The organism is Actinomadura sp. 6N118, assembly GCF_044326415.1.
Lineage (GTDB): Bacteria > Actinomycetota > Actinomycetes > Streptosporangiales > Streptosporangiaceae > Spirillospora.
In genome coordinates, this window is record NZ_JBIRAZ010000006.1 from 334233 (window position 1) to 390215 (window position 55983).

Consider the following 55983-nt stretch of genomic DNA (forward strand, 5'->3'; position numbering starts at 1 on the left):
CGCAAGACCGCCGCCCTCCTCGGCGCCGCCTGTGCCCTCGGCGCCACCTACGGCGAGGGCACACCCGACCAGGTCGACCGGCTGCGGCGTTTCGGCGAACGCCTCGGGCTGGCCTTCCAGCTCGTCGACGACCTGCTCGGCATCTGGGGCGATCCCGCGGTCACCGGAAAGCCCGTCCACTCCGACCTCTTCAACCGCAAGAAGTCCCTGCCCGTCGTCGCAGCGCTGACCTCCGGCACCCCCGCTGGGGGCGAGCTGGCCGCGCTCTACCACCGGAGCCGCCCCCTGACCGAGGACGAGGCCGCCCTCGCCGCGGGTCTCATCGAGGTCGCGGGCGGCCGGTCCTGGACGGTCCGCCGGGCCGAGGAGGCCCTCGCCGAGGCCCTCACCGAACTGGACGCCGCGGCACCCGTCCTCCAGGCGGGCGCCGAACTCCGCTCCCTCGCGCACCTGGTGACCCAGCGCGACTACTGACTATTTCTCGATCATGTGTTCGAGTAGAGTCGGATCGTGCAGACCCAACGGGCGGGGCAGACCCGCGATCACGTGCCGTTCGTGTGCCCGCAGGGTCATCGGCTGGAGGCGGGGCGTGTCATCGTCGGCTGGTCTCCGTGTACGTGCCCGCCGTGCACCGAGCAAGGCCGGGGACTGTGGGGACACCGCACGTACCTGTGCCTGAGCTGCAAGGACGAGCATGTGACGACCATGTGCTACCTGCCCTATCACGTGCCCTCCCGGGAGTCCGACTACCGGTGGCCGTGATCCGGAGCATGGGGCGGGGCCGGTCTCAGTAGGGGAGCCTGCGCCCTGAGGGTGTTCGCAGGTCGAGCGTGTCGCGACGGTGGCGGCGGGTGGCGGGGCGCCGACGGATCTGAACGCGGCCCTGGTCCTGGCTCTTCATGGCGTTCTCCTCTCGATGTTCCTTAGTACGGATGCATCGGTCGTTTTCGCCTGGAACCAACAATGGCCGCCCCCGGACCGTCGTACATCGGTCCGGGGGCGGCACTCGGCCTCGGTCTTTCGGCGCAGTCCTCACGCCGGGCCGTACCTCCTCAGCGGTAGAGGGCCTCAGAGGTCGACGGCCTCAGCGGTAGATGGACTGCCAGAACTCGTAGCCGTGGTCGCCCGCGAAGTTCATCGGCCGCACGCCGCCCCTGCCGGGCGCCAGGCTCTGGGCGGTGTCGCCGCTGGTCGGGCGCCAGCGCGGCGAGCCGGGGCCGTTCGGGTCGCCGGTCCGGGCGAAGCGCGTCCAATAGCGGGTCATCTGGTCGGCGAGCCGCTCCTGCGAGGGAGAGAGCCGCCGCCCCGCGAAGTAGTCGGTGTCGAACTGGTACTGCAGCTCGGCCGCGTGGAAGGCGCCGGTGGGGAAGGACGGCTGCGGCGAGTTCGCCACCCAGGGGGCCTTGTCGTCGGCGAACTCGTAGGCGTACGTGGGCACCTGGCCGGCGAGCGTCCGGCTGACGTCGCTCACCGAACGGGCGAAGTTGGCGTCGGTGACGACGGCGGCCCAGGCCTCGCTGAACGAGCCGTAGTTCCCGGCGGGGTAGCGCGCCAGCACCTTCGGCGCCTTCTCCTTGCCGACGTACGCGACGATCCGCTGGGCGTACTCGGCCTCATCCTTGATCGGAGGCACCCCGTAGATCTGCTGCGCGGCCTCGAACGTCCGGTACTCGTGGCGTGTCATGCCGTGCATCACCGGGACCTTGTTGAACCGCCCGGTGGACATCGCCTCCGCCGGTGACAAGGGCAGGACGCCACCGCCTCCGTACACCGGCGCGAACCCGAACTCCGACTTCTTCAGGAGCGTCTCGGGCGGGACATCACGCAGGCACTTCGCCGCCGTGGCCGGATCGGCGCAGCCCAGATCGGCGGCCACCGACACGCCCTGCTTCTCCGCCATCGCGCGCGGGCGCGGCAGCCAGGCACCGGTCGGATCGGGTGTGCCGTCCCACTCGGGCCAGTTCCTGACCGTGCACGGCCCGCTCTGCACGATCGCCCGCTGGAAGAGCCCGGCGGCCGCCGGGGAGGTCAGCTGCGAGCAGGTGCTGATGCCGCCCGCCGACTCGCCGAAGACGGTGACGTTCCGCGGGTCACCGCCGAATGCGGTGGCGTTGCGCTTGACCCAGCGGAGCGCGGCCTGCTGGTCCTCCAGCCCGAAGTTGCCCGAACGCTTCTTCGCCGTTCCCTTGTCGAGCGCCGGATGGTCGAGGAACCCGAACAGTCCGAGCCGGTAGTTGATCGTCACCACGACCACGTCGCCGCGCTTCACCAGGTCGTACGGCCGGTAGAGCGCACCCGACCCGTTCCGGTAGCCGCTGCCGTGGATCCACACCATGACCGGCAGCTTCCCGGCCCGCCGAGGGCTGGTGACATTGACGAACAGGCAGTCCTCGCTGACACTGCGCTTCTCGCCGAAGATGCCTTCGTTCTGCGCGCATGAGGCACCGGGTCTCGTCGCGTCGCGCACGCCACTCCACGGCTGGGCGGGTCGTGGTGAGCCCCATCGGTATTCGCCCACCGGCGCCGCCGCGTACGGGATGCCCTCGAACTCCCGGACGCCCTCGGTCACCTCGCCGCGCACCGCACCCTTGTCGGTCACCACCACCGGCCCGCTGCCGTACGTGGCCGCCGACCCGCTTCCGTTCACGGCCGCCTGTCCGCTTCCGTTCAGGACCACCGGCCCGCCCGCAGCCGACGCCGTCCCGGCCAGCCCGGTCGCGATCAGCCCGGTTCCGGCGGTCACGGCGAGCGCCGCACCCAGCACCTGTCGCTTGCTCCTGCTGTTGCCCATGACGCTCTCTTTTCGTTGGAGTGGCTTGGCTCCAACGATTCCGGTGCGCGGCCTCGCGCTCACTGGGCCTTTCTCTAGAGCGCGGGTGGGCTTTTCCCTACCCCGAGGTCAGTGGCTGCCACCCGGGACGGCGCGAAGGAGCAGGTCGCGCAGGGTGTCCTGCTCATCCCGGGACAGGCCTGCGAGAGGGGACTCCTCGGTGAGCAACTTCAGGAGCTGCTCGCGGAGCACCTCGCCCTCGGGCGTGAGCACGAGCTGCTTGGCGCGGCGGTCGCTCGGGTGCGGGCGGCGCTCGACCAGGCCGCGCTTTTCGAGCTTGTCGATGACGAACGTCGCGTTCGACGGCTCGCAGCTCATGCGTTCGGCGAGCTCGCGCATCGTCATCGGACCGGTCAGCTCGCGGAGCGCGGTGGCCTGCGGCCCGGTCAGGTCGAGCTTGGTGGCGCGGACCCGGACGTGCTCCTCGATCTGCCGGGACAACCCGTTCACCAGCCCGCACAGCACGCGTTCGGCGATCACGAGCTCGTCTTCGGCGGAGGTCATGGTGGTGATCCTAGCAAAGGATGCATCAAGCTCTAATGTTTGCAACTTGAATAGTTCTAGTTGTAAGTTTCCCTTGAATCGATCACTGCTCACGAAGGGGCATCCCCATGACCAGTTCCGCTTCGGCGTCCCGAACCACCCGCGAAGGTGAACTCCGGTCGATCCAGCTCGGCGAGCTCAAGGTCAGCTATGTCCCGGACGGGGTCGTGCGCCTGAACGCGCTGCGCTGGCTGCCCAGCTCCACCGCGGAGTTCTGGGCGGCGAACCCGGCGTACGTCGACGGCGCCGGCGATCTGATCGCGAGCATCGGCGGGCTCCTCGTCGAGCACGGCGACCGTGCGCTGCTGATCGACGCCGGGTTCGGCCCGCGGACGTTCCCGGCGGAGCCCGGCAACGCGCACGGCGCCATCCGGGGCGGGGCGCTGCTCGACAACCTCGCCAAGCTGGGCCGCACGCCGGACGACATCGAAGCCGTGGCGATCACCCACCTGCACATCGATCACCTCGGCTGGCTCTGGCGGGACACCGGGGACGACGGCCGGCCGCCCTTCGCGAACGCGGACATCCTCATCACCGAACCGGAGTGGGCCGCTCCTGAGCTCGCCGCCGAGCAGGGCACCGGCCCCGAGATCCTGAAGGCGATGGCGCCCCAGGTGCGGACGACCACGGACGACGAAGAGATCTTTCCGGGGGTACGGGTGCGGCTGATCCCGGGCCACACCGCCGGGCACGCCGCGTACAGCATCACCTCGGGCGGGCAGCGGCTGATCGCGTTCGGCGACGCGCTGCACACCCCCGCCCAGGTCGGCCATCCGGAGCTGTCCGCCGCCCCTGACCTCGACTCCGCCCGTTCCGCCGCGTTCCGCCGCAGTCTTGTCGCCGAACTCGCGGACGCCCCGGACACGATCGGCTTCGGCGGGCACTTCGCCGACGTCGTGTTCGGGCGCGTCCGCCGCGACGGCGAACGCGCCGTGTGGGTGCCGGAGCCCGTGTGAGGGTCAGGCAGGCCAAGCGGGGGAGCGGCCCAGGTGCGTGAGGATTCGATCGAGCGGGGTCTCGCCGGAGGCGGGGAGGGCATGCCGGAAGGCGGTGCCGGGCTTGCGGCTCTGCTCGTCGTCCGGCACTGAGAGCGCGATTTTCAGGGCGGTGTCGGTCAGGTCCTCGGCGAGCTCGAAGGGTTGGCCGAGCGCGCGGGCCATGTCCCAGCCGTGGACCACGTAGTCGATGAAGTGGAAGCTCATCGCCATCGGGGCGGGGAAGGCATGGTCCCCGAACTCCGCGAGCGTGAACGTGCGGTCGAGCGCCCCCGGCTCCGCGAAGGCGGCGATGACCGTTTCGGCGGCTTCGGCATAGGCCTTCACCGGGTCGTCGGCGAGCGGCTGGACGGCCCACACGGCGAGGTCGCCGCCCTTGCCATGGGCGGCGGCCGCGAAGCCGTGGTGCTGGGCGGTCATGTGCGCGAGCAGGTCGCGCACCGTCCAGCCTTCGCACGGCGTAGGACGGTCGAGGTCGGCGGAGGCCAGCGTGGAGACGATGTCCACGCTGGTCTGCACCGCATGGCGGTCGAGATCCCGGATGTCTGTCATGCCCAGACTGTACGCACGTGCATATCGTACGCGCAAGCTTATTATTTGCCGGAGCATATCGTTATGCCGTGGACGACGAACGGCCCGACCTGGCGGCGATGATGATCCCGCTCGGGCGCATCTTGATGGCGGCCGAAGAGCCGGTGCTGGCGGCCCATGACGTGTCGATGTGGGCGTACGCGGTGCTGCACGCCCTGGACGAACGCCCCGTTCGCAACCAGAGCGCGCTCGCCCAGGCGATCGGAGCCGACAAGACCCGCATCATCGGTGTTCTGGACGGCTTGCAGGAGCGCGGGCTGATCCGCCGCGAGCCCGACCCGGCCGACCGGCGGGCTCACCTGCTCTCCTTGACGCCGGAGGGACGGCGCGTGCGTGACGCGGTCCGCGCAGGGATCCAGGAACGCGAAAACCGGCTCCTCGAACGCCTACCCGAAGGCGACCGCCACGCCTTCCTCAGGGCCCTGCAGGCCCTCCACGCCATCCCGCGCGAGGAAATCCTCCGCGAGCCGTAAAACCGGTGCAGCGACTTGGGCTAGGGCCCGGGCTCGGGCTCGGGCTCGGGCTCGGTGAGAACGTAGGTGCGGTTGCGCGCGTACGGACGGAACCCCACCGACATGTACGTCGCGCGTGCCGACGGATAGGCGTCGTCGCCGCGGGCGCAGACCCGCGCGGTCTCGGCGCCCAGGTCGCGGGCGGTGCGGAGGGCCCCGAGGATGGCGGCGCTCGCGAGCCCGAGCCGGCGGTGGCCGGGGTCGGTGCCGACCGGTTCGAGGATGGCGACCTTGTTGCGTTCGTCCAGCCAGACCAGGCAGGACGCGGCGGGCGTGCCGTCGGGCGCCGTCACGAACCAGTCGAGTTCCGGCCGGTAGGGCCAGGCGCGCATGATGTTGCGATAGCTCTCGGTGGTGACCCTGGAGGGCGGTCCGTCGGGCAGGGTGAACGCGGCGCGGTGCACGGCCGCGCGGGCCTCAGCGTCGTTCTCTGAACGTACGGGGCGGAGTGTGTAGCCGTCGGGCACCGCGGGCTCGGGCAGCGGGTCGGCGAGGGAACGGGAGAGGTGGATGAAGAACAGCCCGGTCCACTCGCGGTAACCGCGGCGGAGGAGGGCTTCGATCATGGCTGTCTCGTCCTCCAGGACCGTGACCGCACGGCCACCGGTCTCGGCGAACCACGCCAGGATCTCGTCCGCCAGCTCGGGGTGGGCGGGGTCGAGCTGGAGGTCGAGGGAGCCGTTGGGCAGGTTCGCCCAGGTCCACGCGACCGTCTGACCTCCTCGTTCCCACAGTGCGGTGCGCCGCTCCGACTCACGTCCGGTGTGCTGGAACCACATCCAGGCCATGTCGCCGATGTGCCAGCGAGAGGGCCAGAGACGCTGGGTCAGCTCTTGCATGTCGCGCAACATCAGTTGTTTTGCCTCCTATTTTGGGCGCATTGGACTAATGCCCTCATCCGGTCAATAACGGGGCGAGCTGGGTAAATGGTGCAACACTGAGGGCGACGCGTCATCGTCCTCTGGGGGTGGACATGCTCGCTTTCGACTTTCCTCGTGTCATCCGGTCCGCCGTTCCGCGGCGCCTCATCCGCACATCCGACGGCGACACCCCGGTGGTGGAGCAGCCGATCCGCATGGTGTCCGTCGACACCCCGGAGAAGGCTGGATACGCCGGGCTGCCGACGACCGCCCAGCTCAAGCTCGATCGCACCCGTACGCGGCTCACCGACGGCACGTTCGACAACATGATCCCGGATGGCCTGAGGGATCATCTGCTGTCGCGGCTGACCGCTGACGCGGCCGAACGGCACATCGCCGCAGGCAACCGTGCCACCGCGTTCTTCGAGGCGCTGCAGGAACGCAGGCTGACCAAACCGAGCGGCACGCGCCGCCGTACCGCCGTGATCCCCACTGGGGAGCTCATCGACCGGTACGGGCGGCTGCTGGCGTATCTCGCGCCATGGTTCGACGGAGACGGAGACCCGGTGCCGCCGCGCGACCACCCGGACCGGCGCACGTTCAACCTGGACATGGTCGCTGCAGGCTGGGGTGCGATGTTCCTCATCTACCCGTCCCTGCCGCGCGATCCGGACCTGAAGCTGCTCGTTGAGGACGCGGAAACGGCGTGGAACGAACGGCGCGGCGCGTGGGCCGAGTTCGGCGAGGACCTGCTGCTGGCGTACGAATACCGCGCCTGCATCAAGCTGGGCGACCGGAAGCTTCCAGATCCCAAAGCCGCCGTGGAAGACGCGTACCAGCGGATCTGCGTAGACGTGCGGGACCTGCGCGTGGTCGGGGAGTTCGGCTACCACGAGGTACCGCCTTCCCGCCGCCTGTGGATCTGGAAGGACGACCTCAGCCAGGCCCGCGAAGACCTCAAGCTGCCTGACTGACCCAGAAACGAGAGTTGGAACTACTGAAGCCCGCCCGGTGTCCACCGGACGGGCTTCAGGAACACCTGATTACTCTGAGTCTCTTATTACTCTGGGTCGCCTTCGGGCTTGGCCGTGACGGTTCCGGTGGACTGGTCGTCCTGCGCCGGTTCCTGGTCCACCTGTCGCGAGGGCCAGGCGTCGAGCTTGGTACGGCGGGGGTTGGCCAGAGAGTCACTCATCTTCGGTGTCGTCCTCCTGCGGGCGGCCTGCGGCCGAAGAAATCCCAAGCGGCTGTCGCGCCGCGGTAGGGGGAGATCTTCTCGGATACCCCGCCCCAGTTCCAACATGGTCTATACCTCTCGGTCACCGGCTTGATCATCGAGGTGACCACCGGCCGGTTCGCCGGCCTTGTGCCGCCGGTAGTAGCGGGCCACCCGTGCGCGGTTGCCGCACCGGGCGGGGGAGCACCAGCGGCGGCGCGGGTGGGCGGGCAGGAAGACCATCACGCAGTCCTCGGCCTCGCACTGGCGGACCTTGCCCAGCGCGGGATCGGTCAGCAGGTCTGCGGCCGCCTCGGCCAGGATCGCCGCCAGCCGGGTCCCCAGGGGACCGTCGCGGCGCGGCGCGGCGACGACTCCGGACCCGTTCCATGCCAGCTCCCGTACGGCAGGGGCCGCACGTTGTGATTCGTTCAGGCTTCGCAAGGCCTTGGCGGGCGGGGCCTGATCGTGCAGTACGGCGTGCACGGCGGCTGCGATCTGCTCGCGCACGGCCTGAACGGCGGCGACGTCCGCCTCGGTGATCTCAACCTCGGTGTTGTCCGCCTCGATGATCCCCGCCTCTTCCGCCGGGAGCCGGTCGGCCTGGAGAGCGAGCCAGGCCTTGAGCCGCGCAGGGCTGTCGAGCAGGTCGCCCGTGGACGGTCGGGTGTTGACCAGGTCCAGCGCCAGCGGCTCACCGGTCAGCGGCGTCGTGTCGCTCATGGACATGGATCTAATGCTACATGCCGGGGTTGACGCATTAGATTCGAGGCAGGTAAAACTAATGCATCATCTCGTCAGAGAGGCATGTGAAATGACGTATCCGATGGTCGCCCGCACGGTTCACCGCCACATTGAGGTTGAGGTCGACGGGGTGGTCGACGGGGTGAAGGTCTTCTACCGGGAGTCGCAGCCGGCTCGTGACGACGCGCCCGTGTTGTTGTTGCTGCACGGCTTCCCGTCCGCGTCGCACCAGTTCCGCCGCCTGATCGACGTGCTCGGCGCGCGATACCGGCTGATCGCGCCTGACTATCCGGGCTTCGGCCACACCGAGGCCCCCGCGGACTTCGACTACGGCTTCGACCGTCTCGCCGACGTCACCGAGAGCTTCGTCGAGCGGCTCGGGTTGACGCGCTTCGTGATGTACGTCTTCGACTTCGGTGCCCCGGTCGGTTTCCGGCTCGCCACCCGGCACCCCGATTGGATCGCCGGGCTCGTCGTTCAGAACGGCAACGCGTACGAGGAGGGCTTGTCGGACGGCGCACGCGACTTCATCGCTCTGCGGCCTGAGGTTGAGGGCGCGGAGGAGACGATCCGCGGCCTGCTGACTCTGGAGGGGACGCGAGGGCAGTACGAAGGCGGAACGAGTCAGCCCGAACTCGTCGCGCCCGACGGCTGGACCCTTGACCAGCACTTCCTTGACTTGCCAGGACGCAAGGAGGCCCAGGTCGCACTGGCCTTCGACTACCACTCCAATGTCGAGCTGTACGAGGAGTGGCACGAATGGCTGCGCAAGCACAGCCCGGCGACCCTCATCACGTGGGGCAGCAACGACCCGTTCTTCCCCGAGCCAGGCGCGCATGCCTACCTGCGCGACGTTCCCCAGGCGGAGTTGCACGTCTTCGAGACCGGCCACTTTGCCCTGGAGGAGAACCTCCCCGAGATCGCCCCGCTCATCGCCGGATTCTTGGACAGGGTCTGGTCCTCCTGATTATCTCTGACTAAAGTCAGAGGTATGACCCCGGCGATCGACCAGGTGCGGCACTTCAACCGCACGGTCACCCAGCGGATCGGCGCGCTCGACGACTCGTTCCTTTCCCGGGCCCGCCCGCTGGGACAGGCCCGGCTGCTCTGGGAGGTCGGCACCGCCGACCGGCAGCGGGTGCGGGAACTGCGGTCCAGGCTCGACCTCGACTCCGGGTACCTGAGCCGTCTCCTCCGTGCTCTGGAAGCAGACGGACTGATCGTGGTCGAGCCGGACCCGTCCGACGCTCGCGTTCGTACCGTCCGGTTGACATCGGCCGGACTCGCGGAACGCGCGGAGCTCGACCGGCGCTCGGACGAACTCGCCACCGCGATCCTCAATCCGCTCAGCGACCGGCAGCGCGAGCGGCTCGTCACAGCGATGGGCGAGGTGGAACGGCTGCTGACCGCGTCGATGGTCGACATCGCCGTCACAGACCCCGCCCACCCGCACGCCCGTTACTGCGAAGAGGCGTACTTCGCCGAGCTGGCGGAACGTTTCGAGGGCGGCTTCGACCCCGGCGCCTACGTGGCGGCCGAGGACGACGGCGGCCTGCTGTTGGTGGCGACACTGCACGACGAGCCCGTGGCCTGCGGAGCCTTGAAACCCGGCCCCGACGCCACCGCGAGGATCAGGCGCATGTGGGTGGCGCCTTCCGTTCGAGGACTAGGGCTGGGCCGCCGCCTCCTCGCCGAACTGGAGTCGCGGGCGGCAGCCCAGGGAGCCGGAGTCGTTCGCCTGGAGACCAACAAGGCGTTGACCGAGGCGATCGGCCTCTACCGTGCGTCTGGCTATCGCGAGGTGGACGTCTTCAGCGACGAGCCGTACGCCCATCACTGGTTCGAAAAGACGCTGGAGGAGTAAGCCGGGGTGATCGGGCCGCGGCCTGGCCGCCGTGAAGCTGCTGATCACGGCGGCCAGGGGTGGGGTTACTGGAGGTGGTAGCGGGCTGTGCTGGTGTCGGAGCTCCAGCGCTTGAAGCCTGCCTTTTCCAGGACGCGGACGGAGGGCGGGTTGGAGAGCTCTACGTTCGCGAAGACGGTGTGAACGCCGGGTTCGGTGAGGGCGTGCTCGGCCAAGGCGCGGGTTGCCTCGGGGGCGTAGCCGCGGCCTCGGCGAGATGCCACGATGCCGTATCCGATCTCGACGGCTCCATCGGTGGGCGGCCAGAAGAGTCCGATCGAGCCGACGACGAGGCTGCTGGCGCGTTCGATGATCTGGCTTTGGCCGAGGATCTCGGGGTGCTCGGCGAGGATGCCGGCGATGACGCTGTCACCTTCGGCGGGGAAGTCGTCCGCCCAGCCAGTGGATCGGGTGCCCTGGGTGATGGCGGCGATGTCGTCTGCGGGCCACGGGCGCAGGATGAGGCGTTCGGTCTTGAGAGAAGTCACGGTGAAGCTCCTGGTCGTTCAGGGACGACCGGGCCCGCGATGGGCCCGGACAAGGGCATGCTGATGACGGCTCGTGGCAGCCATATTCATCAACCTCCCTCGTCCGGGCGCCGATGCTAGTGATCGCGGGAGGGGCCGGCAACTTTGGGGGTGGCGCGCATGCCGACGTACACGCACTGGGTGCCGGTCGTGAGCGTGGAGAAGACCACGGGCATGTAGTCCTCGCTGAACGAGGGGCCCGCGCCGGAGGCGGCGAAGACGGTGTCGGTGACCGGGGTCAGTTCCATGTCGAGGGGCGGGGAGAGGTCCTTCATGCCGTCGACGAACTCGTACAACATGTGCGGCTTGCCGTCGCGTTCGCTGACGGTGATGACGACGCCTTCTCGCTTGTACGTGCCGATGTACGGGGTGACGTCCACGGCGATAGGGGGTGTCGCCGGGCCGAAGGGCTCAGGCATGCGCACTCCGGCCAGGTCGCGGAGCAGCTCACGGAAGAGTTCGGCGTAGAGCTGGCGCGCGCCGCCTCCGTTGGTGAGCAGGACGACGGCCACGCCGGCTTGGGGAACGGCGCGCAGGTAGCCGTACTGGCCGATCGCGGCGCCGTCGTGGCCATAGCCGGTGATGCCGTCCCAGTCGTACAGCACCCAGCCGAGGGCCTGGCCGTCGGCGCTGACCGTCCACTTGTCGGGGACGTCGACTTCGCGGCGCTGCATTTCCGTGACGGCTCCGGGCGACATGAGGCGGGTGCCGTCGGGGGCGGTGCCTGCGTTCAGGTGCAGCTGGGCGAGCCGGACCACGTCGCCGGCGGACACGATGACCCGGCCGTACGGGCCTGCCGAACGGGGCATCATGTCCCAGACCGGCGCCGGATCGGGGTCCTGGCCCGGCTCGCCGAGGTGACTCATCGCCACCCGGAACCGCAGGGCCTCCTCGGGGAGCGTCATCGTGCGTTCGAGGGCGAGTGGCGTCACCAGCATGTCGTGGAGGGCTTGGTCCCAGGTCTTTCCGGTCAAGACCTCGATGATCCGGCCCAGGACGACGTAGCCGACGCTGCCGTAGGAGACGGCCGTCCCCGGCGGGCAGTCCAGAGCCACATCGCGGGCCATCTCCACATACTTGGCGAGGGCGTCGTCGCCACGGCCGGTGTCGTGGGTGAAGTCGTTGGTCAGGCCGCCGGTGTGCGACAGGAGCTGACGGGTGGTGATGACCTTGGTGGCCTCCGGGTCGGGGGTGGCGAACTCCGGCAGCACGTCCACCACGGGGGCGTCCAGGTCCAGCAGGCCCTGGTCCGCCAGCTGCATGATCAGGGTGGCCGTGTAGATCTTGGCGATCGAACCGGACAGGAAGACCGAGTCCGTGGTGACCTCCGCGCCGGTGGCCCTGTGCAGCACGCCGCTGGCGAGCTCGTGGATCTTGCCGTCGACCAGTACGGCCAGCTGCGCGCCGGGAACGTGATGGGTGGCCCGCAACTCGTCCAGGCGTGCCTGCCACCGGTGGAGGGAGAAGTCCCGGCCGGTTGAGGTCCTGGTGCCCCACGGACCCTCGGCCGTCCAGTTGCCTTCAGCGTCCCAGTTCTCCGTCATGACTCTCTCCTTGCAAACGTCGTTCTCGTCTTGCGAACACTGTACGCATGAGGGCGGCATGTGCGCAAGTTCGAACGATGTTTGCGGCTTAGGCGAGGCCGGCGTCGTGGGCCAGGAGGGCTATCTGGGTCCGGTTGTCGAGGCCGAGCTTCGTGAGCACCGAGGAGACGTGCGCCTTGACGGTGGCGACGCTCATGTACAGCTCGGCGGCGATCTCGGCGTTGGAACGACCTCGCGCCACGGCGAGGACCACCTCGTTCTCGCGCGGGCTGAGGGTCGCGAGCGCGGCCTGGGCACGTTCGAACGCGTCGGCCTGCGTGGCCGCGCGGTCCATCAGGCGCCGGGTGACCTGCGGGGACAGGATCGGCTCGCCGGCCGCGACGCGGCGTACCGCGGTGACGATCTCCGCGGGCGGGGTGTCCTTGAGCAGGAAGCCGCCGGCACCCGCACGCAGCGCGTGCAGGATGTTCTCGTCGGTGTCGAACGTGGTGAGGACGATGACCTCGGGCGGGTCGTGGCGACCGCGGAGCCGGCGGGTGGCGGTGATGCCGTCCACGCGCGGCATCCGCAGATCCATGAGCACGACGTCCGGGGCGTGCAGGTCGGCTGCCGCGGACACCTCGTCGCCGTCGGCGGCCTGGCCGACCACGACGATCCCGTGGATACCGTCGAGCATCATGGACAGCCCGGCGCGCACGAGTGCGTCGTCGTCCACGATGAGCACGCGCAGCTCGGAGCTCACGCCGGCCATGGTAGCCACGCGTGCAGGCGGAACTCGTCGCCGGTCGCCTCGTGGTCGAGCCTCCCGCCGGCCAGCCGGACACGTTCGGTCAAGCCGACCAGGCCGGTACCGGAGCCGGGCACGGCCGGCCCGGTGCTCCGGTCCACCGGCAGCGGGTTACGGATGTCGATCACGAGGCTGTCGCCGGGACGTCCCGTGAGCGTCAGGTGCACCGGGCGGTCCGCGGCGTGCTTCCGCGCGTTCGTCAGGGCCTCCTGGACGACCCGGTAGGCGGTCCTGCCGGCGGCGGCTGGAAGAGCGGACGGCTGCGTCACCTCGTCGCGGAGCTCCACCTGCGTCCCGGCGTCGCGGGACTCCTCGACCAGGTGGGGGATGTCGGCCAGCACGGGTTGCGGGCGGGAGCCGGAGTCCTCATCGTCGTCCCGGAGCAGAATGATCACGTCGCGGAGCTCATCGAGTGCCTGGTGCGCGCCGGTCCGGATCACACCGGCGGCACGGGCGAGCTGCTCGGGCGGGGCGTCCGGCCGGTACTCCAGCGCGCCCGCGTACGTGGCCAACAGCGACAGCCGGTGGGCCAGGACGTCGTGCATCTCGCGCGCGATCCGGGTCCGTTCGAGCATCCGGGCCTCGGCGACCCGCCGTCCCTGCTCGGCCTCGGCGCGGCGGGCCCGTTCGCGCAACGACTCCAGGAGCGCCCGGCGGGAACGGCCCAGCGCGCCCCAGCCGAGCAGTGCCCCGTACGCGACGGTGATCAGGATGAGCCACCAGCCGTACGAGATGCCGCCGCTCGGCCGCCACCATCCCTGCACCGCGTGCGCCGCGACACCCGACGCGGCCACCGCGACGGCGACCGGGAGGCGCCGCCGCTGCGCGACCTGCAGCGCGCCCAGCGTGGCGGTCGGCGTGGCCGCGGGTGACAGGGCCGCCAGCAGGCTCAGCGCCAGCGCGCCGGCGACGGGCCACCGCAGCAGAACGGGCAGCAGGGCAAGACCCGCGACGCCGACGGCGATGTCCAGCCAGAGGAGACCGCCCGCCGCGCCATGCCTGCTCACGATCGTCAGCGCGACCAGGACACCGACCGCGGCCACGCCGAGGATCGTCTTCACGTCTCTGACCTCGCTGTTCACCGGGCCCACAGTAGCCGCGGACCGCGCGCCGCCGCCCCCTACGAAAGTCGGTTTCCACCCCGACCGCGGTCGGATCACCCGCATCCGCGCGCCCGATGTGCCGCCCCCGCGGTCCGGGCGGCCGGCGCGACGGCGGAAGATCGCATGGCGTACGCTCGCGCGCATGTCGGACTGCCATTGCATCCTGTGCGAGGACCACGGCGAGCTCGATGACATCGACCGTCAGACGATGGAGAACGTGCGGACGCACGGGTGGGGCGTCATCAACATCCCGGCCGACGACGCGGGGCCGGGCTGGTCGTTCAGCGTGGGGTTGTGGCACAGCCATCGGTCGCCGGAGCTGGCGATGTTCGGCCTGGACATGGACGTGACGCAGCCCGTCATCAACAATCTGGGCCGGGAGATCGCCGACGGCCGGGCCGCGGCGGACGGGCAGGAGCGACACGGGCTCATCAACGACTACCCGATACATCTCAAGCAGATCGACCGCGGCTGGTATCAGACGTTCTTCGGGGTCGCCATGGCCTTCTACCGGCGGCCGCCGCTGCCGGTGATCCAGCTGGTGTGGCCCGACCTGGACGGACGGTTCCCCTGGGACGCGGAGACCGCCGAGGGTTACCAGGCGATGCAGCCGCAGGCCTGGCTGGCGCGGGACGCGCATCCGCCGGGGGTGTGGACAGAGTCGTGATCAGAGTGCGGCGTCGATCTCCATGAGCCAGATGGCAACCTCGGCGGTCTGGTCGTAGCGGCTGTGCGCCGGCTTTTCACGTAGCCGCGAGGGGACGAGGGCGGGGGAGGAAGGCGACCAGTGCCGTGCCCGCCGCGGTGATGACGGCCGCGACCAGGAAGGCCGTGGCGTAACCGGCGGCCAGATCGGCGCCGGACTTGGCGGCGGCGGTGGCCAGGATCGTGAGGCCGATGGCGCCGCCGATCGTCCGCGAGGTGTTGACGATGCCTGCGACGGCTCCCGCCTCCGCGGCGGAGGCACCGGTGGTGGACGCCTCCACCAGCGGCGTCATCAGCAGGCCGAAGCCGACGGCCATGGTCACGCCGGGGCCGAGGATCGAGCCGAGGAACGTGCCGTCCGCGTGCAGGACCGCGCTCTGCCAGGCGAAGCCGCCCGCCGCGAGGAGGCCGCCGAACGCGGCGAGCAGCCGCGCGTCCATGCGGTTCATCAGCGTGGGGGCGAGCTTGGAGCCGACGATGATGCCGATCGTGTGGGGCAGGAAGGACAGGCCCGTGCGCACCGCGCTGTAGTGCAGGACGTTCTGCATGTAAAGCGACAGGAAGTACCAGAGGGCGAATCCGCCGAGCATGCTGACCATGGTGGCGAGGTTGCCGACCGCGACGCTGCGGAGGCGGAAAAGCCGCAGGGGCACGAGCGGCTGCGGTGTACGGGCCTCGACTGCGACGAACGCGGCCAGGGTGGCGAGCCCGGCGATGAGCGGGACGAGCGAGTCGGCGGACGTCCAGCCGTACGTCTCCGTACGCGTGATGCCGAAGTTGAGCAGCCCGACCCCAGCGGTGACGAGCGCGGCGCCGGGCAGATCGAGGCGCGGGCGGCCGGTGGCGTCGCGCTCGCCGCGCAGCCACGCCGCGGCGATGACCGTCACCACGATGCCGATCGGCACGTTGATCAGCAGGACCCAGCGCCAGTCGAGGTAGTCGGTGAGCAGCCCGCCGACCAGGCCGCCCGCCGCGCCACCGGCGGTGCCGACGGCGGTCCAGGTGGCGATGGCCTTCGTCCGGGCCGGACCGGCCGGGAACGTGCTGGTGATCAGCGACAGCGTGACGGGCGCCAGGATCGCGGCGCCCAGGCCCTGCGCGGCGCGGGCGGCGATCAGGGTTCCGGCGTCCTGTGCGAGGCCGCCGGCGAGGCTGGCGACCGTGAAGACGCCGAGTCCCACGATGAAGATCCGCTTGCGTCCGAAGAGGTCGGCGGCGCGGCCGCCGAGCAGCAGGAAGCCGGCGAACGTGAGCGAGTAGGCGTTGACGACCCATTGCAGGCCGGTGGCGCCGAGTCCGAGTCCGCTGCGCATGCCGGGCAACGCCACGTTGACGACGGAGATGTCCAGGACGACGAGGAATTGCCCGATGCTCGCGGCGAGGAGCGCCGCCCAAGCCGGCGTGGAGGAGGCCGATCCGGTCGTGCGCGCTGCGGACTCGCCGGTGAGCCCGGGATCTTGAGTCGTGGTCATGGTCTTCATGCTGGCTGTGGCCTGCCCGGGTCCGCGTCGGCCAGGGGGACCAGGACCCGACGGTAGTTGGACCTAGGACCACAGGCCTGGCCCGCAAGCCGTAGCTTAGGCGGCTCAACGATGCCGTTAGCCTGGTCACGCTATGGATCAGCTGGCGACGGCCTGGGGCGACTTCACGCTCGCGCGCTTCCCGGACAACCCGCGGGACGACCTGCGGGCCTGGGACGCCTCCGACGAGTACATGCTCCGGCACCTGGTCGATGAACGAGTCGATTTCTCGGGCGCGGTGGTCGTGGTCGGTGATCGCTGGGGTGCCCTGGCCACCGCGTTGGCTGCGTTCCGTCCCATCCAGATCTCCGACTCCTTCCTGGCGCAGTCGGCCACCCGGGCGAATCTGGAGCGGAACGCCGTCGATGCGGGTGCTGTGCAGCTCCTGACCACCAGGGATGCGCCGCCCGAACGCATCGACGTCCTGCTGATCCGGATCCCCAAGAGCCTCGCGCTGCTGGAAGACCAGCTGCACCGTCTCGCGCCCGCGATCCACGAGCGGACGGTGGTCGTCGGCACGGGCATGGTCAAGGAGATCCACACTTCGACCCTGCAGCTCATCGAGAAGGTCCTCGGCCCGACCCGTACATCGCTGGCGGTCAAGAAGGCCCGGCTCATCTTCTGCACGCCAGATCCGAGCATCCCCCGGCGCCCCAGCCCTTGGCCCCACACCTACGCCTTGCCGGACGGCATCGGCATCGCATCGGGACGTGCGGTGGTCAACCATGCCGGGATCTTCTGCGCCGACCGCCTCGACATCGGCACTCGCTTCTTCCTCCAGCACCTCCCAGAAGGTGGTGACTACGGCCGCATCGTTGACCTTGGCTGCGGAAACGGCGTGGTGGGTATGGCCGCCGCACTGGCGCACCCCAGCGCGGACGTGCTCTTCGTGGACGAGTCCTTTCAGGCGGTCGCGTCCGCCGAAGCCACGTTCAACGTCAATAATGTCGGCACCCGCGATGCCGAGTTCCTCGCGAGCGATGGGCTCGCGACCGTTCCGGCCAAGTCGGCGGATCTCGTCCTCAACAATCCGCCGTTCCACTCGCACCAGGCGACCACCGACGCGACGGCCTGGCGGATGTTCACCGGCGCCCGTAAGGTCCTCCGGCCGGGCGGCGAACTCTGGGTCGTCGGCAACCGGCACCTCGGCTACCACGTGAAGCTCCGGCGGATCTTCGGTAATTGCACGACCGTGGCCGCCAATCCCAAGTTCGTCATCCTGCGGGCCACCCGGTGACGGGATCCGCGTCAGATCCGGCGGTCGAGCTCTACCGGAGGCGAACGGGGAGGCTGGACAGGCCGCGGACGATCGAGCCGGAGCGTTTCCACGTGAGGTCGGCGGGAGCGACGGCGAGCGCGAGCTCGGGGAAGCGGGCGAGCAGTGTGCCGATGGCGACCTGCCCTTCCAGCCGTGCGAGCGGGGCACCCAGGCAGTAGTGCGCGCCGTGGCCGAACGCGACGTGCCGGTTGTCGGCGCGCGTCACGTCCAGGGAGTCCGGCTCGTCGAACGCCCCGGGATCCCGGCCCGCGGCGCCGATCGACACGTGCACCCAGGAGCCCTTCGGGATCGGGACTCCGGCGATCTCCATGTCGGTCAGCGCGATCCGCTGGGTCGCCCGTTCGACCGGGCCGTCGTACCGCAGCAACTCCTCGACCGCGCCCGGCAGCAACTCCGGACGCTCCTTGAGGAGCTTGAGCTGGGCGGGCGAGGACAGCAGCGCCAGCATGCCGTTGCCGATCAGGTTGACCGTGGTCTCGTGCCCGGCGATCAGCAGCAGCGCGATGGTGTCGAGCAGCTCTCCGTGGGAAAGACGGGAGCCGCCGTCCCGCACCGCGAGCAGCGCGCTGATGAGGTCGTCGCCCGGTGCCGCGCGCCGTTCGGCGAACACACCCATCAGGTAGTCGTTGAACGCGATCGCCGCCGTCCGCCGTCGCTCGGCCGTCTCCCGGGAGACCACCGGCACGGTCAGGATCGCGGTCCAGTGGCGGAAGTCCGCCTGATCGTCCGCGGACACCCCGAGCAGCTCGCAGATCACGATGATCGGCAGCGGGAACGCGAACGCGTCGATGAGATCCGCCTCGTCCCGTCCGGCCAGCCCGTCGAGCAGCCCGTCGGTGATCTCCTGCACGCGCGGCCGCAGCGCCTCGACGCGGCGCGGTGTGAACGCCTTGGCCACCAGCCCCCGCAGTCTGGTGTGGTCTGGCGGGTCCAACCCCAGCAGCGTCTCGCCGAAGAACTCCTCGGCGCGCACGGGCGTTTCGCTGTGCCGGGTGTCCTTCGCCAGCCGCGGATCGCTGAGCGCCGCGCGCCCGTGCTCGTGGTCCACGACAAGGAACGCCTGGACACCGGCCGGGAACTCGATCGCGTGAACCGGCCCCTGAGCGCGCAGGTCCGCGTACACCTCGTACGGGTCCTGGTTGAACGCGCGGCCAAAGAACATCTCTGCGGAAAGAACGGACATATCGTTCCCCCTCCAAAAAGACGATCCTAGGACGTCCTCGGTCAGGGAGCGGGCTGTGCGTCGCGCACGGGAAGGAGGTTGGGGCGCTTCGCCACCCGGCCGTCGCCGGACGAACGGCCGCGCAGGCGGCGCACCACCCAGGGCCCCAAGAAGCTGCCGATCCAGACCGCCTCGTTGCCGACGCGGCGCAGGGTACCGACGGGCCTTGCGGTTGGGAGCGGCCTGGTCCACGAGTCGTCGCTGCCCGGCAGGCCGAGTGCGTGGGCCGCGGCGGCGGCCATCAGGGCGTGCCCGCGGGGTGCGGCGTGTATCCGGTCGGGACTCCACATCCGTGCGTCACAGGACACCGCGTGCGGGAAGGTGTCGACGACAACGACCCCGTGCCGTTCCGCCGCGGCCTGGATGCGCGCGTTGAGGTCCAGCACCCGCGGACGCAGCCGCGCCACGACCGGTGCGATCTTCGCGATGTCGGGGAAGGTGAACGTGACCACCCGTGCACCCTCGCCGGTCAGCGCCGCGAACATCGCCTCCAGGTCATCCGCCACCGTCGCCGCGTCGAAGCCCGGCCGGACCAGGTCGTTCATCCCTGCCATCACCGAGACGAGATCCGGCTTGAGGGCCAGTGCGGGTGCCAGTTGTTCGGCTCTGACCTGGCCCGCGAGCTTGCCCCGCACCGCGAGGTTGGCGTAGGTCACCGCGGGCTCCGACGCCGCGAGCAGTTCGGCCAGCCGGTCCGCCCATCCCCGGTAGCCCGTCAGCTCGTCACCGTCCTTGAGCCCCTCGGACTGGCTGTCTCCGATCGCGACATACCGCAGGTAGGACATGAAGCTCCCGCCTAGTCAAAAAGTCGACTAATCAACCTGTGCGTCATCGTACGGCAAACCGGTCATCCACGGGTTGGGGCCGGTCGTCCACGGGCTGGGACGGGTCGTCCACGGGCTGTGCCGCCATCGACAGGTCAGGGTGGTGGGCGGCGGCCAAAAAGGCGCTCGATGCTGCGCCGTTCGCGCTTGGTGGGACGGCCCGCGCCGCGGTCACGGAGCCCGATCGGCATGGTCGCCTCGCGTGGCGGGGGCGGCGGGCTCTTGTCCACATAGCATTCGGCGGCGATGGGAGCGCCGACACGCTTGGTGATGATCCGGGAGACGATCACGACCCGTTCCCACCCCTCTTGGCGGACCCGCACCTCGTCGCCCACCCGCACCGTCTGGGCGGGCTTGGCGCGGACGCCGTTCACCCGGACGTGCCCGCCACGGCAAGCGGTGGAGGCCGTCGAGCGGGTCTTGGCCAGCCGTACTGACCAGATCCAGCTGTCGACGCGTGCGCTCAGCTGCTCCTCTGCCATGCCGCCACTGTAATGCGCAGCCCGCCCACCGATCTTCTGCATTTTCGGCCGCGGTGGCTGCCGAGCGAGGGGGTGGTGCCCTTCCTGGGGCATTGAGCGTCAATGAGAAGGGGAGCGGCCTTTTGGTCGCTCCCCTTTCTTTTTGTTTATGTTCAGAGCTTGCCGATGGCGAAATCGGCGGCCTCGTTGGCGTTACCGCCGTAGCTCAGATGCGCCAGGACGTTGAACCCATTTCCGCAGACCGGGTCACCGGCCGCGCAGAAGTCCTTGGCCCGGTTCCAGTAAGGGGTGCTGAGAGGGGCCGTGATGTTCTTTCCGACGAGGTGGCTCGGGTCACCGAACACCATGACGGCGGCGATGCGGGATTCGAGCGCTGATGGAATTGTGGTTTTGGCGTCACCCAGGCTCTTCAGCCCGATCGCGTTGTCGACGACGAAGGCGCCCTGGGAGTAGCCGACGAGCACGAACTTCTGGTTGGGGCAGGACTGGGCCTGCTGCTTGACGTGGTTGACCAGGTCGATCGTGCCCTTCGAGGGGCCGCTGAGATCGATGCTGGCCGGGTACTTGACCGAGTACAGGCTGGTCGACCTGAGCGGCTGCAGCTTGCGCTTCATGGTGTTGAACACCTGGTCACCGACGATGAGGCCGGCGGTTCCAGGCTCGAACGTTCCGCGTGCGGAGACGACTTCGACGGTCGTGCACTCCGCCGCCTGCGCGGGAGCCGCCGCGGCGATCGCGAGCCCGCCTCCGCCGGCCAGAATTGCCGACGCGGTGGCGATCCGCGTGCTCACGCGTCGTCGATTTCTGGGCAGGGAAATGCGCATCGAGCTTTCACCTCTTCGCTTGCGGGGGGTATGGAGCGATGGAAAGCAAGCGAGAGACTATTCACCCATAAAACGTAATGAACTACTTACTCGACAAAGTTTCGCCTTTTACTTGTCAGCTGGCTGAGTGCATCGAAGGTGACGCGGCGTCGCCATTGCCGGGTTGAAATGGGAATATAGGGCGGGCCGTCACGTCCCGGCGTTGCCGGGACGGAACCGGGCGCGGAACTCCCGGGGAGACAAGCCGTACTCGGCCTTGAAGAGCTTGCCGAAATGGCTGGGGTCGTGGACACCCCAGCGGGCCGCCACGGCATACGACGGAAGGTGGGCCAGGGCGGGGTCGGCAAGGTCCCGGTGGATGCGGTCCAGGCGCCTTCGCCGGATGTGATCGCCGAGTGTCTCCCCCTGCTTCTGGAACAGGGCGTGCAGAGTGCGGACCGAGATGTGGTGAGCCGCTGCGATCTGCGCTGGTGAGAGCTGCCGGTCCAGGTGGCGGTCGATGTGCTCGAGGATCCGTTCCAGCGTGCGCGTGTGAGCAGGCTGCGCGGGCCGGCCGCCGTACTCGCGGACGAGGGTCCGGACGACGCCCGTGACGTGCTCGCCCATCTCTCCCCTCGACAGCGGTCCGAGGCGGTGGCCCCGGTGGGCGAGCTCGACGAGCATCGAGGACAGGATCCGGCCGCAGGGAGAGCCGCTGATCTCCTGGTTCGCCACGGTGTTCGGGACCCGCTGCGCGAGCGAGATCGTCCCGGGGTCCAGCCGCACCACGAGCCAGCGGTAGGAGCCGCCGAGGTTGAGACGGTACGGGTGCCCGCCGCTGTAGAAGACGACATCGCCTGGAGACAAGGGGCACAGGCGGCCGTCCTGCTCGATCGTCCCGTCACCTTCCAGCATCAGGCCCAGCGCGATGCCGAAGTCCTGCGCCAAGGGCGCCGTGTGCGGGCTGACCTGTGCCGGTTGCTCGCCGGCGATGTCGCATGCGGTGAGAGCGCCGAACCGGTGGAGGCGGGTGTCGGCGGCGTAGGGAGTCGTCGTCCGCACCAGGACGGCGTCGAACGCCTTGGCGGGGTCGCGCACGTCGGGGTCCATGTAGCCGTAGACGATCGTGCCGTCCGGGCGGGCTTCGAGGGGCATGAGCTCCTCCTCTTGCGCTCCAGTACCAGAAGTCTGCGCTCTCGTGCCAACACGACCCTCCGGCGTGGCCGATATTGCCATTCATCTCCTGTTCGCGGAAGAGGAAGGACGTCGCCACGTGGACGTACTCCTGGCGATCATCACCCTGTTCGGCCTCTACGGGCTCGTCACCGTCGGCATGGCCGTGACCTTCGCGGCGACCCGCGTGGTGAACCTGGCGCAGGGCGACCTGGTCATGGTGGGGGCGTACACGGCGGCGGTAGCGACCGGGCCGGCGTTCGGCTGGCGGGTGATGCTCGCCCTGCTGGGCGCCGCTCCGCTGCTGTTGCTGGTCGAACGGCTCCTGCTGCGGCGTCCCCTCTCGGACGCGCTGGCGACCATGCTCGTCACCTGGGGTGTCGGCATGGCACTGCGTCAGGTGGCGGAGCTGCAGTTCACCTCCACCGCCCGCTCCGTCAAGCCGCCGATCGCCGGGACCGTGACGGTGCTGACCGCTCCCTATCCGGCGTACCGGCTGGTCTGCGGCCTGGTCGCCGTCGCGGTCATCGGGCTGGTGCTGCTGGCGGCCTACCGGACGAGCTGGGGGCTCACCCTGCGCGCCGTCGCCGACAACCCGACCATGGCGGCGCTGCTCGGCATCGACCCGCGCAGGCTCCGCACCATCGCGTTCGTGCTCGGCGGGCTGCTGGCCGTGCTGGCCGGCGCCCTGTACAGCCCGCTGCTGGCGGTGAGCCCGACCATGGGCTTCGGCCTGCTGGTCCCGGTGTTCTTCGGCCTGCTGTTCAGCCGGCCCGGCGCGCTCGCGACGGCGGCGGCCGCCGCGCTGCTCATCGCCGCCCTGTCGGTGCTGCTGCGCGTCTGGATGAGCGACGTCCTGGCCGAGGTCCTGTTCTACCTGATCATCGTTGCGATCGCGGCGCTGCGCTCGCGCCCCTGGATTCGGAGGTACTCGTCATGGCTCACACGATGGCTCACACGCGTTCGCGCGCCGGCACGGGCGTCCTGACCACCGCCGTCGTGCTGCTGGCTCTGAGCGGCTGCGGCGGATCGGCGGTCTCGGACGCCCAGGACGACGGGAAGGGACCGTTGAAGATCGGCGTCATCGTGCCGCTCACCGGACCCGTCTCCTCGACAGGCAAGGCCCTACGCAACGGCTTCGAGTTGGGTGTCAAGAAGGTCAACGCCGCGGGCGGCGTTGGCGGCGAGAGGGTGCAGTACGTCGTCGTCGACGACGCGGGAGACCCGGCCACCTCAACGCAGCTCGCGCGCAGGCTCATCCAGCAGGACCGGGTGTCGATGTTGTTCGGCACGATCACCGGGGACACCGCCGAGGCGGTGGCGAAGGTCGCTGGGGACGCGAAGGTCCCGTTCGGCACGGCCATCCTCGGTGACGTCGAGCGGTGCCACCCCTACGGGTGGGGCTTCGGTGAGAGCACCCGTCAGCTCCTCACGCCGACCATGCCCAAGTTGATCGAGAAGTACGGCACGAAGGTGGCGATCGTCGGATCGGACTACAACTACCCGCGCTTCTACGCGGGCGTGGTCAAGGAACTGGTGAAACGGGAGGGCGGTTCCGTCGTCGCCGAGGAGTACAGCCCGATCGGGCAGACCGACTGGCAGCCGGTGATCAAGCGGCTCAAGGCGGCGAAGCCGCAGGTGCTGATGTCCATGGTCGTCGGCGCCGACGCGGTGGCGTTCAGCCAGCAGGCCAAGCAGTTCGGCCTGCTCACCCCCGAACTCGGCTACGAGGGCGCGCCACTGGACAGCGATTATCACCCCGCGCTCAGTGCCCTCGTGAACGGCCGCACGCACACCGTGCGCTGGGCCGACGGCCTGGACGACCCTGAGAGCCGTACGTTCGTGGCCGACTACCGGGCGGCGTACAAGTTCAACGCCCCGTTGCCCGAGGTGGCGGGCAACGCCTACTTCGGCATCCAGTTCTTCCTGGCCGCCGCGAAGAAGGCCGGCGGCGGCGCTGGCGGCAGCGGCAGTGGCGCCAACGCCAACAGCGCCGACGGCAAGGCGATCAACACCGAGATCAGCCGGTTGACCTTCGACTCGCCGCTCGGCAAGGGCACCCGCTTCGACCCGGCCAACCACGTGTTCCAGGCCGACATGCTGGAAGCGGTGATCAAGCCGGGCCGGGAGTACGAGGTGGGCCGCAAGCTCGGCCGGATCCTCGACACCACGCCCAAGCCGGGGTGCTCGTGATCACGCAGGTCCGCCATGACGCGGCGGTGTCACGGGCCGGTGGGCGGGGTCTGCGTCTGAGCGTGGCGGTGCCGTTCGTCCTGATCCTCGTTCTCTTGGCGGCGGCTCCGTTCGGGCTGAGCACCTTCGCGGTGGCGACTCTGACGCTCGGGTTGTGCAACGGGCTGTTCGCCTACGGCCTGGACTTGTCCTGGGGACGGGCGGGGCTGCTCAGCGTCGGCCACGCGTCCTTCTTCGGGCTCGGCGCGTACAGCGTCGCGCTCAGCGAGGAGCACGGCTGGCCGTCGGTCGCGCTGCTGGCGCTGGCCTTGCTCGCCTCCATCGGCATCGCCGTGCCCGTCGTCCGGATCGGGCTGGCGTCCGGGGTGCCGGACGCGCCGCTCATCCTGCTGACGATCGGTGTCAGCCTGCTGCTCCAGCACGCCGCCACCAGCCTCACCGACCTGACAGGCGGGTCCAACGGGCTGTCGATCAGCGGCTCGGGCACGGTCTCGACGTACTATCTGACCCTCCTGGTGGTGGCCGCCACGGTCGCCCTGACCAGCATGACGGTCGTCCGCAGCCGGTTCGGCGCGCGGCTGATCGCGGCGTCCCGCAATCCGGAGCGCGCCGCCCAGACCGGCATCGACCCGGTGCGTGTCCGCACCGCGGCCTTCGCGGCGAGCGCGGCGGTGTCGACGGTCGCGGGCGCCCTCTACGCGCCCGCCGCCGGGCTGGTGTCACCGCAGATCTTCAGCCTCGGCCTGTCGACCAGCGTGCTCGTCTGGCTTGCGCTGGGCGGGCGGAACTCGACTCTGGGCCCGTTCCTCGGCGCGATCCTGATCACGGCGGGCGCGCAGATGCTCGGCAGCTCCTGGCAGGGCTGGTACGTGCTCGGGCTCGCCGCTCTGTTCGTGCTCGTCGTCCAGGTGGCCCCGGCGGGTCTGGCGGGGATCTCCCAGGTCTGGACGCGTGGACCCTCGCTGAAACTGCCCCCGGCCGCAGCGGTGCCCCGACACCGCAAGACCGAAGGCGACGCGGAGGAAACGGTGGTGCCCCGACATCGCAAGACCGACGGCGACAGCACGGAAACGCTGGCGCTGTCGCTCCAGGGAATCCGCAAGACCTTCGGTCCTGTCGACGTGCTGCGCGGCGTCGACCTGACGATCGAGAACGGCCGCTGCGTCTGCCTGATCGGCCCCAACGGCGCGGGCAAGAGCACGCTGCTCGGCATCGTCGCGGGCCAGCTCGCCGCCGACACGGGAGAGGTGCGGATCTTCGGTGTGGCCGCCGACGGGCTCGCTGTGCACGACCGCGTCCGCCTGGGCGTGGGCCGCATGTTCCAGATTCCCAGCGTCCTGACGGAGCTGTCGCCCGCCGACAACACCCGGCTGGCCCGCCTGAACGCGCCCCGGCGCATCGAGCTGCCCGCCGAATACGACGGCCTGGCCCGCGACGACACCGGCGAGGCCAAAGCCCTGCCGCTGGCCGACAGACGGCGGCTGGAACTGGCCATGGTGCTGGCCGGGGCGCCCCGGCTGATGTTGCTCGACGAGCCGGCGGCCGGACTTGGCCCCGACGACGCCCGCGCGCTCATCCGCGAGCTGAAGGACGTCTCGCGCCGGACGGGCTGCACACTGCTCGTCGTCGAACACGACATGGCGATCGTCCGCGAACTGGCCGACGACGTGGTGGTCCTGCACGACGGACGAGTGATCGCCCACGGGCCCATGGACGAGATCGCCGCCGACCCTGCCGTGCGCGAGGCCTACCTGGGGGTGCACTGATGCTGGAAGGAGTGCACTGATGCTGGAACTCGACGGGATCCGCGGCGGGTACGGGCAGGCCGAGGTCGTCCGCGACGTGGACCTGCGCGTCGCGGAGGGCGAACGGGTCGCCCTGCTCGGCCGCAACGGCACCGGCAAGACCACCCTGCTGCGCACGATCTTCGGGCTGGCCGACCGGCAGGGCGGGCACGTCCGCCTGGCCGGACGTCCCGTTCCGCCCGGACGTCCCGACCTGCTCGCGCGCCGGGGCGCCGCGCTGATGCCCGAGGACCGGGGCGTGTTCCCCACTCTCACCGTCGCGGAGAACCTCCGCCTGGCCGCGCGGCGGGGCTTCGTCCCGGCGGTCGATCCCCACGAGATCTTCCCGCTGCTGACCGAACGGCGCGGGCAGCCTGCCGGAACGTTGTCCGGCGGGCAGAAACAGCAGCTCGGCATCGCCCGCACGATCCTGTCCGGGCGGTCGATGATCGTCGTGGACGAGCTCACCCAGGGCCTGCAGCCGTCCCTCGTGCGCGCGGTGCTGGAGGCGCTGGCCCGCATCGCCGCCACCGGCGTCTGCGTGGTGACGGTCGACCAGCACGCCGGGCTGCTCCTCGACCGGTGTGACCGCGCGATCGTCATGGAGGCGGGCCGCATCGTCTTCGACGGCCCGAGCACCCCGGAAACACGCGAAGAACTCGACCGGCTTCTGGCAGTCGGCTGACCCCCGCAACCCCCTCAGATTGGAGCCCTCATGGACCCGTTCGACTCCGCCGTACGCCTGGCGCAGGCCGTGCGCAAGCGCGAACTGAGCCCGGTCGAGATCGTCGATGCGTATCTTGAGCGCATCGACCGGTTCGATCCGGAGATCGGAGCCTTCGTCTGGCGTAACGACGAGGACGTGCGCCAGGCCGCCCGGTGGGCGGAGCAGGCGGTCATGGACGGCGGGGAGCTTGCGGCGTTCCACGGAGTGCCCATTCCCATCAAGGACCTGACCATGGTCGCCGGGCAGCCCGCCACGTTCGGGAGCCGGGGAATGTCCGACGCGCCCCGGACCTCCACCGACCCGGTCGTGACCCGGCTCCTGGACGCGGGCTTCCTGTTGATGGGCCGGACCAGCACCCCGGACATGGGAATGCTCACCGCCACGGAGAACTCCCGCTACGGCATCACACGCAATCCCTGGAATCCGGCCTTTTCCCCGGGTGGCTCCAGCGGCGGAGCGGCGGCGGCCGTCGCCGCCGGGCTCGCACCCGTCGCTCACGCCAACGACGGTGGCGGCTCGATCCGCATGCCGGCCTCGTGCTGCGGGTTGGTCGGCCTCAAACCGAGCCGGGGCCGGGTGCCGCAGTATCTGGCGGCCTGGGAGCACGCCACCGTCGAAGGCGCCATCACCCGCACGGTCAGGGACGCGGCAGCGCTGCTGGACGTCATGAGCGTGCCCGACGATCTGGTGATGTACCGCGCGCCCGAGCCGGAACGGCCGTTCTCCGACGAGGTCGGACGCGACTCGGGTCCGCTGCGGATCGGTGTGCTCCTGGAAGCGCCGACCGGGGTGCCGGTGGACCCGGCGTGCGTGGCGGCGGCCGAGCGGGCGGGCAGACTGCTGGAATCCCTCGGTCACACGGTCTTCCCGGCCTCGCCGCGCTTCTACACGGAGGAGGCGATGTCCGGCTACGCGCAGGCCGTTCTCGACGCGTCACTGTGGGCCGTGCCGTACGACAATCCCGAGAAGGCCGAGCCGCACCTGCGGTACCGGATGGAGCGCGCCGCGACCCGTCACTCGGGGATCTACACCCGGGCGGCCGCGCTCATGCAGACCGAGTCGGTGGAGGTCCGCGCCCAGTGGGGCCGCGACTTCGACGTCCTGCTCACCCCGACGCTCGCCTGCCCGCCCCCGCAGGCAGGCGCGTGCCTGGAGGAGGCCAACGCGAACCCGGGCGGATTCCGGCTCACCGAGGTCCAGATGATCTCGTTCACCTCCGTCTGCAACATCTCCGGCCTGCCCGCCGTCACACTGCCGGTCCACACCTCATCCGACGGTCTTCCGATCGGCGCACACCTGATCGGCGGCCCCTGGGACGAGGCGGTGCTCGTGCGGTTGGCCTCCGCCCTCGAAGAACTGGACGGCTGGCCCACCCGCCGCCCCCCACACCTCACATGACGTGCCGCTGCGCGTGCCGAACATGACGGAATGCTCATCCTCAGCCCGACCTGAGGGCGCCGCTCGACCGTGTCGGCCCAGGCTCAGTTGCAGACTTTGAACGTGAGGGTCTTCTCGTCGCGACTGGGACTGCGCAAGACAACCCTGAATTTATGGACGCCCGGATCGCTGTGGGAACGGGAAACGGAGGTGGAGTAACTGGGCTGGGCAACTTCACTGGACGGATCGGGCTTAAGGGCGTAGCTGTCGTCGTAGAAGCTGAACACTACCTTCGCCGAACTGGCGCTCGTCTTGATGACGAGGTGACTCCTGATAAAAGCGACTCGGCCGTAGGATTGAGCGTACCGGTAGTAGCAATCGCCCCGTTTTCCCTCCGAATCCAGTGTGAAGCTTGCGATATACGCTTTCGCTCCACTCGGGGGGTTCGGCTTTGTATCGCCACCGCCTCCACCGCCGGGCTTTGATCCGGGACCGTCATCAGGGGAGGCGCCAGGGCTGGGGCTTTGGCTGTTGCCTGAGCCTGGCTTGTTGCCAGGTTGGCTTTTACCTGAGCCCGGTTTGTTGCTAGCCGTACCCGGTGAAGGCGACCCCCCTGTGGCCGGGTTTCCCGGCGAGGTGAGGGAGCCGGGCTGTCCCGGGGCTCCCTTGGAGGTTCCAACCGTTCTGCCGGTGTTTGAGTCTCCGGAGTCGGCCTCGCCGGCCAGCTGCGTCCAAACGAGCACCACTGCCACGGCGGCGGCCAACAGGGTGCCCGCTGTCCCAAGTCCCAGAATGAGGGCGGGGCGCCGTCGGGGTGGTCCCTGCCGGGCAGGAGTGTGCGGCTTGCCCGACCCGGGACCGACTACAGGGATGGGCGGTTGCGGTGTGGCGGCGACCGGGGGTGGTGCTGCCACCGGCATCTGCGGGGCGCGGGCGGGCGCTTGGAAGGCTGGCGCGCCGGTCGCCGGTGCGGAGCTGGAGCCGAGCAGCCGGAGCAGCACGGCTTCCATGGTGGGCCGCTCGCCGGGCTCTTTCGCCAGGCACGCGGCGACCGTCGACCGGAGCGGCTCATGGAGAGCGCTGAGATCGGGGTCGGTCGACAGGACGCGCCTCATGATGGCCGGGAGAGTGTCGGCGCCGAAGGCGGGCTCTCCGGTCGCGGCGAACACCATGACCACGCCCCAAGCGAATACGTCGGCGGCGGGGCCGACATATTTCCCGTCGAACTGCTCGGGGGCCATGTAGGCCGGGGTGCCGATGATGCTGCTGGTCAGGGTCGACGGTGCCTCGCTGGCGCGGGCGATGCCGAAGTCGATGACCCGTGGGCCGTCGGGGGCCAGCAGGACGTTCGACGGCTTGAAGTCGCGGTGCACGATGCCTGCTTGGTGGATCGCGGCCAGCGCCGTGGCGGTGGCGACAGCGAGCCGCTGGAGCGTCGCCCTGTCCTGGCGCGGGCCTGCCTCCTGCAGTGAGGGTCCTTCGATGTACTCGGTGACGATGTACGGCCGGGATCCCTCAACGACGGAGGCGTCGAGGACCTGAGCGATGCAGAACGGGTCCACCCGGCGGGCGGCGTCGATCTCCTTCATGAACCGCTCACGGACCCGAGGGTCGGCGGCCAGTTCCTCGCGGAGGAGCTTCACCGCGACGGTCGTCCCCTCCGCGGTCGTTCCGAGGTAGACCACTCCCTGCCCGCCCATGCCAAGCCTGCCGGTCAGCCGATAAGGGCCCACGACGGCCGGGTCGTCGGCGCGCAGCGGTGTGGTTTCTGGCATGGAGTGACTCCTGGCGGCACGGAGCAAGATCGCAAGAGGGGAGCTTGGGCACCTTATTACACATTTGGTGTGCTCCCGGCGGGTTTCGAGATCGCGACCTGCAGTCCGCCCAAGGAAGCGGTTCTCGGCGCCGAGCGGGCTCCGCCGCGCCGTGCACATCCGGCTGGACGAGCACGACGCGGCGGAGGTCGCCGGAGGAGTCAGGGGAGGAGAGCGTGCTTAGGGCAGGTGCCGGGCAGGCGCGGGCCGGTGAAGCACGAGGGGCTCTGGCCACGTGCCGCTGCGCGTGCCGAACGTGGGGGAAGGCCGCCGAGGTCGACGACTGTGCCGTCCGTGTTCCAGCGGACGGCGTGTGGGACGCCGTTGATGGTCACATCGCCGACGATGACGCCCGCGCTGTTGATGCCGACCGCGTTGCTGTGCGTGCTGCCGAGCAGCAGGGGAAGCGCGGTGATCGTGCCGTTCGCGTCCCAGCGCACCGCCTTCCCGGTGCCGTCGGCGGCCGTGGACGTGCCCACCGCCACCCCGCCGCTGTTGATCCTGTAGGGCGAGGCGGCAACGTGTCCCGGCAAGGTGCCGAGCATCGTGGGTGCCCCGTTGGGCGACCACCGCACGGCCTGCGTTTGACCGGAGATCGTCACAGTGCCGACCACGGTGCCGGACCCGTTGATGTCGCCTCCCCACGAGGCCTCTTCTCCAGGAACGGCGCCGAGTCGCGTGACGGTCCCATCGGGAGCCCAGCGCACCGCTCGCCCGCGGGTGCCGGCGCCATCGTCGCTCCATCCGGTCATGTAGCCGTCATCGTTGATGCCCCACCCGCCGCCGCTGTCACCACCCGGCAGGAGCGGCAGAACGGTCCGTTGCCCGTTCAGGCTCCAGCGAAGCGCCTCGCCGTCGTGCCACGTCCAGCCGACCGCGTCACCGGAGGCGTTGACGTCGCTGGCGCTGGAGAGGTCGTAGGAGCCGGGCTCAAGATCGGTTAGCTGGCCGCTCGCGCTCCAGCGCACGGCGTGGAAATTCACGGTGTGCTCGACGTCAGAGTCCCCGACGACGACACCCGACTCGTTGACCTCGTTGGCATAGGCGCCGGCGGGTTCGTACAGGCCGTTGAGGACGGTGATGCGCCCATCGGTCTCCCATCGCACCGCCCGCTCGGACGACGACCCGACGGCGACCCCGCCGTTGTTGATCGCCGACGCCCACGTACGGCCGATCGGCGCCTGTGGATTGGCGTGCGCAACGGCCGTACCGCAGAACATCGCGGCAGCCATCAGGGAAGCGGTAGCCACCGCCCTTCGTCTGTGGGTCGTACCTCGTTCGAACCCCATGCGTGGCCTCCCAAGATCCGTGGCGCCACGGTCCTTGCGCCACCTCAGAAAAGGGACATCGGCCCCGCACCGTAATGGAGTTCACCCCAGCGCATTGCAGCCTGTGCGCAACAGTGCTCGCAGACTAAAGACGTGTGCGCTCGTCCGTAACTTTAGGCACAGGCCGAAGCAGCTGTGGGGCCGGCCATGAGTGACCCGGAACGCGTCGGCCACAAGCACCTGCGCCTCCCTGATCCGAACCCGCATCCGCGGATTCAGGCGCCACTGCCCTGTCGATCATCGACCGATGGCGCATATGGGCCGATGAATCCGACGAGCATGGGCTCGTCGAAGGTGTCCGGGGTGAGCACCACGCCGGTGATCTCGGCGGCCAGGGCCAACGCCCACGCGATCGAGCTGGTGTGGATGTGCTGCCCTGCCGCAGCGTCCAAAGACAACTCGACCTCGTTCATGAACTCGTTGAGGCGATCAGGGTCACTGCCCCAGCGAAAGTCCGGCCGGTGCGGCGTGAAGCCAGTGACGATCTGGCCGTCGACCGCGTAGATGAAACCATGCTCGGCATAGTCGTGCCGCCCGACGGCCACCACCTCGCACTGCTGAGAAAGCCTGGCCAGAGGCTTGCTCAGGACGGCCCGCCACCCGTGCAGTTCGAGAGCCACGCTCCAGTCGCCAGCCTGGAGGACCCCGATGTGCCCGCCGCCGAATTCAGCGCCGGTGTCTTCGATGAACTCTCCGGCTGCTTCGTTGAGTTCACCGAAGGTCATCAATCGCCCGGAGGATTCCTCAGCTCCGAACCGGCGCAACACTTCGCCGGGACCGAGCCGATGGAAGAACGAGACGCAGAAGATCTGGCCCAGCCGGTTCCCGCTTGCTTCCAGCCACCGGAACGGAGCGAGGTAATCGGTCACCGCATCTCCTTTACCGGGGCCGTGGGACAAGCGTTCATGGCGAGTTTGCTGAGGCGCCGGTTGAGGTCTTCGCGATCGAAGGGGGCCGGTTCTTCGGGATCGTCGGGATTCCAGTCTTCGATGGGGGCGTCGCCGCGGCCGGTGACACAGAACGGGTAGGCCACGGTGTCGGAGACGGCAAGGCTCTTCTCCAGGATGATCTCGTGGTCCCAGCAATCGCCGAGGTCGTATCGGTAGGCGATCTTTGAGCCCAGGTGAGGGAGCGCCCGGGCCAGACGGATACGGCCTTGGTCGCTGCATTCCTCGAGGTCGAAGAGTGGGTCGGAATATTGGGTGCTGCCGACGGTGAAGATGTGCAGATGCTCCTCACCCCAGTCCATAACGATCTTGATGATGTGGTTCAGGTCGGCAAGGGTGGCGTGATCGGGAACCTGGACGCGACGCCAGACCGGCGGCCGTACGCGGCTGAGGGAGATCTTGAGCTGCTGGATATGGGGCTGTCCGCCGCCACCGGCCACGTAGGCGCTCAAGGCCTGGGCTAGCTCGGTGGCTCCGGGGTGACCGCTGGCCTCGGCGGCCTCGAGGCCGCCAGCCGCGTGGACGGTGTGCCCGGCGTCGTACGGGTCGTCGTCCTCGATCGCTGCCAGCGCGTATTCGGTGGCCAACCACCGCTGGTCGGTTTCGTTAGGGCCTGGGCTTTGATCCCAGTCGGCCAGTACGGCTCGGGCGTGGGCGGCCAAGGAGGGGTGATGGAGGGCTTGGTGCCAGGCCGGTAGGGCCTGGTCTCCGAGCTGCGTGAGGAGGTTCACCGCGGTGATTCGTTCTCGCGGTGTGGCATCGGCAGCGGCCGCGAGCAACGCTTCTGCGGCCTCATCGGCTCGGCGTCCCCGCAGCCATGTCCAGCCCTGCGTCCAGATCTCCTCATCGGGTAGGTCCGTCAGGCGCGTCAGGAGCTGGCGTGGGGAGAGGTCAGGGAGAATCGGTTCTGGGATCCGGTTGCGCAATTGGTCGAGTCCCCAGCGGCCGAGGTCAGTGATCGTCTGCCTTTGATCGATGGCGCCGAACTCCTGGAGCAGACCGACGGCGGCTTCCACGGGCATCAGCCCGCGCTGGAACGCCTGGAATACCGCGAGGGTGTCTCCGTCGGCCTCCAGCAGTTGGTGAACGGTGTCCTCCAGAACATCGGCCGTTGGTGGCGCGCCGGTGGCCAGGACGGTCAGCACGTGGCGGCACGCGATCGCCGCGCCATGCTGGTGGCGCTCGTCTGATTCGGCGCGGCAAACCGCATCCAGGCCCGCGAGCCAGAGCTTAGGTGTCGCAACGGGCGGGTTCGGTGCGGCCGCCGCCCTTCCCTGACTGACCGTGAGAAATCCCGCCGCCTGCGCGACGATCCACGGCCGGTGAAGCGCGGCTACGTCCGCGGCGGAACGGAACTGGCCGGGCAGTGAGATACCGAGCGTTTGGGCCACGTCATGCACATCAGCGCGCCGAAGCACACCCGACGCCGTGACCGCACGGCCCCGGCCGACCCAATCAGCGAGGGCCTTGGCGCGGGACATGACCTGGCAACCGGACACCAACGCGTTGAGGTCGGGTGACATCTCGCTGATCCTAGAGCCCGAGTGGGCGGCCCACATCGAAGACGCCCCACGCAGGTCGAGGGGCCATCGGTCGCTCCTGAGAGCAAGCCGTGCCGGCCTCCTGCCCACCCGTGATCTCCGTGTCCACACTTGGAGTGTCACGAGGCCATAAGCGAGGTTGAGCACACTGGAGTGATGAGGATGGAGCGGGACGAACGCCGGGCCGAGCGGGCTGCCCGGTCCGTTGAGGCGCCACCAGAGACGAGCCTGATCCCGCCGGACTCGCCGCTCCTTGCTTGGGGTGTCTTCGCTGGAGACGAGGAGGCCGCCGCCTACCGTTCGTGTGCGGCGGCGATCACCGCTGGAGATCTACGGGTGGGGGAACGCGGCTTGGAGAAGGCCCGCGCACGGGTGGTGGAAGAACATTTGGTTTCGCCGAGACCGGGAGGGACCTGGCTGGAGCGGGTCCAGGCCGAACGGCTGGACACCTGGACTCAGCCCCGCAACCAGCGCAAGGCCTTGCTGTGCAGGGCCGCCGTCGGACAGTTGCGGGAGCCCATTGCACTGGCGCCGGATGCGTTCCCGCTGCTGCGCTGGTTGCTGGACAAGGCCGTCGACGGACTGCCACTCACCGACCGGCATTACATCAGCCCGCGGTTGGTGACCGAGGCGGTAGAACTGTTCGGCTGGCGTGCCGACCTGGTGGGCACGTTGACCCGCGAGTTCGATGTGTTCCCGTTGCAGAGCATCCGCGAGCTTGCCACGCGGGAGATGAAGGCAGTCCGGCGGAGTGGGAAGCGGCTCGTGCTGACGCCGTCGGGGCGCCGCATGCGTGAAGATCAGGCGTTGCTGTGGCAAACAGCGGTCGCTTCGATCATCGGCCAGGGACACCTCTTCACCGTTACGGCCAGAGAGATCATGCTGGCCCTGCTCATCGTCAACGGGCCCACCCCGGCCGAGAAACTCCAGCATCAAGTGATCGAGATCATGGACGGGGAATGGGGTGCGCCTGGCGGGATCGCCGGATCCGTCCGAGACGAGTATTACGCGTTGCGGCACCGGCTCTGGGCCCTGGATTGTCATCGCCCCGCCAGACCGTTCGACGCGCCGTTCGCGCTCACCTCGACGGGCATCACCGCCGTGAAGGCCGCTGTGCGCGCCTATGCAGTACGTCCACACTCCTCACTCGGCCGGGGCTGACCGGCCACCACGTGGAGTCGCTACGAGGGGCGAGCCGCGCTGGGGCAGACAGGAGGCCTGGATCTGCAGCATCGAGGGCGCGATGGATGTCGGCGGCCTCCAGACTCGCAGCTAGCGCTTCATTGCCGAAGCTGAGCCGGGCAAGACTGATCGCGTAGGAGTTGAGCGGCATGGCGAGGTCAGGGAGGGGAACGGAGTGATGCGAGGACTGAACTCTGGTCTGTGGGGCAGTCAGCTCGAAGTGCAGCCAGCCGCCCCATCGGGCGGCCACCAGCCGGGCACCGGCCCGCAGGCGGCCTGCTCGGCGGCAGATCGTCTCGCCCACCACCACCTGACCGCCATGGTGCGCTCGACGCCTACCGGCGCTTTACCGCGCCGCAAGGCCGCCCTACGCCGCGACTCCGTCCTGCTGTGGCTCGCACACCCTGAGCAAGCCACTCGACAGACATAAGGATTCGTTATACTCGTCCGGTGCGATGGGAGATCCTGCTGCTGGAGCCGGTCAACGAGTGGTTCCTAGACCTGGCCAAGAACGATCCTGAGATCGCCGACAAGGTCGAAGAAGCCCTAGATGAGCTCGCCGAACGCGGCCCCGAACTTGGGCGGCCATTGGCCGACCGGATCCACTCCAGCAAGAAGCTGCACAACCTCAAGGAACTCAGACCCCGCACGCCACCCGGTTCGGAGATCAGAATGCTGTTCGTGTTCGATCCCAGCCGCGAAGCGATCATCCTGGTCGCGGGCGACAAGACTGGGCGCTGGCAGCGCTGGTACACCGAGGCGATCCCGCTCGCAGAACATCGCTACGACGCCTACCAGGAGACCAAGAAGGAGGAGTCATGAAGGCAGTCCGATGGGAGGACACCAAGCGTAAGATCCGCGAGATCGATCCGGAGTGGGACTCTCCCGACCGCGTCGCCGAACGCCAGCGCAGCCGCGAGCAGATGCGCGCCGAGCAGCGTGGCCACCAGCTCGCCGAACTCCGCAAGCAGTGCGGCCTGACCCAGGCCGAACTCGCCAAGCTCATGGGCATCTCCCAGGCACGCGTCTCGCAGATCGAGCATGGCAAGATCACATCCATGGACCTGGTCCGCGACTACATCGTCGCGCTCGGCGGAACCCTCGACGTCGTCGCGCACGTCGGCGACTGGAGCGTCAGGGTCGCCTGAACCCAATCAGCGCACCTAGAATCCCTCTCTGGACTGGGCGTTCTTCCTGCGGGAAGGGCGCCCATCGTGCTGTTCGGGTGGCTGGACTGGAGCCCGCGACAGGCCTGCAACCGGTTGCGTCCACCGGGGTGGTGTACGAGCAAGATCGCCCGGTTGCGAGGTCGGGTGGCGTAGGTGGATCTGTTCCATCGACAGGTGCCGGGGCGTATCGGGCGGCTGGCATCGAGGCCGAGGTCATGCAGAGCACCCCAGCAGTACGGGCGGCTGTGGGTCTCCGAGCCCTGGAGCGGCCGGGGCTGCAAGGTCGAGGTTGTCGCCGATGTCAGGTTCCGCCCGCCAGCGCAGATGGACCTCGGGTCGGTGCTGAATCCCCACGACGTCGCGGCGGGTAAGACCGAGGCGCCGCTCCCCCAGGTGCATGCCAGGGACTTGAAGCGATCCATCGACCGCTTGTGGTCCGGGGGTTGAAACGAGTCATGCCTTCTTGTGAGTGCACTGAGTATCACGGGGGTCTTGTCTTCGTCAGGCACCTCGGAGACCGTAGAACGGGATGCTGGCGGGGAGCGGGTGTCATGGGTCAACGCAAGCGTAAACCGGCAGGTCTGTCCGGATTGGTCGGTGGTGCGGTTGCCGATCAGCAGAAGGCCAGAGAGCGCACTCGCCGGATCGAGATGCAGGCTGCGGCTGCGCGGGAGCGTGAGGCCGCCAAGGTCGCCGCGCAGCGGGAGCGAGAGCAGGCTGCGCGTGACCGGCAGATGGCCAAGGAGAACGAGCTGGCGGCTGGCCTCGCCGAGGCCGAGGCGATCACCCGGTCGCTGCAGGCACAGATCACTGGGATGGAGACTCTCCTTACCGGCACGCTCGACGAGGACCCTTACATTCCGTTCGAAGCGCTGAAGGAGACGCTGCAGACGCCAGGCTTCCATGCGCCTGCCCACTTGGCGGACCCGGCGCCGTCCCCAGACGAGCGTTCCTTCCTCCCGGAGCCGTTGTCAGGACTGGCATTGCTCTCCCCGGGCCGTAAGCGCGCCCACGCACAGGCTGAGCAGGAGGGGAGAGAACGATATCGGCAGGCCGTTGCCGAGTACGCCGAGGCCGAGGACGGACGCCAGGCCGAGTTGGCCCGAGCGAGGACCGCGCACGAGCAGTGGCTCCTCCGGGAACGGATTCGCGTCGAGCGCCAGCACGAGGCGGTGGACCGGTGGGCGGCCGACTACGCGGCTGGCAAGCGCAAGGCCGTCGCGGACTACTTCCTGTATGTGCTGGGCGCCCGCCGGTACCCGGCCGACTTCCCGACCGGCGTCAAGGTCGCCTACCAGCCAGTGGAGAACCGGCTGATGGTCGACCTCGACCTGCCGCTGCTTGAAGCGATGCCGGAGCAGTCGTCGTGTGAGTATCTGACGACCCGCAAGACGTTCAAGTACAAGCAGCTCAAGCAGCAAGAACGAAACGCCCTGTACCACCAGACGATCGCCCAGATGGCGCTGCGGACCGTTCGGTCGGTGTTCCTGGCCGACCGCGACCGCCGCCTGGAATCGATGGTGTGCAACGGATTCGTCGACACCATCAACACCGCCACCGGCCAACAGGTGCACTGGTGCCTGATCAGCGTTGAGGTGACCCGCGAACTATTCGACGGTCTCGACCTGTCGCGAGTCGACCCGCTGGACTGCCTGGCCTACCTGCACGCCAAAATCTCCCGAACGCCGCACCAGTACCATCCCGTCCAGCCGATCCTCGAGTACCCGTGGGACGACCTTCCGTACGCCGACGAGTTGGACGCGGCGATCGACCTGGACACCACCCAGAATCTGCTGGAACTGGACGGCTTCGAGTTCGAGCGGCTGATGGTCCAGTTGTTCCAGGAGATCCCGGCATTCACCGAGGTGAGACCCACCCGATCACGCGGCGATGGCGGCATCGACCTGGTCGCGATCAATACGACCCCGTTCGTCGGCGGCCGCGTCGCCATCCAAGCCAAACGGTACGCGCCTCACCGCAAGGTAGGCGTCGACACCGTACGCGAGATCATCGGATCGATCACCGAGCGGGAATTCAACAAGGCGATCGTCATCACCACCTCCAGCTTCACCCACCAAGCCCGCGAGGAAGCCACCCGGCTCGGCGTCGAACTGTACGACGCCGAACGCCTGCTTTGGCTGCTCCGCCAGCACCTCCACCGCGAATTCACGATCGAGAAGCAAGGTCAAGGCCGACCACCGATCAACCCGCCGCCACAGCCCTGATGACCAGTGGGCGGTTGCGTTATCAGACCGACGACGGCTCGATGGGATCAGGAGTCCTCGAAGAAGTCCTCGTCGGTCCTCCCTCGACCAGCTCTCGTTCGGTCGGAAGCAGATCGACTATGTCGTCAACTCTACGGTCTTCCCTCAAGGACGAGCCTGATCGCCGTGCCAGGAGCACGTTCCGCGGCCTGATGATGTCGACCAGGAACCGTCGGTGCCGCCACCAGGGGTGGGTAGCCGAGCCGAGATGTCGGTACCACTGGCGCCGGCGGGTTGCTGCGCATCTGCTTTGCATCTCCGCGAGCATTTGTTCCCAGGCAACGTCCTCGGGATCAGGGGACATGCACTGCTTGCCGATGAACAGCATGTAATCGGGGTCGTCGTAGGGTCCGCAGTTGACGACCTGCGGAGGTGGCGGCGTCCACGAGGTGGGCGCGGGCGCTGTGACGGTCGACTCGGCGGGGGTTGATCCAAGGAGGTTCAGCCTGCTGCGAGGGTCGGCAAGATGGCCGCACGCAGTGTTTGAGGAGTCATCAGCAACACGGGGCCGTCAGGGTTTTTGCTGTCACGCACCGCCACCAAGCCCCGCGCACCAGCGACCTCGACGCATTCGCCGCCGTTGCTCAAGCTTCGCGATGCCTTACGCCACCTGACGTCTGTCAGCTCCATCGCTCTTCGGCCACCTTTCTTATGAGGTCGCGCGACATGTCGCCCGGGAGCGACCTGTTCCGAAGACCGGCCAGGACCCGCGACAGCTCAACCAGGTCCACAGGGTCATCTGTCGTGAGCCCGCGTATAGCCGTCTCCACATAGGCTATCCGGCTCATATCGCCCATCGTAGCGATGACAAAACTGCTGCCGTTTCCTTGATGTTCGCCGCTGCCCCTCACGACCTGGACCGTCACGTTGGGGCGCTCGCTCAGTGCCAAGAGGTGTTCCAACTGCTCGCGCATTGTCTCGGGGGTGCCCACGGGTCGATAGAGCGCCTGCTCATCGACGAGGAGCGTCACGGTAGGAGACTCCCCCTTGTCGAGGATTTTCTGTCGCTCCAGTCGAGCATCGACGGACTTTTCCTTGCCAAGAACCGCCATGGCATAGGCCGGTGTCTGGGCCAGTCCCGCTATCACGGAAAGCTGATAGAACGTCAACTCGATCGCATCGGTTTCTATCTCTGGCCAGTCGAACCAGATCGGGACCGGGTGACCGTCTTTGTTCAAGTCCTCCCACAGGTCGAGGAGGGAACCATCTGCCTCCAGAAAGTCGTCCACGATCTCCACGAACGATCGCGTGGCGCGCTTCTTGCCGTTCTCAATCTTGCTCACCTGAGGACCGCTGACCTTCGTGAGGTGAGCGATGGTCTCCTGCTTGACGCCCTTGGCGTCGCGCAGCCTGTGCATGTGGCGGCCGAAGGCGATGAGCGCCGGGGACTCTCGGGTGCGCTTGCGCCGTGGGGGCATGGCTCTGCCTCTCGGTGACATGTGCCGATTCTCACCGGCGTTCTTCCTCTGTCTGCCACATCTGCGCGGCAAGCGCATCGTAAGTCAGAAAGTGACTCAATGTGTGCTGAAGACCGCGGAACGTGAGGGAGAATCTCGTGATCGAGACGGCACACGGCGAGATCGTGATCAAACGGCGCCTGGAATCCGTGGCAGAGGTACGCAGGTTCGTGCGGCTCACGCTGGGCCGCTGGGAGATCGACGACTTTGTGCCCTGCCTGGTGGCGAGCGAACTCGTCACCAATGCCATCCAGCACGCCACCACCTGCGCCGACGATGACGTGACCATGCGTCTGAGCCTGGCCGACGACGGATCGCTGTGGCTGGAGGTGCAGGACACCAGCTGCATAGGCCCGTGCATGCGGCCGGTGGAGCTCACCAGCGAATCAGGCCGTGGCCTGTTCGTCGTGGAGCAGTTCACCCGCTGCTGGGGCACCCGTCCCCTGGCTGGCGGCGCGGGCAAGGTCGTCTTCGCCGTACTGGAGCCGTGAGTCCACGCGACGGAATGAAGGCTCCACCACTCCGGGCCACCCCCTGGTGGCGGTGACTCAGTCGTGCCGGGGGACCGTGGCCCGGAGGCGGGCTGAGCGACGAAAGTGCTCTGCGTCAGTGAGCGGCGTGTCGGTGCGGTGCATGTTGCCCAGTTCCCGCGGGTTCTCGCCGACGAACGGAAGGACCCCAGTGAGCATCTCGTACAGCATGCAGCCGAGCGCGACACCCTGGAAGGGCTCGACGTCGCCCCGGCCGCGATCACTGAGCTCGGAAGCGAGAGGTGAAGGCGACTGGCGCCGCAGGGGGGAGTCAGGTTGTTGCGGCTGCTTCGGCTCGGGATAGGGCGAGTTGGAGTACGGATAGGAGGGCGTCGCGGACTGAGCCTGTTTTGCGGGCGTCGAAGACGATGAGTGGTACGTGTTCGGCCATGTCCAGGGCCCAGCGGACCTCGTTCAGGTCGTACTCGATCTTGCCGTCGAAGGCGTTGATCGCGACCACGAACGGGATGTCCTTGTACTCGAAGTAGTCCACCGCCGCGTAGCAGTCGTCCAGGCGGCGGGTGTCCACGATCACGAGACCGCCGAGGGCGCCCTCGACCAGGTCGTCCCACATGAAGCCGAAGCGTTCCTGGCCCGGTGTCCCGAACAGGTACAGCTTCAGCGTCGGGTCGATGGTGAGGCAGCCGAAGTCCATGGCGACCGTGGTCGTGGTCTTGGCAGGGGTGTGGGTGAGATCGTCCACGCCCGCCGCGACCTCGGTGATCGCGGCCTCCGTGGTGAGCGGTCGTATCTCGGAGATCGCGCCCACCGCCGTGGTCTTGCCGACCCCGAAGCCGCCGGCGATGACCAGCTTGACCGGGAGCGGCGGCCGTTCGGTGGCTGTCGCGGAGTGTGCCCTGTCAGTCGGGGACGGCACGGAGACCATCGATGATCCTTCGCAGTACAGAGACGTCGTGGGTTGCCCTGAGGTTCGGCACGTAGATGGCCAGGTATTCGGCGGCGCGCAGGTCCTCGGCCAGCACGCGGACCACGTTGAGGTGCAGTCGCAGCCCGGCGGCGAGCTCCGCCACCGACAGCGGCGACCGGCAGGCGGCGACGATGTCGTGGTGTTCGAAGGTGAGCGAGTTGAGGGCCGAGAGCCCTGCCGGGGTCGACACGATCTGGGTCTCGAGCGGGAGCGGCGGCGTAGTGCCGCCTCCCGACACCCGGCCCGCGGTCAGCAGGAACGGCCTGATCGCAGGGGCGCGGCCGACCGGCTCTGGCGAACCCCAGGTGTCCCCTGCTGCTTCGTGTGATGCCGGTTCTGGTCCACCGTCGGCCATCACGATCCCTCCTCCGTGCCTGTACCCGTGGGCGGATCAGCCGGCCGGCGTGGCGCCGACGCTGTTCTTCAGCTCCAGCACCAGTTGGGGGGTGAGCGCAGCTCCGGCGCGGTTGCCGAAGAGGGCCATCTCGTAGGCGATGTTGCCCAGCTTCGCCTCCTTCGATGCCACCACGCCGAGGACGGCGCCGTTGCCGATGGCCGACACCAGTACATGGCCGCCCTCCAGGTCAATGATGACCTTGTTGAGGCTGCCCAGGCCGTAGTTGCCGGAGGCGCCTGAGGCGAGACTGATGATGCCGGACACGATCGCGGCGAGCCGATCGGAATCGGCCTGGTCACGCAGCTGGGAGACCGCGATCAGTAGCCCGTCGGACGAAACCGCGATGGCGTCGACGACACCTGCGGTCTCGGTGGCGAACTGCTTGAGCAGCCAGGTGAAGTCGGTTGCGGCGGCTCGCAGGTCGCGTTCCGCCCACTCGGGCCTGCCTTCACCGGTCGACATGGTCACTGCCCGACTCCTTCCTTGGGTCCTGGTGTGGTGATGGTGCCGGTTCCGTCTGAGGAAGGGAGCTGTCCTGTTCTGCCTGGCGTACGGCGGCCTCGAACTCCTCGAGTTCCGAACGGACCGCATCGGCGTCGACGGGCTGCCGCACGTCCGCGATCCCCCCGTCGGCCGGTGGTGTGGTCATGGCGAGAGTCGCACCCCGTACCCTCCGCCGCAGTGGCCGGGGACTCTCCTGTGCGGGGGTGTGCTCTGCGTCGGTGTGGGCCCGGACGCGCCTGGGGAGGCCGCCTTCCGTCGACGGGTGTTCTGTGGCGGGGGCCGGTACGGCCAGGAGGGCGGGCTCGGCCGCCGCCGTGCGCTCGGGTCTCGACGAGAGCGGCGTGACGGTCCCGGTCGGGCCCGGCGTGGGGTCCGCGGGGTTCATGGTCAGCAGCAGTGCGGAGGGGATCCAGACGGTGCTGGTGACACCGCCTCCCGGTGTACGGCTCAGGGCGACCTGGATGCCCCAGCGCCGGGCGAGGGTGCCGATCACGAAGAGGCCGAGCACCCTGGTCGGTACGAGGTCGAGCCGTTCCCGGCGGATCAGCCGGGAGTTCTCCTCGGCGAGGCGTTCCCCGCTCATGCCGAGGCCGTGATCGATGACCTCGATCAGCGCGCCGCCGTCCGAGGTGACATCGGTGCCGGGCCGGACGACCACCTCGACGGGCGCGTGGGACGGGGAGAACGTGACGGCGTTGTCCAGCAGCTCGGCGAGCATCAGCGTCAGGTCGCCGATGATGTCGGGCGCGATCGTGACCTCTGTCTCGGACCGCAGGGACACCCGCTGGTATCCCTCGATCTGCCCGAGGGCCGTCCGGATGACGTTGGCCATGGTGGTCGGCTCGGCCTCGACGCCGGTCTCGCGGATTCCGGCGAGCAACATCAGGCTGTCGGCGTTGCGCTGGAGGCGTACGGAGATGTGGTCGATGCGGTAGAGCTGCTCAAGGACGTCAGGGTCGGTCTCCTCGCGTTCGATCGCGTCGATCAGGAGGAGCTGACGTGAGGTCAGGTTGCTGACTCTGCGCCCGACGTTGCCGAACATCTCGGCGACGTTCCGGCGGCTCAGCACCTGCCGTTCCAGCAGCTGGGCGGCGGTGACCTGCACCTGGTTGAACGCCTCGGCCAGCTTGCCGATCTCGTCGCGGACCGGGACCGGGATCGCCCGCGGGCGCAGCGGCGAGCTGTCGGCCGACTCGTCGTCCGAGATCCGGGCGAGTTCCTCGCCCGCCACGTCGACCACCTGCTGGGCGGTGTCGGTCAGGGTGGCCAGGGGGCGCACGACCGAGCGCCGGACCAGGATGCAGAAGGTCAGCCAAGCGGCGAAGCCGAGCAGGGCCAGGCCGAGCATGACCGCTGCCTTCTGCAGAGCGTTCTGGGAGAGGGTGTCGGCCTCGGCGGCGATGTCTCCGATCAGCGACCGCGTGATGCGGAGGCGTGATTGGCCCATCTGCGTTCCGGCGGCGAGCGACTTGGCCAGCTGCTGCGGCGTCTGGCCCTGCAGAGAGCTCGGATCGATCTGGAGCTCCGCGAACTGCGACTCGATGCCGTTCTGCTCGGAAGCGCGCTCGATCCCGTCCATCCTCAGGACCTGCTCCGGGGTGGCGATCCTGCCGAACCGGTCCGCCTGGTGGTCGTAGAGCTTGTGGGCGCCGACCGCGCGGGTGAACTCGGTGATGGCGTTGGCGTCACGCGTCTGGGCGGAGAACACGCCGCTCTCGAAGGCCGCGTGGGCGGCGTCGGCGCGCAGCACCGAGTCGAGCAGATCGATGACCGAGGATGACGAGCTGTCGGAGAAGCGGCCGAGCCCGATGCCGTCGATCAGGTAGTCGACCGCGGCGGCGTACGCGGGGTCGATGTTGGGGGCGGGGACGTAGCCCCGTTCGAGCTTCTCGCGCAGGACGGAGAGGCCGCCGATGTAGGCGAGCGCCTGTGCCTCGTCCCCGCCCAGGCTCGACCCGAACGCGGAACGCACGGCGGCGACCTGCGCGTCGGTGTCCCGCTGCACCCGGCGGTAGGCGGCGGTCGACGGCGGGGCGATCCCTGGGCGGGCCGACTCGTACTGCACGGACAGCAGGAGCGCCTGCCGGTGCTCGGCCTGCACGTGGTTGATGAGCTTCGCGACCTGCTCGCTGTCACGCACCAGCTCCGCGATCCGGCTGGCGGCCCGGGCCTGCTCCACCTGGCTGCTGACACCGATGCCGAGAAGCACGCCGACGACCGCGATGGGAACGACCACCAGGACGTTGAGTTTCCGCCGGAACGGCCATCGGTCGAGCACGGCGCCCATGCGACGGCGGAACCGCGGCGCCGGGCGTTCAGGTGCGGGCGGGTCGGGTGTGAGCTGCGGCTCCACTGTGTTCGCAGACACCCGGGCCTCCTTCGATGTGCTCTCGAGCGGCAACTGCGCCCCAGTGCGAACGAACGGGGACGAACGGGATCGTGCGCCACGTGTCCGGAACGGGGGTGCAGGGTGCGTAGATTACCGTTTGCACCATCCGTCACGTGGCTGTTCACGTGTTATGTCCCATCAAGAGTTGATTACGAATCGTTCGTGGATTATCTACAGACTGCAGTGTTTCGTCTGTTAGAACTCTCTCCAGGCCTAACCTCATCTCGTCCCCCGAACGCTCTCTCCCGACCACGCACCCCGACCACGCACCCCCTCGTGCCCGCTAGGAGCCCGATATGCAACCTGCCGGCAGGGCAGCCCTGAAATCCGCCGCGCTCCTGGTCGTGGCCATCACCGCCGTCGCCGGCTGCGAGGGCTCGGCCACCACCGCGTCCCCCACCACCGGGTCCCCCACCGGATCCTCCGAACCCGGCTGCCCCGCCGTTCTCGCCACCGCCAAGCAGGCGGTCGAGAAGGCCGAAGACGTCAACGCTCGCTGGACCGGCCCCACCACCGGCCCCCAGGCCGCCCCCAGAAAGTCCATCGTCTACGTCGCCCAGACCATGACCAATCCAGGCGTCGCCGGCGTCGCCAAGGGCGTCCAGGAAGCCGCCAAGGTGATCGGCTGGGACCTGCGCACGATCGACGGCCGCGGCACCCCCGGCGGCATCCGGGCCGCGTTCAGCCAGGCCATCGCCCTCAAACCGGCCGGCATCGTCATCGGCGGCTTCGACCCCACGTCGGCCCCCCAGCAGGTCCAGCGGGCCAACGCCGCAGGCATCCCGTTGATCGGCTGGCACGCCGTCGCCACCCCCGGCCCCAGCAAGGACCCGAAGCTCTTCAGCAACATCACCACCAGGGTCGAGGACGTCGCCAAGATCAGCGCAGACTGGATCATCGCCCGGTCGAACGGCCACGCGGGCGTCGTCCTGTTCACCGACGCCTCGATCCCGTTCGCGAAGAAGAAGTCGGATCTGATCAGGAGGGAGCTCGCCACCTGCTCCGACGTCAAGGTGCTGAACTACGAGAGCATCCCCATCGCCGAGTCCAACACCCGGACCATCACGTCGGTCTCCTCCCTTCTCACCCGCTTCGGCGACAGGTGGACCTATTCCGCCGCCATCAACGATCTGTACTTCGACGACGCCGCCCCCGCCCTGCGCGCCGCCCGCAAACGGGGTGACGGCGCCCCGTTCAACATCGGTGCCGGTGACGGCGACCCGTCGGCCTTCCAGCGCATCAACGGCCGGCAGTTCCAGGCCGCCACGGTGCCCGAGCCCCTGTCCGAACAGGGCTGGCAGATCATCGACGAGTTCAACCGCGCCTTCGCCGGCAAGCGCGCCAGCGGATACGTCGCCCCCGTCCACGTCACCACCGCCGCCAACAGCGGCGGCGCCCTCTCGTGGGACACCGAGGGCTACCGCACGGCCTACCGCAAGATCTGGAACAAGTGAGACTGGAACAAGTGGGACTGGAACAAGTGGGACTGGAACAAGTGCGAGCCGGGCTCAGGTGGCACGGTTGATACGGACGTCGCCACCGGTCACGGCCGTGCCGGCGGGCAGGTTGTAGATGACTTCACCGGTGGCCGTGTTCCTGATCTGCATGGCGAGTGTGTCCGTCCTGCCGGTGACGACGGACAGGCGGTATGTGTAGGCGCCCGCAGTGCCCTGGAGTTCGGCGCGGCCACCGGTGACGACCAGCCAGTCGAACGTCTTGGACGACAGGTCGATCCCGGCGGCCTCGAACGTGAAGTTCATGTGGCCTTCAGGAACGGTACGGCCGTCCTTGCGGTACTTCACCAGCAGGCCGAAGCGGGCCTTCCCGATGAGCGCCGGGTTCTTCGGGTAGGCCCCGGCCGGTGAGGTGTACCAGCCGCTGCCCGACGGGTAGCCGGCCAACCGGTCGTACACGATCGTTTCTGGGGCGGTGGCACGCTGCCGCCCGGCGTCGTCGTCGGCGACGGTCACTACGGGCCGGTAGATGTCCGCCTTGGCGTAGGTGTGCTTTGCGGTGCAGACTCCGTCGGCGACCTTAGCGTCGGTGACCTTGCCGTCGGCGATCTTGCCCTCGCTGACGGTCCCGTCCCGCCAGTCGACCTCGCAGGTGTGGGTGTCGGTCGAGCCCGCGTCGGTGAACGGCGCCTTCAGCGTGGTGACGGCGCCCGCCTTGACCGGCCGCCCGCCGGTGGAGACCGAAGTGATCTGCGGAAGGGCGTTGGCGACGGTGAGCTTCACGGTGTCCGAGCTCTTGCCCACCGTCAGGGTGAGCGTGAACGTGCCGTCGTCGGCGCAGGTGACGGTCGTCGCCGGAGCATGCTCGTCGGCGAAGGAGCATGGCGCGCCGGTCGACCAGGTGGCGGTCCCGGAACCGGTGACCCGGCCCGTGAGCGCGATCTTCGCGCCCTCGGTGCCGGACAGGTCGGCGCCCGCGTGCGCGATGCCCACCGGGGCCACCGACTCCAGTGTCGGGACCACCTTCTTGATCGTTCCGTCGGCGTTGAACGTCAGGCGGTCGATGGTCGTCTCCCGGTGGGTGCCGTCGCCGCCGGGGATCGCGAAGCGGTGGTAGACGATGTACCAGTCGTCGGACCCCGGGACCCGGACCGCCGAGTTGTGGCCGGGACCTTTGATCCCGAGCGCGAGGTCCTTGCTGAGGATGACGTCCTGCCTGGTCCAGGGGCCGAGCGGCGAGGTAGAGGTGGCGTAGGCGACCTCGTAGTCCTCGCTGCGGGTGTCGTTCTGTGACCACATCCAGTAGTAGACGCCGTCGCGCTTGAAGACGAACGAGCCCTCGTTGTAGCCGGACGGCTTGTAGGTCTTCAGCTTCGTGGCGTCGAAGGAGACCATGTCGGGGTTCAGCGGCACCTGGTAGCCGTTGCCGTTGCCCCAGTACAGGTAGGACCTGCCGTCGTCGTCAGTGAAGACAGCCGGATCGATCATCTGGCCGCTGTACGTTCCGGCCGGGACGAGCGGCTTGCCGAGAGCGTCCTTGAACGGCCCCGTCGGGGAGTCGGAGACCGCGACGCCGAGGCTCTTGGGACCGCCCGCAGGCCCGCCGGAGAAGTAGAAGTAGTACTTGCCGTCCTTCTCGGCGATCCCCGGTGCCCAGGCGCTGTCGTCGGCCCAGCTCACGTCGGGTCCGAGGTCGAGGATCACGCCGTGGTCGGTCCAGTTGACCAGGTCCTTGGAGGAGTAGGCCTTGTACTGGGTGCCGCTCCAGCCCGGGAACCCGTCGGTGGTCGGATACAGGTAGAAGGTGTCGCCGAAGACCGCGATGTTGGGGTCGGCGTTGAGGCCCGGAGGCAGCGGGCTGTTCATGACGCGCGCCTCGATGGTGACCTTGCGGGTGGCGCCGTCGGATCCGGTGATGGTGTAGGTCACGGGCCGGGACAGATCCTGGACCGAGCCGGAGGCGGGACTCACCGTCGCGCCCTTGGCCAGGGTGAGGACGGGCGCGAGCCGGGCCACGTCGGTGCCCGGCTTGACCGGCAGGACGACCCGGTCGCCCCGGTCGCCGGAGCTCACGGCGGGGGCCTTCAGCTCCGGGACGCTGACGTCGGCCAGGCCCGTGGTGTTCCCGGCCAGTGTGAGGAGTTCCGACGGGGTCAACGCGCGGCTGTAGACGCGGAAGTCGTCGACTTCACCCGCGAAGTACGGGTCCGCCTCGTACAGGGACTTGCCGATGTAGCCGCCGGCGGAGGCGGTCGAGTTGTACAGGTCGGACGGCTTGACGGTGACGTTGGTCGCCTTGGCCACGGCGACGCCGTCGAGGTAGAGGGTGGCTGTCTTGGCTGTGGAGTCGATGGTGACGGCCACGTGTTTCCACTCGCCGCCGGGCAGTGCTGTGGAGGCCGCCGCGCCCGACTCGGCCTGCCAGCTGCCCGTCGTGATCGCCGTTCTGAGCACTCTGCTGCCGTTGGACGGCGTCATGAACAGGTATTTGTTGCTGTCGGAACCGAGGCCGAACAGCCACTGGTTGAGGGTGCTGGAGGATGTCCACTTCACCCACGACGCGACTGTGACGTTGTCGAGGCCGTTGAGGACGCCGCGTGGAAGGGAGACATACGGCGCGGTGGTCGAGCTGCCGGGGCCGCCCGCCATCTTGAACGAGTCGCCGTGGACGCCCTTGCCCCAGGCGGGTGTCCGGACGTAGGTGCCGTTGTTGCCGTTGCCGGTCACGTCGTACGCGGTGTTGCCGGTGCCCTCGTCGAACTCATAGCGCAGCACCATGTCGTCGGGAGTCCCCGGCTCGTACGGGTTGTAGGCCGCCAGCAGCCGGTCGTACTCGGCCTGGGTGACCGGCAGCACGGTGCCGTGGCGGGGCCGGGACGGCAGCGAGTAGTTCGTCGAGGCCGTCCACTTGCCCGAGGCCAGGTCGGTCGTCTCGAACGGGATGTAGCCGCGGCCGCCGAACTCGTCGATGAACAGGTACCACTTGTCCTCGGTGTTCGACTTGAAGATCGTCGGTCCCTCGCCCTGGTTGATCGCCCCCTTGCCGATGCAGTCGGAGACGAAGTCGTAGGAGGTGTCGAGGATGTCGGTCGACTTCTGCTCGATGATGAACTTGCTGCACGGGGTGGAGGAGCTGTTGTTCCGCTCGTCCTTGGTGAAGCGGTAGTAGACGCCGTCGTGTTTGATCATCGTGGAGTCGATGACCGAGTAGCCCGGGTCGTTCCAGACCTTCGGTTCCGAGAAGGTGCGGAAGTCGCGGGTCGTCGCGTACATCATCTTGTTGTAGGTGTTGCCGGTGTGGTTCGGGTCGTCCGCCGCATAGATCTTGGACGCCCAGTAGACGACGTACGCGCCGAGTTCCTCGCTGTAGTAGGCCTCGGGGGCCCAGGTGTTGCCGGCCGTGTCGGGCGAGACCTTCACCAGGCGCGGCTCGGACCAGTGGACCAGGTCGGCCGACTCCCACACGAGGATCGACTTGCTGCCGACGCGCTGCGAGGCGTCCCAGTCACCCCAGCCGTGGATCTTCAGGTCGGTGGCGATCTGGTAGAACTTGTCGCCCTCCGGGGAGCGGATGATGAACGGGTCGCGGGCGCCCTTCGTGCCGATGTCCGTGGTGAGGACCGGCTTGCCGTAGTTGAGTTCGCGGTAGCGGAGCGGGTCGTTGCCCTTGCTGAGCGCGTTGTAGACCTGCTCGCCGGTGGAGGTGCCCTCGCCAGTGAAGTAGCTGAACAGGTAGCCGGTCTTGGACGCCGGCACGGGCAGTTCGGGGACCTTGGCGGTGAACACCCGCGTCGCGGTGGCGGTGCCGACCGTGACCGTCGCGGTCAACTTGACGGTGGCATCACCCGCATTGGGGGCGGGCCGGTGCACGACACCGGTCGCATCGAGGACGGCGGGCTTTTCCGAGGTCCAGGTGACGGTCGCGCCGTCGGCGCCGGTCGTGGGCAGGGTGAGATTGCCGCGCACGTCGTCGATGTTGTGGACGACCAGGCCCTTGGCGGCGGCGTCCGCCTTGCCCTGATCGGTCAGAGCGGGCTCGACCGTGATGTCGAAGGTCTTGGTCGCCGTGGACGCGCCGCTGGTGAGGGACGCGGTCAAAGTGGCACGGGCGGCGGGCTCACCCGCAGCCGGACGAGTGATCTTCCCGGCGGCGGTGATGACGGAGGCGTCGCCGGTCGCCCAGGTGATCTTTGAGCCGGCGCTTCCGGTGGCGGGGAGGGTGAGGTCGGCGGTCACGGCGCTGGTGTCGCCCAGCGTCAGGGACGCGCGGTCCTGCGTGACGACGGTCTCGGTGACCGGGGTGGCGATCGTCTGGACCTCATCGGCCGCGAGCGCCCGGTTGTAGATCCGGAAGTCGCGGAGCTTGCCCTTGAAGAACCTGTCGCCGGTGTAGAGGGAGCGGCCGAGGTAGTTGGCGGTGGTGACGCCGCCGCCGATCGAGCCCGGTGTGATCGTGACGCCGGTCTTGCGGGCCACCTCGACACCGTCGAGGTAGAGCACGGCTGTGCCGTCGGCCAGGGTGAAGTCGAGGTGCTTCCAGACGCCCCGGATCAGGTTCGCGCCGCCGTTGACGGTCTGCTCGGTCGACCAGTTCCCGGTTGCCAGCGACGTCCGGTAGGCGTTGCCCGTGGTGAACAGATATCCGTCGCCGTGCCCGGTCGAAGGGGACGTGTTGCCCATTCCGTAGATGAAATAGGGCGCGGCCTGGGAGGAGTCGACGAGCACGTCGGTGGAGACAGTGACGTCGGTCAGGCCGCTCAGCACGTTGTCGGGCATCTTGACGTAGGTATCGGACCCGTTGAGTCCGAGTGCTCCGCCCCAGGCAGCCGTTCCGTTGACGCTCCCGTTCCGGCCGTTGCCGGAGGAGTCGGCGGCGACCGTTCCAGAGTTTTCGTCGAGCTTGTAATGGAGGACCAGGCCCTCAGCCACATCTTCGGCGTTGGCGTTGGCGTCGGCGTTGGCGGCGGCCGTGGCTTGGGCGGGGGCGGCGGGGAGGCCGGGCAAGGCGAACGAGGCGACAGCGCAGACGAGTGCGGCCATGCGTACACGCATGAGCTTCTCCGGTGGGGTGGGCGAATGTTAGCGCTAACATTCAGAAGCAAGTGACTGGAGTATTACCGCAGCACGACGACGGGTCAATAGGCCCAATCAGAGTGATTGCGTGAACATGCCAGTCGCCCAAGCAGGAGAAAAGCAGGAGAAGTACGCGTCACAACGGGATGCGGCCGGTGAGCCATGCCTCGATGAATTGCTCCAGCGACGGCGCGATGGGGCGGCGATTGTCGGTCCGGTGGTCCCAGACGAAGATGTCCGGCCTGCCCTCGGGCACCAGGGCGTAGGCGAACAGGCTGCCGTCTCCTGGCACGTCGGAGAAGAACAGCAGCTGGTCAAACGACATATAGAGCCGTTTCAGCGCGGGGTAGGTGCGCATCTCCAGGTTGCCTTGGAGGAGCTGCTCGGCGGAGAAGACCAGGTTGTAACCGTTGGCGTCGATCACTCCGTCGGTCTCACTGAGCAGCTTGACCAGGTCGTTCGGGAGCAGGTGTCCCAGCGTCTCCTCGGTCCGGTGCAGCGCCTGCTCCGTGGCTGGAGAGGCGAACCGGGCCTGGGAGGTGTGTTGTTCGATCAGTTCGCGCCACATTTGCGCATCATGACGAATGCGCGCCCGTGCCGTCCAGTTGCGTGCCGTCCAGTTACCGGCTCTCCATGAGGCCGTTGAGGGCGCGGTGGAAGTGCTGGACGCCGGGTTCGTTGCGGCCGAAGACGTAGTCGGTGCCGGACAGCGCCTCCATGCCACGCTGGACGCCCTCGCCCGTCAGGTAGTCCTCGTCCAGCACCACGTCGTGGAACCAGTCGCGGGCCTGGTCGGCGGACTTGATCTCCTCCTCGCTGGACGGCGGCTCGTTCAGCAGGAAGAGCTGGTGGGTGTGGGACTCGCCGACGTGGCGGCCCGGGAACACCAGGGAGACGGCCGTCTGGTGGCGCAGGCCGCCCGCGATGGCCAGGCCAGGGAAGAACCACAGAATGGGCCCGGTGCAGGTCGCCGGATCCCACTCCTCGGAGGGCCGGGACACCGCCTCGGCGATGGGCCGCAGCGCGAACACGTTGCGTTGGTGCGGGCCGTACGCGTCGAACGCGGCCATGTTCGACAGGTTCGTCTTGAAGACCGTGGTGCGGTGCAGGGAGGCGAAGTGGTAGCCCTCCAGGTAGCCGTCCACGACCACCTTCCAGTTGGGGCCCTTGATCAGCCGGGTGGAGTGGTGGTGGCGGGTCTCCAGCCGCAGCGCCTCCAGGAGCGGGAGCGCGTCGCCCAGCCAGGCGTCGAGGTCCAGGTCCAGGCCGGGGGTGAGGCAGACGAAGATGATGCCGGCCCGTTCCTCCACCGGCAGCGCGATCAGGGAACGCTCGGCGCGGTCGACCGAGCCGAAGGTCTTCTCGCCGTACACGCCGGTCAGGCATCCCCGGAGGTCGTACGACCAGGCGTGGTAGGGGCAGGTGAGGTGGCGGGCGCTGCCGGTGCCCGCACCGACGATCTCGGCGCCGCGGTGCCGGCAGGCATTGACCATGGCGTGTGCCCGGCCGTCGCCGTCCCGGGTGATCACCACGGGGATGCCGGCGGCCTCGATCGCCTTGTAGGAGTGCGGTCCGGGCAGCTCGCACGACAGCGCCAGCGGAAGCGGAATCCGCCGGTGGACCTGTTCGATCTCAGCGCGGAACAGGTCCGGATCGGCGTAGTTGCGCACCGGCTCGCGCCACTGCCCGTCGGCGAGATCGGTGGTCTTGTCCCGGTAGTGGCGGACCAGGCGCTCCATCACCCGCAGGGCGTCTTCGTGGGCGGCCCCGTCCAGTTCGGTGCCGGGGACATAGGTCGGTGTGGTCATCACGACTCCTTCGCGTGGGATTGCCGGGACGAGCTCATCGGCTCGCCGTCCACCACCCGGTAGCGGTACAGGCCGCGTCCGATCCTGGTGAGCGACGCACTGCGGGCGCGGAACGTGGCGATGTGCTCGGTCGCCAGGTGCTCGTCGAGGCTGGCGGCGCTGCGCCAGCGTTCGAACACGTGCAGGCGTCGCGGATCGCCGGGGTCGGGGGTCACCGTGTAGGCCAGGCAGCCGGGCTCGGCCAGTGTCGGCCCCGTCGCCTCGAGGAAGCACTCCAGCGCGCGATGCCGGTCCTCGGGCGCCCAGTCGATCCAGCCCGCCACGATGACCTCTTCGCCGGACTGCCGGGGTTCCGCCCGCGCGGCGGGGGTGGGGGCTTCCATCTCAGTCCGTCCTCCTGCAGGGTTCTCTGACCAGGGCGCGGCGCGCGTGCCTTCAGACCAGCAGTTCCTTCAAACCAGCGGGGCGCCGGTCGCCGGCTGGGGGGCCGGCGCGTCCACGGTGACCCGGCCGGTGTCGCCGTCCACCGTGACCAGCATCCCGTCGCGCAGGCGCTCGGTGGCGCCGGTCGCCGAGACGACGCAGGGCAGGTCCAGCTCACGGCAGACCACCACGGCGTGGCTGTTGGTGGCTCCGACGTCGACGACGACCGCGCCCGCCACCATGAACAGGGGCGTCCACGCGGCGTCCGACAGCGGCGCCACCAGGACCTCACCGGGTTGCAGCGCCGACAGGCCGGACAGGTCGCGAACGACGCGCACCCGGCCCTGGTAGGTGCCGTGCCCGCCGGGTACGCCGGTGAGCAGGTCGCCCTGCGCGAGCGCGGTGGCGACGGCCCTGTCGCGACGTGGCCAGGACGACAGGGGCGGCACCGCGCGGGAGATGATGAACGGCGGCTCGATCTCGTGGAGCGACCGGTGCTGCTCCAGCCGCCGTGCGATCACCTCGGCGAGGCCGTCCGAGTCGGTCAGATAGTCGTCCAGCTCCGACTCCAGCAGCATCATCACGTCCGACGGCTCGGCGAACCGGCCCGCCCGCACGCCGCGCCGGCCGAGCTCAAGGGCGGCCATGCGCACCTCGTTGATGAACGTGACGGCGTTGGTCTTGGTGCGTTCCCGGGCCGGCATGAACAGGTGCGCCGACCGCATCGCGGCCTCGAACCCGCCGAGGGCCTCCGGGTCGGCTTCCAGCGCCGCCCGCACCTCGCTCGCCGCCGTCTCCCGGCGCTGCCGCAGCCGCTCGTGCCGGACGTGCGGGGAGGCGTCCTCCGGTGAACGGCACAGCCTGTCCAGCAAGGCCGGCACGAGCGCCGGCTCGCTCTCCCAGGAGGGCGAGTGGATGTCCCACTCGTTGGGGCCGCGGCAGCCGAAGCGGTGCAGGAACCGGTCGAGCTCCTCGCCGAACACCGCGGCGTCCGAGCCCGGCTCGGCCGATTCCAACTCCGCGGCGAACGCCTTGGCACCCTCGTCCATCAGCGCTGTCAGCGCGGGGGAGGCGGCGATCCGCCGCCCCAGGTCCCACAGGGCGAACGAGGGGGCGGCCGAATCGACCTCGCCCCAGCCCGAGAGCAGTTCCAGCAGGAGGTCTTCGCGTCCGATCCCGGCCAGGATCTGCCCGATCACCGCGGGGGCGACGGTGGAGGCCAGCGTGCTGTAGTCGTGCCGGTAGAAGGCGTTGTCCAGCTCCGGCAGGAAGGAGCGCATCCGGGCGACCAGTTCGGCGTCGGACAGCCCCTCAAGGTCGGGCCGGGCGTCGCGGGCGGCCTGGGCCCTCTCGCGGTCAGCGTCGATCTCCGGGAACGCCTCGGCCGTCATCGCCCAGGCGATCCCGGCGCCGGCCTTCTCGGCGCATTCGGCGGACTGGTCGTCCGGGTGCGGCTCGTACGGCGGTACGTCCGGGTGGCTGCCCAGCAGCGCGGCGTCGAACGCCTCGACGGTGGAGCCCATCCGGATCGCCATGAGCCGCATGTGCGACAGGTTGAGGTAGAAGTAGCCGCCGAACATCCCGGCGACCTGCGGCCGGTCGGCGTCCAGCTCGTGCGGGAGGTCGACCCCGAAGTCGATGAACCCGCGCCGCCAGCCCTTGAGCAGGCCCTGCTCGAACACCAGCGTCCAGCCGAGCGGGCTGGCCGGGTCGGGGAGGACCTCGCCTGCGTTGGCGCGGGTGTAGTGCGGCAGCCGCTCGCTGACCCGCCAGTCGGTGACGAAGGAGTCGGCGGTCTCTTCAGGGCGCGTCACCATGCGGAGGTCCCCCCGTCCACGTTGACCAGCGCGCCGGTGATGCCCGCGCCGGTCTCACCGGCGAGCAGCACCGCCATGGCGGCCACCTGCTCCACGGTGTTCAGTTTCTTGATCATGGATTCCTGGGCGTACCCGTCCAGGAACTGCTCGTAGGTGATGCCCTGGGCCTCGGCGGCGACCGGTCCGGCCTCCTTCATCAGGTCGGTCTCCACTGCCCCCGGGCAGATGGCGTTGCTGGTGACGCCCATCGGCCCGTACTCGAACGCGACCGCCTTGGTGAAGCCGTTGATGGCGTGCTTGTTGGTGATGTAGTGGCTGATCGCCGCCTTGGTGGCCTGCTTGCCCTCCACGGAGGAGATGTTGATGATCCGGCCGTGGGAGGCCGCGACCATGTGGCGCAGGGCCCGGCGGGTGCCCCAGAAGGTCGCGTTGAGGTTGAGGGCCAGGGCGTTGTCCCACGCCTCGTCGCCGAGCTCGTGGACGAGTGCGAAGCCATCGGAGCCGCCGGCGTTGTTGACCATGATGTCCAGCCGCCCGTAGAGGCGGGCCGCGAAGTCGACCAGGTCCTCGACCTGTTCCCGGACGCGCACGTCACAGCGCTGGAAGGCGGCGTCGTCGCCCGCGTCGAGCTCGTCGAGCGCCTGCTTGCCCTTGTCCTCCGACCGGCCGCCCATGACGACCTTGGCGCCCTGGGCCGCGAACGCCCGGGCGATG

53 protein-coding genes (2 of these 53 running past the window's edge) are annotated in these 55983 nt (G+C 68.8%); 20 read left to right on the plus strand and 33 right to left on the minus strand.

Annotated features, from left to right (window positions below):
* Together ACH34W_RS17995 and ACH34W_RS18000 are read left to right on the plus strand one after the other, a co-directional pair.
* A protein-coding gene (locus ACH34W_RS17995; protein WP_395962043.1) for a family 2 encapsulin nanocompartment cargo protein polyprenyl transferase crosses the window boundary here: on the plus strand, window positions 1-474 show its 3' end. The gene continues 570 nt to the left of window position 1, outside the view; 474 of the gene's 1044 nt are visible here — the last part of the coding sequence; the start codon falls outside the window, past its left edge; its stop codon occupies window positions 472-474.
* A 36-nt stretch (window positions 475-510) separates the two neighbouring features.
* Window positions 511-762, plus strand: coding sequence for a hypothetical protein (locus tag ACH34W_RS18000; RefSeq protein ID WP_395962044.1), 252 nt, complete (start codon window positions 511-513; stop codon window positions 760-762).
* A 322-nt stretch (window positions 763-1084) separates the two neighbouring features.
* On the opposite strand, the gene ACH34W_RS18005 is transcribed toward ACH34W_RS18000, so the two are convergent.
* Both ACH34W_RS18005 and ACH34W_RS18010 read right to left on the minus strand, forming a co-directional pair.
* Window positions 1085-2791, minus strand: a complete 1707-nt coding sequence (locus ACH34W_RS18005) for a carboxylesterase/lipase family protein (RefSeq protein WP_395962045.1) — start codon at window positions 2789-2791, stop codon at window positions 1085-1087.
* A 108-nt stretch (window positions 2792-2899) separates the two neighbouring features.
* Window positions 2900-3334, minus strand: a complete 435-nt coding sequence (locus ACH34W_RS18010; RefSeq protein WP_395962046.1) for a MarR family winged helix-turn-helix transcriptional regulator — start codon at window positions 3332-3334, stop codon at window positions 2900-2902.
* 107 nt (window positions 3335-3441) lie between these two features.
* Here ACH34W_RS18010 and ACH34W_RS18015 point away from each other — a divergent pair, with 107 nt between their 5' ends.
* Window positions 3442-4329: an MBL fold metallo-hydrolase gene (locus ACH34W_RS18015; RefSeq protein WP_395962047.1), complete on the plus strand. Its 888-nt coding sequence runs from the start codon at window positions 3442-3444 to the stop codon at window positions 4327-4329.
* 3 nt (window positions 4330-4332) lie between these two features.
* Here ACH34W_RS18015 and ACH34W_RS18020 read toward each other — a convergent pair whose 3' ends face one another.
* Window positions 4333-4920, minus strand: coding sequence for a TIGR03086 family metal-binding protein (locus tag ACH34W_RS18020; RefSeq protein ID WP_395962048.1), 588 nt, complete (start codon window positions 4918-4920; stop codon window positions 4333-4335).
* 68 nt (window positions 4921-4988) lie between these two features.
* Here ACH34W_RS18020 and ACH34W_RS18025 point away from each other — a divergent pair, with 68 nt between their 5' ends.
* On the plus strand, window positions 4989-5432 hold the full coding sequence (locus tag ACH34W_RS18025) for a MarR family winged helix-turn-helix transcriptional regulator (protein WP_395962049.1): 444 nt from the start codon (window positions 4989-4991) through the stop codon (window positions 5430-5432).
* A 20-nt stretch (window positions 5433-5452) separates the two neighbouring features.
* Here ACH34W_RS18025 and ACH34W_RS18030 read toward each other — a convergent pair whose 3' ends face one another.
* Window positions 5453-6310: a GNAT family N-acetyltransferase gene (locus ACH34W_RS18030; protein WP_395962050.1), complete on the minus strand. Its 858-nt coding sequence runs from the start codon at window positions 6308-6310 to the stop codon at window positions 5453-5455.
* Window positions 6311-6444: 134 nt separating this feature from the next.
* Between ACH34W_RS18030 and ACH34W_RS18035 the strand changes: the two genes are divergently transcribed.
* Window positions 6445-7305, plus strand: coding sequence for a thermonuclease family protein (locus ACH34W_RS18035; RefSeq protein WP_395962051.1), 861 nt, complete (start codon window positions 6445-6447; stop codon window positions 7303-7305).
* An 86-nt stretch (window positions 7306-7391) separates the two neighbouring features.
* Here ACH34W_RS18035 and ACH34W_RS18040 read toward each other — a convergent pair whose 3' ends face one another.
* Together ACH34W_RS18040 and ACH34W_RS18045 are read right to left on the minus strand one after the other, a co-directional pair.
* Window positions 7392-7526, minus strand: coding sequence for a hypothetical protein (locus ACH34W_RS18040; RefSeq protein ID WP_395962052.1), 135 nt, complete (start codon window positions 7524-7526; stop codon window positions 7392-7394).
* A 111-nt stretch (window positions 7527-7637) separates the two neighbouring features.
* Entirely contained in the window at window positions 7638-8276 is a 639-nt protein-coding gene (locus ACH34W_RS18045) for a CGNR zinc finger domain-containing protein (RefSeq protein WP_395962053.1), read from the minus strand.
* Between the two features lie 85 nt (window positions 8277-8361).
* On the opposite strand from ACH34W_RS18045, the gene ACH34W_RS18050 reads away from it, so the two are divergent.
* Window positions 8362-9258, plus strand: coding sequence for an alpha/beta fold hydrolase (locus ACH34W_RS18050; protein ID WP_395962054.1), 897 nt, complete (start codon window positions 8362-8364; stop codon window positions 9256-9258).
* A gap of 24 nt (window positions 9259-9282) precedes the next feature.
* Window positions 9283-10155: a GNAT family N-acetyltransferase gene (locus ACH34W_RS18055; protein ID WP_395962055.1), complete on the plus strand. Its 873-nt coding sequence runs from the start codon at window positions 9283-9285 to the stop codon at window positions 10153-10155.
* Between the two features lie 65 nt (window positions 10156-10220).
* On the opposite strand, the gene ACH34W_RS18060 is transcribed toward ACH34W_RS18055, so the two are convergent.
* The 4 genes from ACH34W_RS18060 to ACH34W_RS18075 form a co-directional block, all read right to left on the minus strand.
* A complete protein-coding gene (locus ACH34W_RS18060; protein WP_395962056.1) occupies window positions 10221-10682 on the minus strand; it encodes a GNAT family N-acetyltransferase in 462 nt (153 codons plus the stop codon).
* Window positions 10683-10798: 116 nt separating this feature from the next.
* Window positions 10799-12265 carry a serine hydrolase domain-containing protein gene (locus ACH34W_RS18065; protein WP_395962057.1) on the minus strand — a complete coding sequence of 489 codons (1467 nt, stop codon included), beginning with the start codon at window positions 12263-12265 and terminating at the stop codon, window positions 10799-10801.
* A gap of 88 nt (window positions 12266-12353) precedes the next feature.
* Window positions 12354-13016: a response regulator gene (locus tag ACH34W_RS18070; protein ID WP_395962237.1), complete on the minus strand. Its 663-nt coding sequence runs from the start codon at window positions 13014-13016 to the stop codon at window positions 12354-12356.
* Window positions 13004-14134: a sensor histidine kinase gene (locus ACH34W_RS18075; protein WP_395962058.1), complete on the minus strand. Its 1131-nt coding sequence runs from the start codon at window positions 14132-14134 to the stop codon at window positions 13004-13006. Before ACH34W_RS18075 ends, ACH34W_RS18070 begins: the two co-directional genes overlap by 13 nt.
* Before the next feature lie 163 nt (window positions 14135-14297).
* On the opposite strand from ACH34W_RS18075, the gene ACH34W_RS18080 reads away from it, so the two are divergent.
* A complete protein-coding gene (locus tag ACH34W_RS18080) occupies window positions 14298-14822 on the plus strand; it encodes a DUF4262 domain-containing protein (RefSeq protein ID WP_395962059.1) in 525 nt (174 codons plus the stop codon).
* A 76-nt stretch (window positions 14823-14898) separates the two neighbouring features.
* On the opposite strand, the gene ACH34W_RS18085 is transcribed toward ACH34W_RS18080, so the two are convergent.
* Window positions 14899-16332 carry a DHA2 family efflux MFS transporter permease subunit gene (locus ACH34W_RS18085; protein WP_395962060.1) on the minus strand — a complete coding sequence of 478 codons (1434 nt, stop codon included), beginning with the start codon at window positions 16330-16332 and terminating at the stop codon, window positions 14899-14901.
* A gap of 142 nt (window positions 16333-16474) precedes the next feature.
* Here ACH34W_RS18085 and ACH34W_RS18090 point away from each other — a divergent pair, with 142 nt between their 5' ends.
* Window positions 16475-17617, plus strand: a complete 1143-nt coding sequence (locus tag ACH34W_RS18090) for a methyltransferase (RefSeq protein WP_395962061.1) — start codon at window positions 16475-16477, stop codon at window positions 17615-17617.
* A gap of 31 nt (window positions 17618-17648) precedes the next feature.
* Here ACH34W_RS18090 and ACH34W_RS18095 read toward each other — a convergent pair whose 3' ends face one another.
* The 5 genes from ACH34W_RS18095 to ACH34W_RS18115 all read right to left on the minus strand — a co-directional run bounded on the left by ACH34W_RS18095 (window position 17649) and on the right by ACH34W_RS18115 (window position 22145).
* On the minus strand, window positions 17649-18842 hold the full coding sequence (locus ACH34W_RS18095) for a cytochrome P450 (RefSeq protein ID WP_395962062.1): 1194 nt from the start codon (window positions 18840-18842) through the stop codon (window positions 17649-17651).
* A gap of 41 nt (window positions 18843-18883) precedes the next feature.
* The gene (locus tag ACH34W_RS18100) at window positions 18884-19666 is read right to left on the minus strand and encodes an SGNH/GDSL hydrolase family protein (protein ID WP_395962063.1); all 783 of its coding nucleotides are present in this window, start codon (window positions 19664-19666) and stop codon (window positions 18884-18886) included.
* 134 nt (window positions 19667-19800) lie between these two features.
* A complete protein-coding gene (locus ACH34W_RS18105; protein ID WP_395962064.1) occupies window positions 19801-20187 on the minus strand; it encodes an RNA-binding S4 domain-containing protein in 387 nt (128 codons plus the stop codon).
* A 152-nt stretch (window positions 20188-20339) separates the two neighbouring features.
* Window positions 20340-20978 carry a cutinase family protein gene (locus ACH34W_RS18110; RefSeq protein WP_395962065.1) on the minus strand — a complete coding sequence of 213 codons (639 nt, stop codon included), beginning with the start codon at window positions 20976-20978 and terminating at the stop codon, window positions 20340-20342.
* 222 nt (window positions 20979-21200) lie between these two features.
* Complete coding sequence (locus ACH34W_RS18115) at window positions 21201-22145, minus strand: helix-turn-helix domain-containing protein (RefSeq protein ID WP_395962066.1); 945 nt, start codon at window positions 22143-22145, stop codon at window positions 21201-21203.
* 118 nt (window positions 22146-22263) lie between these two features.
* Between ACH34W_RS18115 and ACH34W_RS18120 the strand changes: the two genes are divergently transcribed.
* Genes ACH34W_RS18120 through ACH34W_RS18140 form a run of 5 tightly spaced genes read left to right on the plus strand, consistent with a single transcriptional unit; the run spans window position 22264 to window position 28265 of the window.
* On the plus strand, window positions 22264-23151 hold the full coding sequence (locus ACH34W_RS18120) for a branched-chain amino acid ABC transporter permease (RefSeq protein ID WP_395962067.1): 888 nt from the start codon (window positions 22264-22266) through the stop codon (window positions 23149-23151).
* Window positions 23100-24356, plus strand: coding sequence for an ABC transporter substrate-binding protein (locus ACH34W_RS18125; RefSeq protein WP_395962068.1), 1257 nt, complete (start codon window positions 23100-23102; stop codon window positions 24354-24356). Before ACH34W_RS18120 ends, ACH34W_RS18125 begins: the two co-directional genes overlap by 52 nt.
* On the plus strand, window positions 24353-26122 hold the full coding sequence (locus ACH34W_RS18130) for an ATP-binding cassette domain-containing protein (RefSeq protein ID WP_395962069.1): 1770 nt from the start codon (window positions 24353-24355) through the stop codon (window positions 26120-26122). Before ACH34W_RS18125 ends, ACH34W_RS18130 begins: the two co-directional genes overlap by 4 nt.
* A gap of 19 nt (window positions 26123-26141) precedes the next feature.
* Window positions 26142-26825 carry an ABC transporter ATP-binding protein gene (locus tag ACH34W_RS18135; RefSeq protein ID WP_395962070.1) on the plus strand — a complete coding sequence of 228 codons (684 nt, stop codon included), beginning with the start codon at window positions 26142-26144 and terminating at the stop codon, window positions 26823-26825.
* 30 nt (window positions 26826-26855) lie between these two features.
* A complete protein-coding gene (locus ACH34W_RS18140; RefSeq protein ID WP_395962071.1) occupies window positions 26856-28265 on the plus strand; it encodes an amidase in 1410 nt (469 codons plus the stop codon).
* An 83-nt stretch (window positions 28266-28348) separates the two neighbouring features.
* On the opposite strand, the gene ACH34W_RS18145 is transcribed toward ACH34W_RS18140, so the two are convergent.
* From ACH34W_RS18145 to ACH34W_RS18160, 4 genes are all read right to left on the minus strand, one after another.
* Window positions 28349-30019: a protein kinase gene (locus tag ACH34W_RS18145; RefSeq protein WP_395962072.1), complete on the minus strand. Its 1671-nt coding sequence runs from the start codon at window positions 30017-30019 to the stop codon at window positions 28349-28351.
* 200 nt (window positions 30020-30219) lie between these two features.
* Complete coding sequence (locus ACH34W_RS18150) at window positions 30220-31290, minus strand: hypothetical protein (RefSeq protein WP_395962073.1); 1071 nt, start codon at window positions 31288-31290, stop codon at window positions 30220-30222.
* Between the two features lie 311 nt (window positions 31291-31601).
* A complete protein-coding gene (locus ACH34W_RS18155; RefSeq protein WP_395962074.1) occupies window positions 31602-32285 on the minus strand; it encodes a DUF6461 domain-containing protein in 684 nt (227 codons plus the stop codon).
* Window positions 32252-33856 carry a plasmid pRiA4b ORF-3 family protein gene (locus ACH34W_RS18160; RefSeq protein WP_395962075.1) on the minus strand — a complete coding sequence of 535 codons (1605 nt, stop codon included), beginning with the start codon at window positions 33854-33856 and terminating at the stop codon, window positions 32252-32254. The genes ACH34W_RS18155 and ACH34W_RS18160 overlap by 34 nt, the downstream gene beginning before the upstream one ends.
* Window positions 33857-34030: 174 nt before the next feature.
* Here ACH34W_RS18160 and ACH34W_RS18165 point away from each other — a divergent pair, with 174 nt between their 5' ends.
* The 4 genes from ACH34W_RS18165 (at window position 34031) to ACH34W_RS18180 (ending at window position 38450) form a co-directional block, all read left to right on the plus strand.
* A complete protein-coding gene (locus tag ACH34W_RS18165) occupies window positions 34031-35035 on the plus strand; it encodes a hypothetical protein (protein ID WP_395962076.1) in 1005 nt (334 codons plus the stop codon).
* A 471-nt stretch (window positions 35036-35506) separates the two neighbouring features.
* The gene (locus ACH34W_RS18170) at window positions 35507-35878 is read left to right on the plus strand and encodes a type II toxin-antitoxin system RelE/ParE family toxin (RefSeq protein WP_395962077.1); all 372 of its coding nucleotides are present in this window, start codon (window positions 35507-35509) and stop codon (window positions 35876-35878) included.
* Entirely contained in the window at window positions 35875-36204 is a 330-nt protein-coding gene (locus ACH34W_RS18175; protein ID WP_395962078.1) for a helix-turn-helix domain-containing protein, read from the plus strand. The genes ACH34W_RS18170 and ACH34W_RS18175 overlap by 4 nt, the downstream gene beginning before the upstream one ends.
* Before the next feature lie 572 nt (window positions 36205-36776).
* On the plus strand, window positions 36777-38450 hold the full coding sequence (locus ACH34W_RS18180; RefSeq protein ID WP_395962079.1) for a restriction endonuclease: 1674 nt from the start codon (window positions 36777-36779) through the stop codon (window positions 38448-38450).
* Between the two features lie 480 nt (window positions 38451-38930).
* Here ACH34W_RS18180 and ACH34W_RS18185 read toward each other — a convergent pair whose 3' ends face one another.
* Entirely contained in the window at window positions 38931-39119 is a 189-nt protein-coding gene (locus tag ACH34W_RS18185; RefSeq protein ID WP_395962080.1) for a DUF397 domain-containing protein, read from the minus strand.
* Entirely contained in the window at window positions 39110-39907 is a 798-nt protein-coding gene (locus ACH34W_RS18190; protein WP_395962081.1) for a helix-turn-helix domain-containing protein, read from the minus strand. Before ACH34W_RS18190 ends, ACH34W_RS18185 begins: the two co-directional genes overlap by 10 nt.
* A 137-nt stretch (window positions 39908-40044) precedes the next feature.
* On the opposite strand from ACH34W_RS18190, the gene ACH34W_RS18195 reads away from it, so the two are divergent.
* Entirely contained in the window at window positions 40045-40437 is a 393-nt protein-coding gene (locus ACH34W_RS18195; RefSeq protein WP_395962082.1) for an ATP-binding protein, read from the plus strand.
* 57 nt (window positions 40438-40494) lie between these two features.
* Here ACH34W_RS18195 and ACH34W_RS18200 read toward each other — a convergent pair whose 3' ends face one another.
* The 5 genes from ACH34W_RS18200 to ACH34W_RS18220 all read right to left on the minus strand — a co-directional run bounded on the left by ACH34W_RS18200 (window position 40495) and on the right by ACH34W_RS18220 (window position 44673).
* A complete protein-coding gene (locus ACH34W_RS18200; protein ID WP_395962083.1) occupies window positions 40495-40635 on the minus strand; it encodes a hypothetical protein in 141 nt (46 codons plus the stop codon).
* 112 nt (window positions 40636-40747) lie between these two features.
* Window positions 40748-41362 (minus strand): GTP-binding protein, encoded by a 615-nt coding sequence (locus ACH34W_RS18205; RefSeq protein WP_395962084.1) that lies wholly within the window; start codon window positions 41360-41362, stop codon window positions 40748-40750.
* Window positions 41337-41759, minus strand: a complete 423-nt coding sequence (locus tag ACH34W_RS18210; RefSeq protein ID WP_395962085.1) for a DUF742 domain-containing protein — start codon at window positions 41757-41759, stop codon at window positions 41337-41339. Before ACH34W_RS18210 ends, ACH34W_RS18205 begins: the two co-directional genes overlap by 26 nt.
* Before the next feature lie 36 nt (window positions 41760-41795).
* The gene (locus ACH34W_RS18215) at window positions 41796-42263 is read right to left on the minus strand and encodes a roadblock/LC7 domain-containing protein (protein WP_395962238.1); all 468 of its coding nucleotides are present in this window, start codon (window positions 42261-42263) and stop codon (window positions 41796-41798) included.
* Window positions 42250-44673: an ATP-binding protein gene (locus ACH34W_RS18220; RefSeq protein ID WP_395962086.1), complete on the minus strand. Its 2424-nt coding sequence runs from the start codon at window positions 44671-44673 to the stop codon at window positions 42250-42252. The genes ACH34W_RS18215 and ACH34W_RS18220 overlap by 14 nt, the downstream gene beginning before the upstream one ends.
* A gap of 317 nt (window positions 44674-44990) precedes the next feature.
* Between ACH34W_RS18220 and ACH34W_RS18225 the strand changes: the two genes are divergently transcribed.
* The gene (locus ACH34W_RS18225; RefSeq protein ID WP_395962087.1) at window positions 44991-46148 is read left to right on the plus strand and encodes a substrate-binding domain-containing protein; all 1158 of its coding nucleotides are present in this window, start codon (window positions 44991-44993) and stop codon (window positions 46146-46148) included.
* A gap of 54 nt (window positions 46149-46202) precedes the next feature.
* On the opposite strand, the gene ACH34W_RS18230 is transcribed toward ACH34W_RS18225, so the two are convergent.
* From ACH34W_RS18230 to ACH34W_RS18255, 6 genes are all read right to left on the minus strand, one after another.
* Entirely contained in the window at window positions 46203-51200 is a 4998-nt protein-coding gene (locus ACH34W_RS18230; RefSeq protein ID WP_395962088.1) for a family 43 glycosylhydrolase, read from the minus strand.
* Between the two features lie 157 nt (window positions 51201-51357).
* Window positions 51358-51789: an SMI1/KNR4 family protein gene (locus ACH34W_RS18235; RefSeq protein WP_395962089.1), complete on the minus strand. Its 432-nt coding sequence runs from the start codon at window positions 51787-51789 to the stop codon at window positions 51358-51360.
* A gap of 52 nt (window positions 51790-51841) precedes the next feature.
* Window positions 51842-53029 (minus strand): aromatic ring-hydroxylating dioxygenase subunit alpha, encoded by a 1188-nt coding sequence (locus tag ACH34W_RS18240; protein WP_395962090.1) that lies wholly within the window; start codon window positions 53027-53029, stop codon window positions 51842-51844.
* A complete protein-coding gene (locus tag ACH34W_RS18245; protein ID WP_395962091.1) occupies window positions 53029-53412 on the minus strand; it encodes a putative quinol monooxygenase in 384 nt (127 codons plus the stop codon). The genes ACH34W_RS18240 and ACH34W_RS18245 overlap by 1 nt, the downstream gene beginning before the upstream one ends.
* A gap of 69 nt (window positions 53413-53481) precedes the next feature.
* Complete coding sequence (locus ACH34W_RS18250) at window positions 53482-55269, minus strand: PEP-utilizing enzyme (protein ID WP_395962092.1); 1788 nt, start codon at window positions 55267-55269, stop codon at window positions 53482-53484.
* Window positions 55263-55983, minus strand: partial view of an SDR family NAD(P)-dependent oxidoreductase gene (locus tag ACH34W_RS18255; RefSeq protein WP_395962093.1) — the 3' portion only. 59 nt of this gene lie beyond the right edge of the window; only the last 721 of its 780 coding nucleotides appear in the window; its start codon lies beyond the right edge, outside the window — the gene reads right to left on this strand; its stop codon occupies window positions 55263-55265. The genes ACH34W_RS18250 and ACH34W_RS18255 overlap by 7 nt, the downstream gene beginning before the upstream one ends.

Bases quoted from the DNA above. Each gene is read 5' to 3' on its own strand.
- ACH34W_RS18005 (WP_395962045.1), bottom strand. From the start codon at position 2,791: ATGGGCAACAGCAGGAGCAAGCGACAGGTGCTGGGTGCGGCGCTCGCC.
- ACH34W_RS18010 (WP_395962046.1), bottom strand. From the start codon at position 3,334: ATGACCTCCGCCGAAGACGAGCTCGTGATCGCCGAACGCGTGCTGTGC.
- ACH34W_RS18015 (WP_395962047.1), top strand. From the start codon at position 3,442: ATGACCAGTTCCGCTTCGGCGTCCCGAACCACCCGCGAAGGTGAACTC.
- ACH34W_RS18020 (WP_395962048.1), bottom strand. From the start codon at position 4,920: ATGACAGACATCCGGGATCTCGACCGCCATGCGGTGCAGACCAGCGTG.
- ACH34W_RS18030 (WP_395962050.1), bottom strand. From the start codon at position 6,310: ATGCAAGAGCTGACCCAGCGTCTCTGGCCCTCTCGCTGGCACATCGGC.
- ACH34W_RS18035 (WP_395962051.1), top strand. From the start codon at position 6,445: ATGCTCGCTTTCGACTTTCCTCGTGTCATCCGGTCCGCCGTTCCGCGG.
- ACH34W_RS18040 (WP_395962052.1), bottom strand. From the start codon at position 7,526: ATGAGTGACTCTCTGGCCAACCCCCGCCGTACCAAGCTCGACGCCTGG.
- ACH34W_RS18045 (WP_395962053.1), bottom strand. From the start codon at position 8,276: ATGTCCATGAGCGACACGACGCCGCTGACCGGTGAGCCGCTGGCGCTG.
- ACH34W_RS18050 (WP_395962054.1), top strand. From the start codon at position 8,362: ATGACGTATCCGATGGTCGCCCGCACGGTTCACCGCCACATTGAGGTT.
- ACH34W_RS18055 (WP_395962055.1), top strand. From the start codon at position 9,283: ATGACCCCGGCGATCGACCAGGTGCGGCACTTCAACCGCACGGTCACC.
- ACH34W_RS18065 (WP_395962057.1), bottom strand. From the start codon at position 12,265: ATGACGGAGAACTGGGACGCTGAAGGCAACTGGACGGCCGAGGGTCCG.
- ACH34W_RS18070 (WP_395962237.1), bottom strand. From the start codon at position 13,016: ATGGCCGGCGTGAGCTCCGAGCTGCGCGTGCTCATCGTGGACGACGAC.
- ACH34W_RS18080 (WP_395962059.1), top strand. From the start codon at position 14,298: ATGTCGGACTGCCATTGCATCCTGTGCGAGGACCACGGCGAGCTCGAT.
- ACH34W_RS18085 (WP_395962060.1), bottom strand. From the start codon at position 16,332: ATGACCACGACTCAAGATCCCGGGCTCACCGGCGAGTCCGCAGCGCGC.
- ACH34W_RS18090 (WP_395962061.1), top strand. From the start codon at position 16,475: ATGGATCAGCTGGCGACGGCCTGGGGCGACTTCACGCTCGCGCGCTTC.
- ACH34W_RS18095 (WP_395962062.1), bottom strand. From the start codon at position 18,842: ATGTCCGTTCTTTCCGCAGAGATGTTCTTTGGCCGCGCGTTCAACCAG.
- ACH34W_RS18100 (WP_395962063.1), bottom strand. From the start codon at position 19,666: ATGTCCTACCTGCGGTATGTCGCGATCGGAGACAGCCAGTCCGAGGGG.
- ACH34W_RS18105 (WP_395962064.1), bottom strand. From the start codon at position 20,187: ATGGCAGAGGAGCAGCTGAGCGCACGCGTCGACAGCTGGATCTGGTCA.
- ACH34W_RS18115 (WP_395962066.1), bottom strand. From the start codon at position 22,145: ATGCCCCTCGAAGCCCGCCCGGACGGCACGATCGTCTACGGCTACATG.
- ACH34W_RS18125 (WP_395962068.1), top strand. From the start codon at position 23,100: ATGGCTCACACGATGGCTCACACGCGTTCGCGCGCCGGCACGGGCGTC.
- ACH34W_RS18135 (WP_395962070.1), top strand. From the start codon at position 26,142: ATGCTGGAACTCGACGGGATCCGCGGCGGGTACGGGCAGGCCGAGGTC.
- ACH34W_RS18140 (WP_395962071.1), top strand. From the start codon at position 26,856: ATGGACCCGTTCGACTCCGCCGTACGCCTGGCGCAGGCCGTGCGCAAG.
- ACH34W_RS18145 (WP_395962072.1), bottom strand. From the start codon at position 30,019: ATGCCAGAAACCACACCGCTGCGCGCCGACGACCCGGCCGTCGTGGGC.
- ACH34W_RS18150 (WP_395962073.1), bottom strand. From the start codon at position 31,290: ATGGCTGCCGCGATGTTCTGCGGTACGGCCGTTGCGCACGCCAATCCA.
- ACH34W_RS18160 (WP_395962075.1), bottom strand. From the start codon at position 33,856: ATGTCACCCGACCTCAACGCGTTGGTGTCCGGTTGCCAGGTCATGTCC.
- ACH34W_RS18165 (WP_395962076.1), top strand. From the start codon at position 34,031: ATGAGGATGGAGCGGGACGAACGCCGGGCCGAGCGGGCTGCCCGGTCC.
- ACH34W_RS18175 (WP_395962078.1), top strand. From the start codon at position 35,875: ATGAAGGCAGTCCGATGGGAGGACACCAAGCGTAAGATCCGCGAGATC.
- ACH34W_RS18180 (WP_395962079.1), top strand. From the start codon at position 36,777: ATGGGTCAACGCAAGCGTAAACCGGCAGGTCTGTCCGGATTGGTCGGT.
- ACH34W_RS18185 (WP_395962080.1), bottom strand. From the start codon at position 39,119: ATGGAGCTGACAGACGTCAGGTGGCGTAAGGCATCGCGAAGCTTGAGC.
- ACH34W_RS18190 (WP_395962081.1), bottom strand. From the start codon at position 39,907: ATGCCCCCACGGCGCAAGCGCACCCGAGAGTCCCCGGCGCTCATCGCC.
- ACH34W_RS18200 (WP_395962083.1), bottom strand. From the start codon at position 40,635: ATGCTCACTGGGGTCCTTCCGTTCGTCGGCGAGAACCCGCGGGAACTG.
- ACH34W_RS18205 (WP_395962084.1), bottom strand. From the start codon at position 41,362: ATGGTCTCCGTGCCGTCCCCGACTGACAGGGCACACTCCGCGACAGCC.
- ACH34W_RS18210 (WP_395962085.1), bottom strand. From the start codon at position 41,759: ATGGCCGACGGTGGACCAGAACCGGCATCACACGAAGCAGCAGGGGAC.
- ACH34W_RS18215 (WP_395962238.1), bottom strand. From the start codon at position 42,263: ATGTCGACCGGTGAAGGCAGGCCCGAGTGGGCGGAACGCGACCTGCGA.
- ACH34W_RS18225 (WP_395962087.1), top strand. From the start codon at position 44,991: ATGCAACCTGCCGGCAGGGCAGCCCTGAAATCCGCCGCGCTCCTGGTC.
- ACH34W_RS18230 (WP_395962088.1), bottom strand. From the start codon at position 51,200: ATGCGTGTACGCATGGCCGCACTCGTCTGCGCTGTCGCCTCGTTCGCC.
- ACH34W_RS18235 (WP_395962089.1), bottom strand. From the start codon at position 51,789: ATGTGGCGCGAACTGATCGAACAACACACCTCCCAGGCCCGGTTCGCC.
- ACH34W_RS18240 (WP_395962090.1), bottom strand. From the start codon at position 53,029: ATGACCACACCGACCTATGTCCCCGGCACCGAACTGGACGGGGCCGCC.
- ACH34W_RS18245 (WP_395962091.1), bottom strand. From the start codon at position 53,412: ATGGAAGCCCCCACCCCCGCCGCGCGGGCGGAACCCCGGCAGTCCGGC.
- ACH34W_RS18250 (WP_395962092.1), bottom strand. From the start codon at position 55,269: ATGGTGACGCGCCCTGAAGAGACCGCCGACTCCTTCGTCACCGACTGG.